This is a genomic window from Streptomyces sp. LMG1-1-1.1, from assembly GCF_040815545.1.
Lineage (GTDB): Bacteria > Actinomycetota > Actinomycetes > Streptomycetales > Streptomycetaceae > Streptomyces.
In genome coordinates, this window is record NZ_JBFPNH010000002.1 from 110,943 (window position 1) to 167,053 (window position 56,111).

A 56,111-nucleotide genomic window follows, 5' to 3' on the forward strand; every position below is an offset into this window, starting at 1 on the left:
GCTGCGCTCGGTGCGGCGCCGGGCGTCGGTGCCGCGGAGCGAGACGACGACCCGGCGGACCGGCCCGGTGGGGTGCTCCCGGACGTACCGGGCGGAGACGAGGACCTCGCGGCCGCCGGGGAGCAGCAGGTTGCGCTCGGGCTGGCCGCGGCGGATGGCGAGGCCGTCGTACGGGTCGGTCAGCGCCCACCAGCGGCGCCCCTTGAGGTCTTCGAGGGGCAGCGCCTCGTCCAGCGGCAGGCCGAGGGCCCGGCCGCGGGGGACGGCGGTGATGCGGCTGGCGGCGGCGTTGAAGCAGACGATCCGGCCGGTCTCGTCGGCGATGACGAGACCGTCGGGCAGGTCGTCGGGGTCGAGGCCGGCGAAACCGGCGGTCGCCGCGGGATCGGGCGTGTCCGGTGCGGGGCCGGGCGGCTCCGGGGCGTGCGGCGCGGCGCTCCGTGCCTGTGCGGGACTGTCCGTGCCGACCGTCATCCCCGTACCCCACCCCTCCGTGTAGCGCAGTGGGCCCCCGAGTGCGTCACTCTACTGGGCGAGGGGGCGGAATGGACCCTTCAGGCGGAGGTTCGGGGGCGCTGGGCGCGGGCGGAGGCGTACAGGCAGACCGCGGCGGCGGTGGCGAGGTTGAGGCTCTCGGCCTTGCCGTGGATCGGTACGCGGACGACGGCGTCGGCGAGGGCCCGGGTCTCCTCGGGCAGCCCCCAGGCCTCGTTGCCGAAGATCCATGCGGTGGGGCCGCCCATGGTGCCGGCGTCCAGCTCGTCGTCGAGGTCGTCCTGGCCCGCGCCGTCGGCGGCGAGGATCCGTACGCCCGCGCCCTTGAGTCCGGCGACGGCCTGTTCGACGGGGACGCCGACGGCCACCGGCAGGTGGAAGAGGGAGCCGACGGAGGCCCGCACGGACTTGGGGTTGTAGAGGTCGACGGAGGCGTCGGTGAGGACGACGGCGTCGGCGCCGGCCGCGTCGGCGCACCGCAGCACGGTGCCGGCGTTCCCGGGGTCGCGTACGTGGGCGAGGACGGCGACGAGCTTGGGCCGGGCCGCGACGATCTCCTCGAAGGGGGAGTCGAGGAACCGGCACACGCCGACGAGGCCCTGCGGGGTGACGGTCTGGGAGACCTCGGCGAGCACGGCGTCGGAGGCGTGGTGGACGCGGGCGCCGGACGCGAGTGCGGCCTCGATGATCGGGGCGTACCGCTCGGCGGCCTCGACGGTGGTGAAGAGCTCGACGAGGGTGGGCTCTCCGGTGGAACCCCGGTGGTCGACGGCTTCGCGGACGGCCTGCGGGCCCTCGGCGATGAAGAGGCGGTCCTTGCCCCGGAAGTTGCGCTTGGCGAGCCGCCGGGCGGCGACGACGCGCGGGGAACGCGGGGAGATCAGCTCGGGGGTGACCATGAGGTGCGGCGGTTCTCTCTTCGGGGCCGGGCGGGCTTCGGGGGCCGGGAGCGGCGGGGACCGGGTGCTGCGGGTCCCCCGGAGGGTGAAGCACCCGGACCCGCAGGCGCGAGCGCGCCTGCGGGTCCGGGCAGAAGTACTGCGGCCTGGAAGATCAGGCGGCGGCCTTCGGGGCGTTGACGTCGGCCGGGAGGGCCTTCTGCGCGACCTCGACCAGCGCGGCGAACGCGTTGATGTCGTTGACGGCCAGCTCGGCGAGGATCTTGCGGTCCACCTCGATGTTGGCGGCCTTCAGACCCTGGATGAGGCGGTTGTACGTCATGCCGTTCTGGCGGGCAGCGGCGTTGATGCGCTGGATCCACAGCTGACGGAAGTCGCCCTTGCGCTTCTTGCGGTCGTTGTAGTTGTAGACCAGCGAGTGGGTGACCTGCTCCTTGGCCTTGCGGTACAGGCGCGAACGCTGACCGCGGTAGCCGGAGGCCGCCTCGAGAATCGCCCGGCGCTTCTTGTGGGCGTTGACTGCCCGCTTGACGCGTGCCACTTTTAACTCCTTGTAGCGGGGTCGTGGTGGTCCTCACACGACCCGAAAAACGAATGGATCCCGGTCTCTGCCGGATGCCCCCGTCGCCGAGGGCGGGAGATCAACTCAGATGCCCAGCATCTTCTTGATCTTGGCGGCGTCACCCGGGGCCATCTCGGCGTTGCCGGTGAGGCGACGCGTCAGCTTGGACGACTTGTGCTCGAGCAGGTGGCGCTTACCGGCGCGCTCGCGCAGGATCTTGCCGGAGCCGGTGACCTTGAAGCGCTTCTTGGCACCGGAGTGCGTCTTGTTCTTCGGCATCGCGCCGTATCTCCTCGTCAGTGGCGCTCCCGCCCGGTGCGGACACCGGACATCCGGGAGCGTCAGTTCTTCGTTTGGTGGTTCCGGGCGGGGCCCAGGGCTGCCTGGTTGGCAGCCCGTCGGGTCACGCCTCGGGGTTCTCGGCCGGAGCCTCGACCTCGACCTCGGCCTCGGCGACCGGGGCCTCGTCGGCCTGAGCCTCGGAGAACTCGTCGGAGGCGACGCCCTGGCGCTCGGCCTTGCGTGCGGCCTGGGCCTCACGCGCCTCGGCCATGGCCTCGGTCTTCTTCTTGTGCGGGCCGAGAACCATGATCATGTTCCGGCCGTCCTGCTTCGGGTTGGACTCGATGAAGCCAAGGTCCTCGACGTCCGACGCCAGCCGCTGAAGCAGCCGGAAACCGAGCTCGGGGCGGGACTGCTCACGACCACGGAACATGATCGTGATCTTGACCTTGTCGCCCTGCTTGAGGAACCGGACGACGTGACCCTTCTTGGTGTCATAGTCGTGCGGGTCGATCTTCGGCCGGAGCTTCATCTCCTTGATGACCGTGTGCGCCTGGTTCTTGCGCGCCTCACGGGCCTTCATGGCCGACTCGTACTTGAACTTCCCGTAGTCCATGAGCTTGCACACGGGCGGACGGGCGTTCGCCGCGACCTCGACCAGGTCAAGGTCGTACTCCTGTGCGAGCTCCAGGGCCTTGGCAAGCGGAACAATCCCGACCTGCTCGCCGCTGGGTCCGACAAGTCGCACCTCGGGAACGCGAATCCTGTCGTTGATGCGGGGCTCGGCGCTGATGGATCCTCCTCGGTAGCACCACGCGACCGCCTGGCGGACGGACGCGCACTGTCTGTTTCTGACCAACCGAGCCGGCACATGAAAAACGCCCCGGACGGGACACAGGCGGGGCTCCATGGAAATACCGGAGCACCGCCGCGGTCAACCGCGGGGCGCACATCGGGCGGCTCCATCGTCCGTACGGAACGATGGGCGCCACCTGACCGGTGACCCGCCACCCGTGAGGGCGGTCAGGTGGGAGTACGGAGCCTCCACTTGTGGGCCGGGCACACACGTGTCCGGCCGGTCGTTACACAAGGTTAGCAGGAGCCGTGCCCATACGCGAATGCGGGCGGGGCGGCAGGGAGGCGCTCCGGGGCGGCTTATCGTGTGAGGCATGAGCGAGACGCCCCAGAACGAGTCCGCGGACTCCCCCGAAACCCCCGACTTCGACTCCATGACCCGCGACATCGCGGAGGTCCCGGCGGTCGAGGTGATCGTGACGGTCGCCGTCAACCTGATGAGCGCCGCCGCGGTGAAGCTCGGGCTCACCGAGGAGGGCGACAAGTACAAGGACCTCGACGAGGCGCGCAAGCTGGTGCACGCGCTCGCGGGCCTGCTCGACGCCGGCGCGACGGAGGTCTCCTCGTTCCACGCCGCTCCCCTGCGGGACGGCCTGAAGTCCCTCCAGCTCGCCTTCCGCGAGGCCTCCCTGATCCCGGACGAGCCGGGCCAGGGACCGGGCGAGAAGTACACGGGACCCGTCTACGGCTGAGCCCGTACGTCCTACTTCTTCACGTAGAAGGGCTCGCCCGGAGGCGTGGCCGAGGCCGGCAGCAGTGCCAGGTCCAGGCCCCGCACCAGGCGGGCCCTCAGTGTTTCGTCGGCGGCCAGGGCGCGGGCCACGCGCTGGGCCGACTCCGCCGCGGAGGCGTCCTCGGCGAGGACCAGGGCCAGGGTGCCGTCGGCGGCCCCCGGTCCCAGGTGGGCGCGGAGCACGGCCGGCTCGGCGGCGACCGCGGCCCGCACCGCCTCCCGTACCGCCGGGTCGTCCAGCGGGTCCGCGCTGGAGCGGCCCTCGGCCAGGGCGAGCAGCAGCGGGCCCGTCAGCTGGTACGGCACCGGGCCCGCCAGGTCGAGGACGACCGTGTCCGCCTTCTCGTGCGCGGCCGCCTGGAGCGCCTGGTGGAGCGGCACGGCGACGGGCCGGGCCTCCGGGTCCCACAGCGCGAGCGCGGCGATCGACGTGAACGCGGGCAGGGCCCGGCGGTCGCCGGCCGTCAGCGTGGGCACCGCCATGTCGCTGGTCTTCTCGCGGCGCAGGCCGTTCTCGTCGGTCTCCACCTCGCCGAGCACGGCCACCACGGGCACGAGCAGCCGCGCGCCCTTGAGCGCTTCCAGCACCGGCCCGTGCGCGGTTCTGTCCTCCGCCCACGCCGCCAGTGCCGCGGCGAGCCGCGGGTCGGCGGTGCCGTCGTCGTCGGAGAAACCGGGGTCCGGGATGTTCTTGAGCGCCACGCACCGAGCCTAACCGGCGCCGCGCCCACCGCGGCCCGCCGGGTCCGGGTGCTCGGGGACGGGGGCTCAGGGGTCCCTGGTCGTCAGGCGTCCTGTTGGTCAGGGGTTCCGGCGGGCGCGGCCGAGGACGACGGCGGTCAGGAGGAGGAGTGCGCCGAGACCGCCGGCGGCGGGGGCGAGGAGGCCGTAGGAGCGGGATTCCTCGGGGGCGGGGACGGGGCCGGGGCCGAAGTACGGGCTCCGGAAGCCGGCGGTGGCGTTCTTGGGGTCGGCGCCCTTGAGGCGGGCGCCGGCCTCGATGGCGGCGGCCGGGTCGACCGTGCCGTACCCCTTGGCGTCGCTGCGGCCGCCCTTCGGCCGGTTGCGGGCGGTGTCGACGAGCAGCTTCTTGATCTGGGCCGGGGTGAGGTCGGGGTGCGCGGACCTGACCAGGGCGACGGCGCCGGAGACGAACGCGGCGGCGGCGCTGGTGCCCCAGCCCTCGTAGTAGCGGCGGTCGGGGTCGGCGATGACGATGTCGACGCCGGGGGCGCTGACCGTGGCGTACCAGCGTCGGGTGGAGAAGGAGGCGCGCGTGCCGAAGCGGTCCACGGCGGTGACCGCGATCACGCCGGGGTAGGCGGCGGGGTACGAGATGTGGTCGCCCTTCTCACCGCCGTTGCCGGCGGAGGCCACCACGGAGACCCCCTTGGCGAGGGCGTACTGCACGGCGGCGTCCTCGCCCGCGTCGGGGTGCGCGGACTTGGAGTCGTCGCCGAGCGAGAGGTTGATGACGTCCGCGCCGTGGTCGGCGGCCCAGCGGATGCCCTCGGCGAGCGCGGTCCCGCGGGTCTTGCGGGCCTTGTCCCTGGCCTTGTCGGTGCCTTCGAGGATGACGCGCACGGGGAGGATCTCGGCGTCCGGGGCGATGCCGAGGACGCCGTCCCCGTCGCCGGGGCCGTGGCCGTGCCCGGCGATGATGCCGGCCATCGCCGTGCCGTGCCGTGCCCAGGCGCGGTCGCCCCGGCCGGCACCGAAGCCGATGAGGTCGTGTCCCGGCAGCACGGAATCCTTCAGGTCCGGGTGCTCGGCGTCGACGCCGGTGTCGAGCACGGCGACGGTGATGCCCTCGCCCTTCGTGGTCCGCCAGGCCTCGGCCGTGTGCAGGGCCTCGGGGCCCCACTGCCGGGCCCGGATGGTGTCGGCGTACGCGGGCGCCGTCGTCGCGGGCAGCACCGCGAAAGCGGCGGCGAACAGCACGGCCGAGGCGGCGCGCACCCGGCGGCGGGAAGGTCGGGTCACCGGGCGTTCTCCTTCGCCGCCGCGACGGCGGTCGTGCGCAGCAGCGACTCGAACCGCTTCGCTATGCCCTTGGCCTCGTGGCCCAGACCCGACTGGGCGACGGCGTCGGTACGGCCCGCGCTCGTCGCCTGGTCGGCGGGGAGCGGACGGTCGACGCTCCGGCCGTCGGCGAAGCCGGACACCGCGGTGACGACGACGGGAAGGTCGGCGGGTGCCGTCAGCCACCAGCTCGCGCGCTGGCCGGCCCCGAAGCGGGACGCGACGGTGCCGGGGCCGGCGAGCGCCGGCGGCACGTCCTGGCCGAGCCGGGTCGTGAGGTCACGCCCGAGGGCGCCCTGCGCGGTGACGTCGGCGCGGGTGAAGACGAGGCCGACGGTGATCACGCTGCTCGCGGTCGCGTCGGTGTACGTGGCCCGCAGGACGCGCTCGCAGCCCAGCGGCTTGAGCGTGGCCAGCAGGCCCTTCGCCATCACCGTCGGCGAACAGGCCGCGTCCGGCGCGACGACGACCCGCGTCCACGTGCGCGCCGCCGCCCCCGGCCCCGCGCCCGGCCCCGCCAGGGTCCTCGGGAACAGCGTGTCGACCGGCGCGTTGTGCCAGCTCTCCTTCGCCTCCGCGTACCCCACCGGCTCCGCCGGCGCCCCCGGCTCCGCCGACGCCAACCACACCCCGGCGAGCGCCCCGCCGATCAGCCCCATCCCCAACACGGCGCACGCCGCCACCGCCACCGTCCGCCCGGCCGTCCGCTCCCTCACCGGCCGCAGCCGCGTCGTCGTCTCCACCGGCACCTCGGGCGGCAACGCCCCGGACACACCCAGGCCGTACGACCCCGCCCGGGCCTGCGCCGCGGGCGCGGACGCCGGCCGAGGCGGGGCGAACGGTCCGGTGACCGCGGGCGCGGACACGGGCCGCGGCGGACCGAGCGGCCCCACCGTCCTCCGGCTCTCGGCCGCGGCCGTCACCGCCGGGCGCCCGGCGGCCTCCCGGCCCGTGCCGGACACCTGCCGCGGGTCGGGGTCCGTGGCACGGATCGCGCGAAGTCGCGTCGTCGTCTCCACGGCAGGCACAGCGGCGGAGGGGGCCGGAGCGGGCATCGGGGGTACGGCGACGGGGGTGGCGGCGGGTCGGGCGGGGGAAGTCGGAGCGACCGGGGTACCCGCGGCAGCGCGCGCAGGCGAGGCCGGAGCGGGCGCGGCGGAGGAACCCGCGGCGGGAGCCTGGGTACGGGCTGCGGGCGAAGCCGCGGGGGGAAGTGCGGGAGCCTGGGCGGGAGCGGCCGGCAGAGCAGGGGCCGGAGGCCGGCCGGTCGACGGGGCCGTAGCGGGCGCCGAAGGCACGCTGACCGACGGGGCCGTTGCGGGAGCCAGACGCTGGCCGGTCGACGGGGTCGTCGCAGGGGCCGGAGGCAGGCTGGGCGGTGGGGTCGTCGCAGGGGCCGGAGGCAGGTTGGGGGGCGGAGCCGGGGTGGGCGCCGTGCGGGCGTGGGGGGAGTCGGTCGGCGGGGTGGGGAGGAGGGCGTCGGTGATGCGGGACGGGGTGGGGCGGTGTTCGGCGGTCATGCCCGTCCCCCTGCTCGTGTCCTGCGCGTGTCGACAATGCCCGTCACTCTACGGGCTGTTCCCCGGGGGACGGGAACCCAGGGGCTACCCACCCGTAAACCTGTCTGGCAAGCTCGGGCCATGACTCCGCGTGCCGCCGACCGGGCCCGTTACGACCGGGCCACCGCTGATCTCGACGCGCCCGTGGCGATCGTCGACCTGGAGGCCTTCGACGCCAACGCGGCGGACCTGGTGCGCCGGGCCGCGGGCAAGCCGGTGCGGGTGGCGAGCAAGTCCGTGCGGTGCCGGGCGCTCCTGGAGCGGGTGCTGGCGCGGGAGGGCTTCGCGGGGATCATGTCGTTCACGCTGGGCGAGTCGCTGTGGCTGGCGCGGGCGGGGTTCGAGGACGTGCTGCTCGCTTACCCCTCGGCCGACCGGGCGGGGTTCGGGGAGCTGGCGCGGGACCCGAAGCTGGCGGCGGCGGTGACGGTGATGGTCGACGACGTGACGCAGCTCGATCTGGTCGACGCCTCCCGCGCGGGCGGGACGGAGGAGGTCCGGGTCTGTCTGGAGCTGGACACGGCGCTGAGTCTGCTGGGCGGCCGGATACGGATCGGCGCGCGCCGCTCGCCGCTGCGTGAGCCCGCCGAGTTGGCCGAGCTGGCCCGCTCGGTGGTGCGGCGTCCCGGGTTCCGGCTGGTCGGGATCATGGCGTACGAGGGTCATGTGGCGGGTGTCGGCGACGCGGTCGCGGGTCGGCCGCTGCGGTCTCGGGCGATCCGGCTGATGCAGTCGGCAGCCCGGAAGGAGCTCGCGGACCGCAGGGCGGCCGTGGTGCGGGCGGTCCGGGCGGTGGCGCCGGACCTGGAGTTCGTGAACGGCGGTGGCACCGGGAGCGTGCAGCACACGGCGGCCGAGGACGCGGTGACGGAGATCGCCGCCGGTTCGGGGCTGTTCGTGCCGCGTCTCTTCGACAACTACACGTCGTTCAGCGGCCGTCCGGCCGCGCTCTTCGCGCAGCCGGTGGTCCGGCGTCCGGGCGTGGGCGTGGTGACGGTGCTGGGCGGCGGGTATCCGGCGTCGGGGGCCCCGGGGCCGGACCGGCTGCCCGTGCCGTATCTGCCGGAGGGGCTGCGGTACGACGCGCAGGAGGGGCCCGGCGAGGTGCAGACGCCGCTACTCGGCTCCCCCGCCGACGATCTGCGGATCGGTGACAAGGTCTGGTTCCGGCACGCGAAGGCCGGGGAGCTGTGCGAGCGGTTCGACAGCCTGCGGCTGGTCGAGGGTGATCGCGTCACGGCGACCGTGCCCACGTACCGCGGCGAGGGGATGACCTTCCTCTAGGAGGCCCCCCGGAGTCGGGAGGCCCTTGGAATCGGGAGGCCCCCGAAATCAGGAGGCCTCTGACATCAGGCCCCTGGAACCCTCAGAACACGGTGTCCTGCTGGTCGGGGACGATGCTGCCGTCGGGGCGCCGGACGGGCTGCGGGGTGCCGTCGCCCGCGGTGTAGCCGGTGGTGGCGCAGGGGTAGGGGGTGGCCTTCCGCTTCTTCGGCTCGATGAACATCGGGTTGACGATCCAGCGGCCGTCGCCGTTCTCGTACGCCCGGCACATGAGTTCGTTCTTGTTGCGGTTGAGGACGAGGCGGAGGCCGGTGGCGTCCCGCAGGAAGGAGATGTCGGTGTCGGAGTCGCCGGCGGCGAACACCTGGCGGCGGGCGGCGGGCTGGACGCGTTCGGCGGCGGGGCCGCGGACGCCGAAGATCTCCTGGTTGATCCAGCAGCGCTTGCCGTCGATGTAGGTGATCATCGCGTCCTCGCCGTCCCGCACCGTGCCGCAGCCCTCCAGGTGGCTGGTCAGGCGGCCGTGGTCGGTGATGCTGCGGATGCCGAGGGTGTGGGAGGGGTCGACGCCGATGCCCTTCGCCCAGACGTCGACGACGGGTTCGGGCGAGGCGGAGACGATCCGGACGTCGAAGCCGGCGCGCTGGAGGGCGCCGATCAGGTCGCGCTGCTGCTCGTAGTAGCGGACCCAGCCGGTGACCCGGGCGGTGCCGACCTGCTGGGTGGCGCCCTGTGGGGCGGCGAGGTTCTCGGCGCGGGCGGCGGCGGCGAAGGACTCGACCTGGCGGGTGGTCCAGCCGTGCAGGAGCTGGGCGAGCCAGGCGTACTGGGGCTCCATGCGGCGGCGGTCGTGGCCCGCGAAGGCGGTCGTGCCGCCGGTGGTCGCGCCCGTGCCGTAGACGGCGAGGAGTTCGTCGGCGCAGCGGGTGTCGGTGGACGTGGGGAGGGTGCGGACGCCGGTGGGACAGGCGTCGGCGAGGGCGGTGGCGGCCTCGGGCGTGAGGTACCGGCTGGTGGTGGACCAGTCGCCGGCGCGGGGCGGGCGTATGCGGTCGTTGCGGAGGAGCCAGTAGAAGGTGGCGTCGCCGACGTCGTTCTTGACGACGGTGTTGTCCCAGTCGAAGACCGCGACGGGCTTCTTCCCCCGGACACCCCGGACACCCCGGTCACCCTTGGCATCCCTGGCACCCCGGGTCCCCTCGCCGTCGCAGTGGTCGGCGATCAGGGCGTCGATGCGGGCCTTGTTGTCTCCGTACCAGCCGTCGGAGGTCTTCAGCGTGGGGCATCCGCCGGGCCTGGCCTCGGCCTGGGCGGCGGAGGCGAGGCCGGTCGCCGCGAGGACGAGGGCGGCAGCGGCGGCGGACGTACGGAGCCGGTATTTCATGATCACTCTCCTGTCTTCACGCGTGTCTGTACGCGTCTGTGGACGGGTGTCTGTACGTGTGTCTGTACGTGTGTCGGTACGTGTGTCGGTACGCGGAACAGCCGGGCGCCTTGCGACGCCCGGCTGTCGGGTGGGGGGGGAGGTGGGTGGCGGCGGCGAGGGTCTAGAGGGGGGTCACGTACGCCCCGGAGATGCCGCCGTCGACGAGGAAGTCGCTGGCGTTGACGAAGGAGGAGTCGTCGCTCGCGAGGAAGGCGACGGCGGCGGCGATCTCCTCGGCCTCGGCGAAGCGGCCGACGGGGATGTGGACGAGGCGGCGCGCGGCGCGTTCGGGGTCCTTGGCGAACAGCTCCTGGAGGAGCGGCGTGTTGACGGGGCCGGGGCAGAGGGCGTTGACGCGGATGCCCTCGCGGGCGAACTGGACGCCGAGTTCGCGGGACATGGCGAGCACGCCGCCCTTGGAGGCGGTGTAGGAGATCTGGCTGGTGGCCGCGCCCATGATGGCGACGAAGGAGGCGGTGTTGATGATGGAGCCCTTGCCCTGGCGGCGCATGTAGGGCAGTGCGGCCTTGCAGCAGAGGTAGACGGAGGTGAGGTTGACGTCCTGGACGCGCTTCCAGGCCTCCAGGCCGGTCTCCAGGATGGAGTCGTCGTCGGGGGGCGAGATGCCGGCGTTGTTGAAGGCGATGTCGACGGAGCCGTACGTGTCGAAGGCGGTCTTGAACAGTGCCTCGACCTCGTCCGGGTCGGTGACGTCGACCCGGACGAAGGTGCCGCCGACCTCTTCGGCGGCGGCCTTTCCGGCGCGCTCGTCGATGTCGCCGCAGACGACGTTGGCGCCTTCGGAGGCGAGGCGGCGGGCGGTGGCGAGGCCGATGCCGCTGCCGGCTCCGGTGATGACGGCGGTACGGCCGACCAGGCGGCGGCAGATGATCTCTTCGGTGGTCATGCGGGTCAGGCCTCCGTGCTGATGAAGACGTTCTTGGTTTCGGTGAAGGCGGTCAGGGCGTCGGGGCCGAGTTCGCGGCCGAGGCCGGACTGCCGGTAGCCGCCGAACGGGGTCCAGTAGCGGACGCTGGAGTGGGAGTTGACCGAGAGGTTGCCGGCCCGGACGGCGCGGGAGACGCGCAGGGCGCGGCCGACGTCCCGGGTCCAGAGGGAGCCGGAGAGGCCGTACTCGGTGGCGTTGGCGAGGCGGATCGCGTCGGCCTCGTCCTCGAAGGGGAGGACGACGGCGACGGGTCCGAAGATCTCCTCGACGGCGCACGGGGCGTCCTCGGCGACGCCGGTGAGGACGGTCGGCGGGAACCAGAAGCCGGGGCCTTCGGGGGCCTTGCCCCGGATGGCCTCGGCGTCGCCGGTGACGTAGGTGCGGACGCGGTCGAGCTGGGCGCGGGAGATCAGCGGGCCCATCTGGGTGCGTTCGTCGGCGGGGTCGCCGACGACGATCTCCTCGATCGCGGGGGTGAGCAGCTCCAGGAAGCGGTCGTACGCGCTCCGCTGGACGAGGATGCGGGTGCGGGCGCAGCAGTCCTGGCCGCTGTTGTCGAGGAAGGACATCGGGGCGGCGGCGGCGGCCGCTTCGAGGTCGGCGTCGGCGAAGACGATGTTGGGGCTCTTGCCGCCGAGTTCGAGGGTGACCCGCTTCACCTGGTCGGCGCACTTCGCCATGATCGACTTGCCGACCCGGGTGGAGCCGGTGAAGACGATCTTGGCGATGCCGGGGTGTTCGACGAGGGCGTTGCCCGCGACGGGGCCGGTGCCGGGGAGGACCTGGAAGAGGCCTTCGGGCAGGCCGGCCTCCAGGGCGAGCTCGGCGAGGCGGAGCGCGGTGAGGGGGGTCGTCTCGGCGGGCTTGAGGAGGACGGCGTTGCCGGCGGCGAGGGCGGGTGCGGTGGCCCAGGCGGCGATCGGCATGGGGAAGTTCCAGGGGGCGATGACGCCGACGACCCCGAGCGGTTCGAGGATCGTGATGTCGAGGCCGCCGGCGACGGGGATCTGGCGGCCGTTGAGGCGTTCGACTCCCCCGGCGGCGTAGTCGAGCAGGTCGCGGACGTTGCCGGCCTCCCAGCGGGCGTTGCCGATGGTGTGTCCGGCCTCGGTGACCTCCAGGCGGGCGAGTTCCTCGACGTGCTCGTCGACGACGGCGGCGAAGCGGCGGAGCAGCCGGGCCCGGTCGGCGGGCGCCGCGGCGGCCCAGCCGCGCTGGGCGGCGGTGGCGCGCGCGACGGCGGCGTCGACGTCGGCCGGGGTGGCGGCGGGGACGGTGGCGACCGGCTCCTCGGTCGCCGGGTTCAGTACCTGGAGCAACTCGTTCCTCTCGGTGGCGTGCGTGCGGCGGCGTCCGGGTCAGTGGCGTTCGAAGGAGCGGCGGAGTTCCCAGTCGGTCACCGCGGCGTCGTAGGCGTCGAGTTCGACGCGGGCCATGTTGCGGTAGTGGGCGACGACCTCGGCCCCGAAGGCGGCCTTGGCGATCTCGCTGGTCTCCCAGAGTTCGGCGGCCTCGCGCAGGGTGGTGGGGACGTGCGCGTATTCGCCGGTGTACGCGTTGCCGGTGCAGGGCGGGGGCAGTTCGAGGCGCTGCTCGATGCCGTGCAGGCCCGCGGCGACCAGTCCGGCGACGGCGAGGTACGGGTTGACGTCGCCGCCGGGGAGGCGGTTCTCGAAGCGGGTGGAGCGGCCGTGGCCGACGGTCCGGAGCGAGCAGGTGCGGTTGTCGTGGCCCCAGGCGACGGCGGTGGGCGCGAAGGAGCCGGGCTGGAACCGCTTGTAGGAGTTGACGTTGGGGGCGTAGAGGAGGGAGAAGTCGCGGAGGGCGGCGAGCTGTCCGGCGAGGAAGTGCCGCATGGTCTCGGACATGCCGTGGGAGTCGTCCCCGGCCATCACGTTCTCCCCGTCGGCGTTCTGGAGGGAGAGGTGGATGTGGCAGGAGTTGCCCTCGCGCTCGTTGTACTTCGCCATGAAGGTGAGGGAGTAGCCCTCCTGGGCGGCGATCTCCTTGGCGCCCGTCTTGTAGACGGCGTGCTGGTCGCAGGTGACGAGGGCCTCGTCGTACTTGAAGGCGATCTCGTGCTGGCCGGGGTTGCATTCGCCCTTGGCGGACTCGACGGTGAGTCCGGCGCCGGCCATCTCGTTGCGGATGCGGCGCAGGAGGGGTTCGATGCGTCCGGTGCCGAGGACGGAGTAGTCGATGTTGTACTGGTTGGCGGGGGTGAGGCCGCGGTAGTTCGCGTCCCAGGCCTGCTCGTAGCTGTCGCGGAAGACGATGAACTCGAGTTCCGTGCCGACGTGGGCGGTGAGGCCGAGTTCGGCGAGGCGCTCCAGCTGGCGGCGGAGGATCTGGCGGGGTGCGGCGACGACCGGGGTGCCGTCGCCCCAGGCGAGGTCGGCCGTCACCATCGCGGTGGCCTCGTTCCAGGGGAGGCGGCGGAGGGTGGTGAGGTCGGGGTGCATGGCGAAGTCGCCGTAGCCGCGGTCCCAGGAGGACATCTCGTAGCCGTCGACGGTGTTCATCTCGGTGTCGACTGCCAGAAGATAGTTGCAGCCCTCGGTGCCGTGGCCGAGGACCTCCTCCAGGAAGAACGGGGCGGCGAACCGCTTGCCCTGGAGCCGTCCCTGCATGTCGGGGAAGGCCAGGACGACGGTGTCGATCTCGCCGCTCGCGACGAGGGCGCGGAGTTCCTCGACGGCGAGCGGGGGTGTGCGGACTGCCACGGGATTGCTCCTCCTTCGGCCTGCCGGAAGCCATAAGGTATTACCGAAGACCATTGCTTGGGAAGTGCCGGAGAAGGGGAAACGAGAACGTGGCCAGTACGAGTGAATCGGCGGACCGGCTGACGCCCGTGCTGCGGCCGGTGCGGGCCGGCAACGGCTTCGAGGAGGCCCTGGAGCAGATCCTCCAGGTGGTGCGGCTCGGGCTCGTGCCCGGCGGCGAGCGGCTGCCCGCCGAGCGGGAGCTGGCCGAACGGATGGGGATCAGCCGGGTGACACTGCGCGAGGTCCTCAAGGTCCTCCAGGAGCAGGGGCTCGTGGAGAGCCGGCGCGGCCGGTACGGCGGAACGTTCGTGCTGCCCCGCGTCCAGACCGCCGACGAGGACGAGCTGCGCCGCCGGATCGCCTCGGTCGACATGGAGGACACCCTTCGCTTCCGTGAGGTCCTCGACGTGGGGGCCGCCGGGCTCTGCGCGGCGCACGGCCTGGACGCGGCGGGCGCCGAGCGGCTGCGGACCGCGGTGGCGGCGACCCGGGACGCCCCGCTGGCCGATTACCGCCGCCAGGACACCCTGCTCCATCTCACCCTCGCCGAGCTCTCCGGCTCGCCGACGCTCACCGCGCAGTACGCCGCCGTCCGGGCGACGGTGAACGACCTCCTGGACTGCATCCCCCTGCTCGTACGCAATCTGGAGCACTCCCAGCACCAGCACACCGCGCTGGTGGAGGCGGTGCTCGACGGGGACGCGGACGCGGCGCGCGAGGTGATGCGGGAGCACTGCGCGGGTACGGCGGCGCTGCTGCGGGGGTTCCTCACCTGAGGGCGGCGCCCCGGGCCGCGTAACCCGAAAGTAACGCACGGGGGTTGCGCTCCCCCACCGACCACCGCAAAGGTATGGCACCAATCCATTGGGCCCGTTGCGGGGAGCTGACGCTGCCATGACGCTGGAAGACACGACCGGGAACACCCCCGGCGGCACGCCCGGGGGCACCGCCCCTCCGAAGGACGACTACCTGGAACGGCGGGCGCTGCGCCGCGGCAGCGCGGGCTGGCTGCTGCTCACCGGGCTCGGCGTCGCGTACGTGGTCTCCGGGGACTTCTCCGGCTGGAACATCGGCCTGTCGAAGGGCGGGTTCGGCGGACTGGCCGTCGCCACCGTCCTGATGGGCGCGATGTACGCCTGTCTGGTCTTCGCCCTCGCCGAACTCTCCGCCATCCTGCCCACCGCGGGCGGCGGCTACGGCTTCGCCCGCCGCGCGCTCGGCACCTGGGGCGGGTTCCTCACCGGCACCGCGATCCTCATCGAGTACATCCTCGCGCCCGCCGCGATCTCGATCTTCATCGGCGACTACGTCGAGTCCCTCGGGCTGTTCGGCCTGGAGTCCGGCTGGCCGGTCTACCTCGTCTGCTTCGCGCTCTTCATCGGGATCCACCTGTGGGGCGTCGGCGAGGCGCTGCGCTTCAGCCTGATCGTGACGGCCATCGCGGTCGCGGCGCTCGTCGTCTTCGCGCTCGGCGCGTTCACCGACTTCCACGTCGACGGCCTGAACGACATCCCGGTCGACGGCGAGGCCTTCGGGTCGAGCTCCTGGCTGCCCTTCGGGCTGCTCGGCATCTGGGCCGCGTTCCCCTTCGGCATGTGGTTCTTCCTCGGCGTGGAGGGCGTGCCGCTCGCCGCCGAGGAGGCCAAGGACCCGGTCCGGTCGATGCCGAAGGCGCTCGCGATCTCCATGGGGATCCTGGTCCTGCTCGCCGTCGTCACGTTCCTCGCCGCCACCGGGGCGCACGGCTCGGCGGCCGTCCAGGACGCCGGCAACCCGCTGGTCGTGGCGCTCCAGGGCGACGGGGAGCCGACCGCGCTCAGCCGGTTCGTGAACTACGCGGGCCTCGCGGGCCTGGTGGCCTCCTTCTTCTCCCTCATCTACGCCGGCTCGCGCCAGCTGTTCGCCCTCTCCCGGGCCGGCTACCTGCCCCGCTTCCTCTCCCTGACCAGCCGCCGCAAGTCGCCGTACCTGGGCCTCCTCATCCCGGGCGCGATCGGCTTCGCGCTCGCCGCGGGGACCGGGAACGGGGCGCGGATGCTGAACATCGCGGTGTTCGGCGCCACCATCTCGTACGCGCTGATGGCGCTCTCCCACATCGTGCTGCGGCGCCGGGAGCCGGGGCTGCACCGGCCGTACCGCACGCCCGGCGGGGTCGTCACGTCGTCCGTGGCCTTCGTCCTGGCCCTGTCGGCGCTGGTCGCGACCTTCCTGGTGGACCGGACGGCGGCGTTCATGGCCCTCGGGGTGTACGTCGTCGCCCTCGCCTACTTCGCGTTCTACAGTCGGCACCATCTGGTGGCCGGCGCGCCCGAGGAGGAGTTCGCGGCGCTCGCCGCGGCGGAGGCCGAGCTCGAACGCGACTAGGAAGTGTCGTGCCGATCAACCCGGCACCGGGTGCTCCACCCCTCTGTCCGCATCTCTGGAGGAAGCACGTGTCCAAGCCGCTCATCGGCGTGACCACCTATCTGGACCAGGCCCGCTGGGGGGTGTGGGACATGGAGGCCGCGCTGCTTCCCGCCCGCTACCCGTGGCTGGTACGGGAGAGCGGGGGGCTCGCCGTGATGCTGCCGCCGGACGGACCCGAGGCCGCCGCGGCGGTCGTCGCCCGGCTCGACGGGCTGGTCGTCGCGGGAGGGGCGGACGTCGAGCCCGTACGGTACGGGGCCGAGACCGACCCCCGCACCGGCCCGCCGGCGCGCGCCCGGGACGCCTGGGAACTGGCGCTGGTCGACGCGGCGCTGGCGTCCGGCACCCCGCTCCTGGGCATCTGCCGCGGGATGCAGCTGCTGAACGTCGCGCTCGGCGGGACGCTCGTGCAGCACCTCGACGGACACGTCGAGGCGGTCGGCGTGATCGGCAGACACCCGGTCAAGCCCGTGCCGGGCACCCTCTACGCCTCCCTCGTACCCGAGCTCACCGAGGTCCCGACCTACCACCACCAGGCCGTGGACCGGCTCGCCACGGGACTCACCGCCTCCGCCCACGCCGAGGACGGCACCGTCGAGGCGGTCGAACTGGCCGCCCCCTCCTGGACCCTCGGCGTCCAGTGGCACCCGGAGATGGGCGAGGACCCGCGGGTGATGCGGGGGCTCGTCGAGGCGGCGGCCGCCCGACGGGCTGAATCTCAGCACGCGGGCGGGGTGTGCGCTCCAGACGGAGCCGAAGCCCAGCGCGCGGGCGGTGAGCTCGCCCGACGGGGATGGGCCCAGCGCTCGGGCGCCGAGAGCGCGCCCGACGGGGATGCGCTCAGCGTGCAGGCGCCGTGAGCGCACCCGACTCGGATGGGCTCAGCGCGCCGGCGCCGTGAGCGGGGTCCAGGTCGACGGGCCGGCCGTGCAGGGGCCGCCGTCGTGGACCAGGAGGCGCCGCTCCGCAGGGTCGACCGCGAGCGTGGCGAGCGTGGCCCACCGGCTGCCGAGCGCGCCTCCGGCGGGAGCGTGACAGCAGACCTCGGCGCCGTCCTCGCGGTGTGCGGAGAGCAGCGCCGCCAGCGCGTCGGGTCCGAGCGGACCCGGGTGGGCCCGGACGCGCCGGCTGAGCAGCCGGTGCCGGTCGTATGTCTCCGGCTCCCGGCGGCCGCGTAGTTCGCCGGCGGCGAGCGACGGGTCCAGGAAGTGGTTCGTACGGGTCAGCCAGCCCCGCTCGTCGGGGACGACCACCGCCGAGCCGGCGGGGGCGAGCTCCACGGACGCGGCCCGGTCGGCGGTCACCACGGTGATGACCGTGGAAGCGGAGACCGGGGCGCCCGTGAGCATTCCGACCGCCTCCGCGAACGACCCGGCGTTGCCGAGCACCTGACGGGCGACCAGGTGGACGGGGACTCCGGTGGCGGCGTCGCCGGTGTGGCCGAGGATGTTGAAGAGGACGCCCACACCGGCCTCGTTGACGCCGATCTTGGCGAGGATGCCGTGCTCGGTGATGCCCGCGAACCCGTGGGCGTCGCCGGTCACGGTCTGGAGGTGCCAGGAACCGGCCAGTTCCTCGTGCCAGTCCCAGCACTGCCCGCCGGTGGTCAGGGGGCCGGTCCGGACGAGGGTGGAGCACTCCCCCGCGCGGGGCGCGCCGGCCTCGGCGAGGATCTCGGTGCGCGCGTTGAGCGCGGCGATCGTCCAGAACGGGAGTCCGGCTCCCTCGGCGACACCCTCCATCTCCTCCACGAGCTCCGGCGCCCACGCCCGGGTGGCGTCGGCGGTGCGCAGGGCGAGCGAACGCACGTCGGGGGCACGACCACCGACGGTGGTGAAGAGCTCGTCGTAGACGCGCCACGCGCGCGCGATGGCGTCGCCGGCCCGGCGGCCGCGGTCCTCGCCGCGGCGCCTCGGGGTGTCCCCGGTGATCCGGAGGACCGTGCGGCCGCTCACGCCCGCGCCCGGGCGGCGAGGGCGGTGCGGTCGTTCCGCATGAGGAGCGCGTAGACGAGCGCGGCGACGACCATGCCGACGGGGAGGGAGAGGTCGACGCCGTCGAGGGCGCCGGCGACCGGGCCGGTGTAGAGGGTGTTGACGCAGAGGGAGGCCGCGGTGACGCCCAGGACGACGGCGAGGGCGCCGGCGAGGTTGACCCCCGCGGTGTACCAGAAGGGGCTGCCGGGGGTCTCGTCCGAGAGCGCGATCCCGTCGTAACGGCCGCGGCGGAGCGCGATGTCGGTGGCGTAGACGGCCATCAGGGGGCCGATCAGGACCACGATCACCTGGAGGGCGTTGCTCACGGTGTCCAGGAAGTTGGAGACGAGCAGGCCGTAGAGGGTCAGGGCGACGGCGACCGCGCCGTCGAAGAGGACGCTGACGGTCCGGCGGATGCGGAGGCCGACGGCCTGGAGGGCGAGGCCGGCGCTGTAGGCGGTCAGGGCGTTGATGGAGATCGTGCCGAGGACGAGGGCGAGCAGGAAGACCGGGGTGAACCAGCCGGGGAGGATCGTCTGGAGCGCGGTCTGCGGGTCGGTCATGTCGACGGCGGTGGCGGCGAACGCGCCGAGCGAACACACGATCACGCTGGGCAGGAAGGCGCCGAAGGCGGTCCAGCCGACGATCGCCTTCTTCGAGGACGTCCGGGGCAGGTAGCGGGAGAAGTCGGCGCTCGTCGTGTACGACAGCGGGCCCGAGGCGATCATCGTGGTGCCCGCGAGGAGGAGGCCCCAGAGCTCGACGCCCGAGAGCTTCGCGGCGGGGGCGTACGAGAAGTCGGCGTGCCGGAGGACCGCGAACGCGACCACGGTGAAGACGCCGGCCAGGACCAGGGTGATCGGCAGGTACAGCTTGATGATCAGGGCGTGCCCGTAGACGCTGATGGCCAGGGTGAGCGCGGCGATGACCACGATGACGGCGACCTTGACGGGGGTGTTCGCCGTGATGCCGGTCTTCTCGACGAGGGCGAAGGCGGCGGTGGCCGCGGCGGCGAGGTTGAGGGCGAAGTAGCAGACGGAGACGAGCCAGCCGCCGATCGCGTTGTTCACGCGGTTGCCCATGACGCCGTACATGGTGCGGGTGATCACCTCGCTGGGCGCGCCCGCCGCCGGCCCCGAGGTGGCGAGGAGGCCGGTGAGCAGCCAGAAGAGGTTGCCGACGACGATCACGGCGACGGCCTGCCAGAGCGTGAGGCCCATCAGGACGAGGGCGCCGCCGATGACGAGGCTGAGGTAGTTGACGTTGGCCGCGGCCCAGACGGAGAAGAGCTCGCGGGGGTGTCCGTGGCGTTCGCCGTCGGGGATGTGGTCGATGCCGTGGGCCTCGATGCGGCCTGGCCGGTCGGCGGCCGGCGGGGTGACCCGGGCGTCCTGCGTGCCTGGGAGCGGGTCGGGAATCGTGGAAGCCATGCGGCCCTCCGGAAGCGTGTGGTGCCCACCTGGTTGCTTATTGGTCGCACACTCAATAGCATCCCGGTTATGTCGTCAAGCGTCCAGCGCAAGCGAATCCGGAAAACGCCCGAAGCCCGTCGGGCCGAGATCGTGGAGACCGCGGCCCGCGTCGCCCTGACGGAGGGACTCGAGTGCGTCACCCTCCGGCGGATCGCCGACGAGCTCGCCGTACGGCCCGGCCTGATCAGCCACTACTTCCCCTCGGCGGAGGACCTGGTGGCCGAGGCCTTCAGCGTCGCCTCCACCGGCGAGCTCGACGCCCTCCTGCCCGCCGAGCGGCCGCACGGCACCCCCACCCAGTACCTCGCCCGCTACTTCGCGCTCTCCACCGGCGACGCGTACGACGACATCAGCCGCCTCTGGATCAACGCCCGCCACCTCAGCCGCTACCGCCCCCTCCTCCGCGACCGCGTCGCCGAGCAGGAGCTCGCCTCCGACGACCGCCTCCAGGAAGTCATCCAGGAGGGCGTCGACCGCGGGGAGTTCCGCACCGACGACCCGCGCGCCGCCGCCATCCAGATCCTCGTGGTCCTCGACGGCCTCGGCGCCCACGCCAACACCGACCGCAGCAACCGCCCCGAGGCCGTGACCCGCATGGCCGTCACCACCGCCGAACGCGTCCTGGGACTGCCGTACGGAGCCCTGACCGAAGCACCCGCCCTCGTCGAGCCCGCCGCTCCCCCGACCCCCTCGGATCCCGCCCCACCCCAGTGAGAGCCGGCGCCCGGCCGACCTCGTACCGCTCGCCGGCCTGCTCGGTTCCGCCTACTCGATCGCCTCCTCTTCCGTCCCGCCGGCCTGCCGCCTCACGCATCGCCTCACGCGCCGCCTGCCCCGTCCACGCACTCCTTTCCGCACTCCATTCCGCGCTTCGTCCGCACCCCCTTCCGCACCCCCTGGAGCCCCCGTGCGCACCCGACTCGTCCTGCTGTCCGCCCGTCTGCTCGACCCCGGCACGGGGGCGTTCCTGCCGGAAACCGCCCTCGCCGTCTCGGACGACGGCAGGATCGCGGCGCTGGGTGACGACCGCGAGATCCGGGCGCTCGCCGGTCCCGCCACGACGGTCGTCGACCTCAAGGGGGCCGTGGTCACCCCGGGGCTCGTCGACGGACACGTGCACCCGGTCACGGGGGCGGAACTGACGCACGGACTCGACCTGTCGTACTGCGCCGACCTCGACGACGTGCGCGCGGCACTCGCACGGGAGACGCGGTCCCTCGGGCGCGGAGAGTGGCTGTTCGGCTGGGGCCTCGACCCCAACGTCTTCGGCGACCAGCCCGTGGGGATCGCCCCGTTCGACGCCGTACTCGACGGGATCCCGGCCTTCCTGCTGCTCTTCGACGCCCACTCGGCGCTGGCCAGCCGGCGCGCGCTCGAACTCGCCGGGGTCGACGGCCCGCGCACCTTCGACCAGGCGTCCGCCGAGGTCGTCTGCGACGCCGCGGGACGCCCGACGGGCCTGCTCCAGGAGGACGCCGCCTGCGAGCTGGTCGAACGGGTCGCCCCGCACCCGACGCGCGAGGAGAGCCGCGAGCGGCTCGCGACGGCGCTGCGGTCCATGGCGGCGGCCGGACTGACCGGCGGCCACGCCATGGACGCCAACGGCGAGAGCCTCGCCCTGTACGGGGAGCTCGACGCCGCCGGCGACCTGCCGCTGCGCCTGCGGGTCGCACCCTGGTGCCAGCCAGGCACCGACGCCGACGGCGTACGCGGCCTGATCGAGCAGCAGGGTACCGGCGGGGCGCTGTGGCAGGTCGCGGGCGTGAAGCTGTTCATGGACGGGACCATCGACAACGGCACGGCGTGGCTGGAGCGCCCCGACTGCCACGGCGAGTCCACGCACGCCTTCTGGCCGGACCCCGCCGCGTACACCCGGATCATCGGCGCCCTGCACCGGGCGGGCGTCGCCACCGCGACGCACGCCATCGGCGACGCTGCCGTCCGGCACGTCCTGGACTCCGTCGAGAAGGCCCGGGCCGGCGGCGGCCCGGACGGCGTGCGGCACCGGGTCGAGCACATCGAGACGGTGCCGGACGACACGCTGCGCCGGTTCGCCGAGCTCGGCGTCCTCGCGTCGATGCAGCCCACCCACTGCTGCGACTTCACCCGCGCCGACCACACCGACAACTGGTCGCGCCGCCTCGGCGAGGAGCGCGCCTCGCGCGCCTGGCGCTGCCGCGACCTCGCCGACTCCGGCGCCACCGTCGTCCTCGGCTCCGACTGGCCGATCGCCCCGTTCCCCCCGCTCGGCGTGATGGCCGGCGCCCGCCACCGCCGTCCCAGCCGCGACCTCGCCCAGGCGCCGCACGGCCCCGAACAGGCCCTCACCCCCCTGGAGGCGCTGCGCGGCATGACCACCGCGGCCGCGTACGCCGCCGGCGAGGAGCACGAGGCGGGGCGCCTCGCGGCCGGCTACCGCGCCGACCTCACCGTCCTCGCGGCCGACCCTCTGACGACGTCCTCCACGGACCTTCCCGACGTCCCCGTCCGCCTCACCGTGGTGGACGGCCGGGTGACGTTCCGCGCGACGGACCTCTGACGTACGCGCCGGTCTGCGAGCAGGCGCTCACAGGCCGGTACTCATGGCGGTGGGGGTTCCGCTTGGCCGACAGGCGTTCCGCGTGGCGGGCAGGTGTTCCGCGTGTCCGACAGGCGTTCCGCGTGGCGGGCAGGCGTTCCGCCTGGGCATGGGTGTGGGCGTAGGCGTGGGGGGACTGTCAGCCCCTCGTGAGCGACAGCAGGTCGCGCGCCGGGCCCGTCGGGCGGTGGCCCGCGGGCCACACGGCGCGGAGGTCGCGGCGGAGGAGGACGCCGTCGACCGGGACGGCGACCAGGCGGCGCGACGCCAGCTCCTCGGTGATCGCGAGCTCGCTGAGGACCGCGGGCCCGGCAGCGCTGACGGCAGCGGCCTTCACCGCGGTGGTGGACGCGAGTTCGAGCAGCGGCTGCGCGAGGCCGCCGTGGCCGGAGAGCGCCGCGTCGAGGACCTGCCGGGTGCCGGAGCCGCGTTCGCGCAGGACCAGGGGGGTCGCGGCGAGTTCCGCCGGGTCGATCGGGCCGCGGCGGCGGGCCCAGGGGTGGGAGGGGGCGACGACGACGAGGAGCCGGTCGTGGGCGACGACGACGCCGTCGAGGCCGTCCGGCACGGCGAGCCCCTCCACGAAGCCGACGTCCGCGTCGCCGGCGAAGAGGCGTTCGGCGACGGCGGCCGAGTTGCCGGCCTGGAGGGACACGGCGGTGTCCGGGCGCTGGGCGCGCAGCGCGATCAGCCAGCCCGGCAGCAGGTACTCGGCGATCGTCATGGACGCGGCCACCCGGAGCCGCGAGTCGCGGCGTCCGCGCAGCGCCAGGGCGCCCACGTCGAAGGCCTCCGCGGCCTCGACGATCCGCCGGGCCCAGTCGGTGACGAGCGCGCCCGCGTCCGTGAGCCGTGAGCCGCGGGGCGAGCGGTCGACCAGGGCCACCCCGAGCTGCCGCTCCATGGAGCGGATCCGGCTGCTCGCGGCGGGCTGCGTGATCCCCACCTCGCGGGCGGCCGCGCCGAGGCTGCCGTGCCGGGCGACGGCGAGGAGCAGTTCGAGCGCGCCGAGATCCGGGACCCGATGGGAGAGCGGGGTGCGCGGCTCAGCGCCGTGCTCCCCGTGAAGCCCGCGCGCACCTTTCGTCCCCGGCTCCCCGTGAAACCCGCGCGCACCCTTCGTCGCCGGCTCGCCCTCGGCCCGCCGCACGCCCTTCGTCCCCGTCGTCCCAGACTCCCCTTCTACCCCACGCGCCTCCTGCGCACCCTGCGCCCCCTCGGCCCGCCGCGCACCCTGCGGCCCCGGCTCCCCCTCAGGCCCCCGCGCTCCTTGCGGCCCGTACGCCCCGTACGCCCCGTGCTCCCCGTCGGCCGGCCACGGCCCGCGCGTCTCCCTGCTCATAAGGCCAGCTTATGACGTCATAGCCGCATGATCCCTGGTGGGGGCGGGGGAACGGGGCGACGGTGGAGCCATGGCAAGCCTCGCAACACCCCGCTCGGCCCCTCGTCCGGCCTCCCGCGCCACCACCCCCGGCGCACGCCCGGTCCTTACGGCCCGCTCCGTCCGTCACCTCGGGCCCAACTGGTACGCCTCGGTGATGGGGACGGCGATCGTGGCATCGGCGGGCGCCACGCTTCCGGTGGACGTCCCCGGTCTTCGTACGGCCTGCGCGGCGGTCTGGGCGCTGTCGCTGGTGATGCTGCTGGTGCTGCTCGGCGCCCGTGCGGTCCATTGGACCCGGCACGGGGACCAGGCCCGCGCGCATCTCATGGACCCGGCCATGGCGCCCTTCTACGGGTGTCTGTCGATGGCGCTGCTCGCGGTGGGCGGCGGGGCGCTGATCGTGGGCCGGGACTGGATCGGGCTCCCGGCGGCCGTCGGTGTGGACGCGGTGCTGTTCACGGTCGGCACGCTGGTCGGTCTCGCCGCCGCGGTGGCGGTCCCGTACGTGATGGTGGTGCACCACCGGATCGAGAGCGCGTCCCCGGTGTGGCTGCTTCCGGTCGTCGCGCCGATGGTCTCGGCCGCCCTCGGTCCGCTGCTCGTGCCCCATCTGCCCGCCGGGCAGGCCCAGCAGACGCTGTTGATCACCTGCTACGCGATGTTCGGCGTCAGTCTGCTGGCGACCCTGGTGATGCTGCCGCTGGTCTTCGGCCGACTGGTCACCGGCGGTCCGCTGCCCCTGGCGCTGACCCCGACCCTGTTCCTCGTCCTCGGCCCGCTGGGGCAGTCGACGACCGCGGCGAGCAAGTTCGCCGACGCGGCCCCGGGCGTGCTGCCCGAGCCGTACGCCCACGGTTTCGCCGCCTTCGCCGTCCTCTACGGGGTACCCGTGATGGGCTTCGCGCTGCTGTGGCTGGCACTGGCCGCGGCGATGGTGCTGCGGGCGCGGCGGCGGGGCATGGGTTTCGCGATGACCTTCTGGGCCTTCACCTTCCCGGTCGGCACCTGTGTGACCGGCGCCGAGGGGCTGGCGCAGCACACCGGGCTCGCCGCCTTCCGGTGGCTCGCGATCGGGCTGTACGTGTTCCTCGTCGCGGCCTGGCTGGTGGCCGGGTTCCACACCGTGCGCGGGCTGTTCAGCGGTGCGCTGCTCGCAGGGCCCGGGCGAGCTCCCGCGGAGCCTCGGCCAGTGACGGCCCGTACCAGGTGAGCAGGCGTCCGTCGACGAGCGCCGCGGCGGTCCCGGGGAAGGCCTCGGGGCCGTCGTCGCGCGTGAAGCGGTAGGGCTCGTCGGGCAGGACGACGAGGTCGGGCGCGGCGGCCCTGAGGTCGTCGAGCGGGAGGCGCGGATAGCGCTCGGGGTGGTCGCCGTACAGATTGCGGACGCCGAGCCGGGCGAGCAGGTCGCCGGCGAAGGTGTCGCGTCCCAGGACCATCCAGGGGCGGCGCCAGATGGGCACGACCGCGGTGAGCGGGCCGCCGTCCGCCGCGCGCGCCACCGGCGTCACGGCCTCCCAGGCGGCCTCGGCGTCGTCGAGCCAGCGGGGTCTCCGGGGCGCGCCGCAGGCGGTGAGGACCCGTTCCAGTTCGCGCAGGCCCTGGTCGAGGGTGCGGATCCCGGTGACGAGGACGTCGACCCCGGCGGCCCGCAGCGCGGCGAGGTCGGGGGCCCGGTTCTCCTCCTCGTTGGCGAGGACGAGGTCGGGCCGGAGCGCGGTGATCGCGGCGACGTCGGGGTTCTTGGTGCCGCCGATCCGTGCGACGTCGAGGCCCGGGGGGTGGCTGCACCAGTCCGTGGCGCCGACGAGGGCGCCGGGGAGGGTGACGGCGACGGCCTCAGTCAGGGACGGTACGAGGGAGACGACCCGCGGTAGGGACCGCGTACCGGGCCTCACTCCTCTTCGGCCTCGACGTGTTCGGCGACGGCGACGACGAGCAGCCGGGTGCCGGGCTCGGTGGCCCGCCAGCGGTGCCGGACCCCGCCGGAGAGGTAGAGGGTGTCGCCGCGGCCGAGCCGGTACGCGCGCCCTTCGGCCTCGACCTCGGCGGCGCCGTCGGCCACGTACAGCAGCTCGTCGTTGCGGTGCTGGAACTCGCGTCCCGCGTCCTGTTCGCCGGTGAACTCCAGGGCGTGCAGCTGGTGGCGGCCCCGGACGAGCTGGCGGATGCCGGCGGGCAGGGCGGCGTCCGGGGGGCGCTCCCCGGACCGTACGACGTCGACGGTGCGGGAGGCCTCGGCGGCGGCGAGGAGTTCGCCGGCGGTCGTCTCCAGGGCCCCGGCGACGAGTTCGAGGGAGCGCCGGCTGGGCCGGGCGCGGTCGTTCTCGACCTGGCTGAGGAAGGGCACGGAGAGGCCGCTGCGGGAGGCGACGACGGCCAGGGTGAGCTGGAGCGCTCTGCGGCGTCTCTTGACGGCCGCGCCCACGCGGGGTGATTCCTTCTCGTCCATGTCGACTCCCTCCCTCGCGCCTGTCGCGGTTCCTCGTACCGGTGTACCGGCCGGTTACCTGAACCTTACGCAGCTTTGGGGCAGGGTTTCTCGTCGTGTGGAAAAGGGGCGGTCGCCGAGCACGCTCGGCGACCGCCCCTTTTCGGACAGGAGTCACGTCCCGTCCGTCGGACGGGCTCCGGTGGCTAGCGCGGGGCGAGCTCGTCCGCGAGGCCGGGGGTGCGGTCCAGCCAGGTGCGAACGGCCTGCTGCTCCTTGCCCTTGCCGGTCTCCTGGATCACGGCTTCGAGGTCCGTGAGCTGCTTCTCGGTGAGCTTGAAGTCCTTCAGCCAGGCGCCGACCTCGGGGTTCTCGGCGGCGAAACCCTTGCGGGCGAGGGTGTGGACGCCGTCGCCCTTGCCCCAGGCACCCTTCGGGTCCGCGAGCTTCTTCAGCTCGTGCGCCGAGTAGGCCCAGTGCGGCGACCAGAGGGTCACGACGACCGGTTCCTTGCGGTCGTACGCGCGCTTCAGCTCGGCGAGCATGCCGGGCGTGGAGCCGTCGACGACCTCGTACTCGCCGTCGAGGCCGTACTCCTTGAGCACCTTGTCCTTGAGGATGCCCATCATTCCGGCGCTGGGCTCGATGCCGACGATGCGGCCCTTGAACTGCCCCGCCTTCCCCTTGAGATCGGCGAGCGAGTCGACGCCCTTCACGTACGAGGGGACGGAGAGTTCCAGCGAGGTGGGGCCGTACCAGGAGCCGAGGTCCTCCAGCTTGTTCCGGTACTTCTCCCAGTACTGGGCGTGGGTGACGGGCAGCCAGGCGTCGGTCTGGAAGTCGAGCTGCCCGCCGGCCAGGCCGGTGTACAGCGCGCCGGCCTCCAGCTGCTTGGTGTCGACCTCGTAACCGCGCCGCTCCAGGAGTTCCTTCCAGAGGTACGTGGAGGCGATGCCCTCGTCCCAGGGGATGTAGCCGATGCTGATCTTCTTGCCGTGGCCGCCGTGCCCGCCGGAGGCGGAGGTCGCGCCGCCGGAGCTGCCGAGGAAGCCCGTGCCGCCGGCGACGAGGGCGAGGACGACGACGCCGACGAGGGCCGTGACGGGCTGCGGGCGGTGGGCCCAGAGCTTCGCCCCGGGCCGCTTCGCGCCGAGCGCGGCGCGCGCCTTGGCGGCGGCGCGGCGGCCCAGCGGGGAGACCTGGCGGCCGAGCGCGCCGGTCATCCGGTCCAGGTACATGGCGAGGACGACGATGGAGATTCCGGCCTCGAAGCCGAGGCCGATGTCGACGTTGCCGATGGCCCGGTAGACCGCGCCGCCGAGCCCGCCGCCGCCGACCATGCCCGCGATGACGACCATGGACAGGCCGAGCATGATGACCTGGTTGACGCCCGCCATGATCGTCGGCAGGGCGAGCGGCAGCTGCACGCGCAGCAGGGTGTCGCGCGGGGTGGTGCCGAAGGCCTGGGCGGCCTCGACGAGTTCGCCGTCGACCTGACGGATGCCGAGCTCGGTCATCCGGACGCCGGGGGGCAGCGCGAACACGATCGTGGCGATGATGCCCGGGACCACGCCGACGCCGAAGAAGATGATGCCGGGGATGAGGTAGACCATCGCCGGCATGGTCTGCATGAAGTCGAGCACGGGCCGCAGCACCGCGCTGACCGTCTTCGAGCGGGCCGCCCAGATGCCGAGCGGGACGGCGATCACCAGGGTGACGAGCGTCGACACGAGGACGAGCGAGAGCGTCGCCATGGCCTCGTCCCACAGCTGGACGGCGTCCACGAGCGCGAATCCGGCGAACGCCAGGACCGCGGCGGCGAGGCCGCGCAGCCACCAGGCGACGACGGCGAGGATGCCGGCGAAGATCAGCGGCTGGGGCGCCGACAGGACGGCGTCGATGCCGTCGTAGAGGCCGGTGACGCCGGCGCTGACCGCGTCGAAGAGCCAGGAGAACTGCGCCTGGAGCCAGTCGACGGAACTGTCGACCCACTGGCCGAGGGGAAGCCTAGGCACCGGCGGCCACCTCCAGGGCCTCGGTGTGAGGGGCATCCGTCGCGCCGAGACCGCCCATCACGGCGAGGAGGCGTTCGGGCGGTACGACTCCGAGGACGGCGCCGTCGGAGTCCTCGACGGTCACCGGGTGCGGGGCCAGCGCGGCGACGGCGCACAGGTCCGCGACGAGCGTGTCGGGCCCGACGGCCCGGCAGGCGCAGTCGGCGGGGCAGTCGGCCGCGGGGGCGCCGGCCGTCATGACGGCGGAGGCGGTCAGCACCCGGGAGCGGTCGACGTCCTGGATGAAGGAGGCGACGTAGTCGTCGGCGGGGCGGACGAGGATGTCCTCCGCCGTGCCCAGCTGGACGATCCGGCCGTTGCGCATGACGGCGATCCGGTCGCCGAGCCGCATGGCCTCGTTGAGGTCGTGGGTGATGAAGACGATGGTCTTCTTCAGGCGCTGCTGGAGGACGAGGAGCTGGTCCTGCATGTCACGGCGGATGAGCGGGTCGAGCGCGCTGAACGACTCGTCCATGAGCAGCAGGTCCGCGTCGGTGGCGAGCGCGCGGGCCAGGCCGACGCGCTGCTGCATGCCGCCGGACAGCTCGTCGGGCCAGGACTTCTCCCAGCCGCCGAGCCCGCACAGTTCGAGCGCCTCGGCGGCGCGGGTCTCGCGCTCGGCGCGCGGGACGCCCTGCACCTCCAGGCCGTAGGCGGCGTTCTCCAGGACGTTTCGGTGCGGGAACAGCGCGAAGTGCTGGAAGACCATGCTGATCTTGCTGGAGCGGACCGTGCGCAGCTCGCGGGGAGAGAGCGCGGTGAGGTCGCGGCCGTCGAAGAGGACCCGTCCCGCGGTGGGTTCGAGCAGGCCGTTGAGCATCCGCAGGAGGGTCGACTTCCCGGATCCCGACAGGCCCATCACGACGAAGATCTGACCGGGTTCGACGGTGAAGCCGGCGTCGACGACGGCGGCCGTCGTCCCCTCGGCCCGCAGTTCCTCGCGGTCGGCGCCGTCGGCCAGCCTGCGGACGGCTTCGTCGGGTCGTCTCCCGAACACCTTGTACAGATGGTCGGCCTGGAGCCTGGACACATACACCTCACGGGTAGCAACGAAGAACGGCCCCACCACCCCCGCGCGGCCGGGCCGTGGAGCGGCGCGGGATCGGCCCGCGGCCCGTCGCGTACGAGGATTTCCTTGCCGAGTCCTCGTACCGGGTCCGCTCCGGGCTCCCGCCTCCCCGGCTTCACCGGGTGCAAACGCAAAGGTGACACGCGTCACGCCAGGACCGACGGCACAGCCCGCCGGAGCCGGGTCTGTCGATCCACTTGGTCTGTCGGTGGCGTGCGGCATGATCGGACGGGTGACCCGACGTTTGATGCTCCTCGACACCGCCAGCCTGTACTTCCGCGCCTACTTCGGCGTCCCGGACTCGGTCCGCGCACCGGACGGCACCCCGGTGAACGCCGTTCGCGGGCTGCTCGACTTCATCACCCGGCTCGTCCAGGACCACCGCCCCGACGACCTCGTGGCCTGCTGGGACGAGGACTGGCGGCCGCAGTGGCGGGTCGACCTCATCCCTTCGTACAAGGCGCACCGCGTGGCCGTCGAGACGGAGACCGGCCCGGACGAGGAGGAGATCCCCGACACCCTCTCCCCGCAGGTGCCGGTCATCGAGGAGGTCCTCGCCGCGCTCGGCATCGCCCGCGTCGGGTCCGCCGGATACGAGGCCGACGACGTCATCGGCACGCTGACGGGCCGCGCGGCGGGCCCGGTCGACATCGTCACGGGCGACCGCGACCTCTTCCAGCTGGTGGACGACGCCCGCGGGGTGCGCGTGCTGTACCCGCGCAAGGGCGTCGGGGACTGCGACCTGGTGGACGCGGAGCTCATCCGCACCAAGTACGGGGTCCGCCCCGACCAGTACGCGGACTTCGCCGCGCTGCGCGGGGACGCGAGCGACGGACTGCCCGGCGTCAAGGGAATCGGCGAGAAGACGGCCGCCCAGCTCATCACCGAGTACGGCGACCTCGCCGGGGTCCGCGCGGCCGCCGAGGACCGGACCTCGAAGCTGACGCCCGCCAAGCGGCGCGGGATCGTCGAGGCGGCCGCGTACCTCGACGTCGCCCCGACGGTCGTCCGCGTCGCCGGGGACGCACCGCTCCCCGAATTCGACCCGGCCCTTCCTTCGGCCCCCCGCGACCCGGCGGCCCTCGACGCACTGGTGAAGCGCTGGGGCCTGGGCGGGGCCGTGGGACGGCTGCTGCCGGTAATGGAGCGCTGACGGAGCGGGGCGGGGGCTTTTCGGGGCTGCATGGGGGGCGAAGCTGCACGGGGGCGAGGCTGCACGGGGACCCTCGCCCGGGGCGCCCGGGGCGCCCGCGTCGGGTCGCCCCGGTCGCGCGGGTCACCTCGGTCGCGCGGGCCACACGCGCGGGTCGCGCGCGCCACATGAGTCGTGCGGGCACCTCGCATCACGCCCAACCCGTGCCCTGAATCCGGGACTCCGGAAGCCCGGCCCCTGGGGGCCTGGGGCGCGCAGCTCCGAGGTGCTAGCTTAGGCATACCTAAGTTCACGAAGTCAGGAGAGCCCGTCGTGGCAGAGCAGCCGGCCCGCAAGGCACCGAAGGCCACCGAAGCACACGTGGTGCGCACCGAGCGGATCACGCCGCACATGGTGCGGGTGGTCCTGGGCGGCCCCGGGCTCGACGGCTTCGACGCCGGCGAGTACACCGACCACTACGTGAAGTTGCTCTTCGCTCCGGAGGGGGTCGCCTACCCGGAGCCCTTCGACATGGAGCGGATCCGGGCGGAGTTCCCCCGGGAGCAGTGGCCGACGACGCGGACGTACACCGTGCGGGCGTGGGACGCGCTGCACCGCGAGCTCACCGTCGACTTCGTGGTCCACGGCGACGAGGGCCTGGCCGGCCCCTGGGCGGCGCGCGCGCAGGCGGGCGACACCGTGCGCTTCCTCGGCCCGGGCGGCGGCTACACGCCGGACCCGGCCGCGGACTGGCACCTGCTCGTGGGCGACGAGAGCGCGCTGCCGGCGATCGCGGTCGCCCTGGAGCGGCTGCCCGCCGGAGCCCGGGTGCACGCGTTCGTCGAGGTGTCGGACGCGGCCGAGGAGCAGAAGTTCTCGACGGCCGACGGCGTGGACGTCACCTGGCTGCACCGGGGCGACCGCCCGGCCGGCCAGGCGCTCGTCGAGGCCGTCCGCGCCCTGGACTTCCCGGCCGGCGACGTCCACGCCTTCGTCCACGGCGAGGCCGGCTTCGTGAAGGACCTGCGCCGCCACCTCCGCCTCGACCGCGGAGTGGCCCGCGACCGCCTCTCGATCTCGGGCTACTGGCGCCTGGGCAAGTCGGACGAGGCCTGGCGTGCGATCAAGCGCGAGTGGAACGAGCAGGTCGAGCGCGAACAGGAGAACTGACGCTCTCTCAAGGGCCTGTCGTCAAACTCCCGTCGTCGCCCGTCGCGGGGCAGACGGGAGTCTGACGACAGGCCCTAGGGCGGGGTGGGTGCCGATGGCACCCACCCCGCCCTTTCCGCTCCCCTGCGCCGGGCACCGCCCGCCCGGACACTCCGAGGAGAAGGCCACCCCCAGGCCCTCCCCGGGCCTCCAAGGCCACCCCACGGGGCCGTCCGGGCTCCCCCTCCGCACCAGTGAACCCCCGCCCTACTTCGCCTCCCCGAAGATGCGCTCCGAGGCGTCGACGTGGGCCATCCGGCGCAGGGCCGAGAAGATGGCGTCGCCGAGGACCGTGCCGACGACGGTGCTCTCCACGAGTTCCTCGCGGGCCACGTTGCGCGCGACGTAGTCGAGGTCCGCCCGCGCCACCTGCTCCGCCGCGTCCGCGTACACCTCCAGGACGTCGACGAACGCGCCGTGGCCGACCTCGTCGAGCGCCGCGAGCGCAGTCGCCAGCGACTGCGAGGCCGGGTTGTCCGGGACCGCGTTCCAGCCGCGCGCGGTGATCAACTCGTCGACCTTCCGCCGCGCGTCCTCCATTCCGGCTCCGGGCTCGCGGTCGTAGCGCGGCACCATGCGGCTGGCCGCCGCGCCGAGCACCTCGTGCACCGGCCGGTCGGGGTCGTCGACCGCCTCGATGACGCTGCGGATCCCCGCGACCGACAGGCCGCCCACGTCGAGGAGCGCCCGGATCAGGCGGAGGCGCTGTACATGCGTCTCCCCGTACGAGGCCTGGTTCGGGCTCGTCAACTCTCCGGCCGGCAGCAGGCCTTCCCGTACGTAGAACTTGATCGTCGGCACGGACACTCCGGTCCTGCGACTCAACTCTCCGATGCGCACCGCGTGTTCACCCTTCCGGTCTTTCTCCGGTCTTGCCGACCGACACCTCCATCATAGATAGTGGCGCTATCAGATAGTGGCTAGTGCCACTATCCATAGCTCAACTGCCCGTACTGTCACGGCTTTCCACGGGGGATCACATGTCCTTACTGCACCCGCTCACCCGCCTGCACCGACCGCTGGTCTGGTTCGTCGCCTCGATGGCGGCCCTCGCGGTCGTGTCCGGCATCGGCCTGGTCGTCGACGACCGGATCCTGGTCGGCGTACCGATCTGGACCAAGCCGCTCAAGTTCTCGCTGTCGTTCATCGCGTACGGGCTCTCGCTCGCCTGGATGCTGTCGCTGCTCGCCCCGCTGCCGCGCGCCCACCGGATCGGCTGGTGGGCCGGCACGGTGGTCGCCGTCGCCAGCGCCGCCGAGATGGTGCTCATCACCCTCCAGGTGGTCCGAGGCACCCAGAGCCACTTCAACCAGGCGACACCCTTCGACAACATCGTCTTCCAGGTCATGGGTGCCACGGTCGTCGTGCTGTGGCTGGGCGCCCTCGTGATCGCGGTCCTGCTGCTGCGCGCCCGGATCCTCGACCGGGCCACCGCCTGGGCCGTCCGCCTGTCCTCGCTGATCGCCCTGGCGGGCGCCGCTGTCGGCTTCCTGATGGTCCGTCCGACCCCCGAGCAGCTCACGGTCGACGAGCCGCCGATCAGCGGCGCCCACAGCGTCGGCGTCCCGGACGGCGGTCCGTCCATGCCCCTGACGGGCTGGTCCACCACCGGCGGCGACCTGCGCATCCCCCACTTCTTCGGCATGCACGCACTGCAGCTGCTCCCGCTCCTGCTGCTCGTCCTCGCCGCGCTCGCCCCGCGCTTCGTCCGCCTCGCCGACGACCGCGTCCGCCTCCGGCTGACCCTCATCGCCGCCGGCGCCTACACCGCGGCCTTCGTCCTCCTCACCTGGCAGGCACTCCGCGGCCAGGCCCTCTTCTCACCGGACGGCGCGACACTGACCGCCGCGGCCGCGATCGTCCTGCTCACCGCACTCGCCGCCGCCCTGTCCCTCCGCGCCGCGGCCCCCTCCGCCGTCCCGGCCCCCTCCGAGGAGGTCCCGGCATGACCGGCTTCCTGTTCGAGCTGACCTTCCTCCTCGCGGCCCCGGTCTGGCTGCTCATGATCTTCGCCCCGCGCTGGCGGGCCACCGAGCGCATCGCCGCCTCCCCCCTGACCGTCCTCCCCCTGCTGGCCGTCTGGGCGGTGCTCGCCGCCCCCGTCTTCCCGGAACTCTGGGCCGCGGTCACCGGCCCCGACATCGACACCTTCCGCGACCTCACCACCCTGGCCAACGGCGCCGGCGCCCTCTGGGCCCAGGTCATCGCCTGGGACCTCCTCCTCGGCCAATGGATCTACCGCGAGGGCCGCCGCCTCGCCGTCCCCCCGCTCCTCATGGCCCCCGTCCTCCTCCTCACCATCCTTCTCTCCCCCATCGCCCTCCCCCTCTTCCTCGTCGTCCGCGCCCTCTGGACGACCCGCAGCAGGCAACGCCCGGCCCCCGCCCCGGCATGACCGGCGCGGCCCCCGCCAACGAGGGCCGCGGCCCTACCCCCCCCCGGCCCGTCAGGCCGGGGGCGCCTTACGCGCGGTGAGCTGGAAGAGGCGGGCGGTGTGGGTGTACGGGGGAAGGGCGGTCGCGGCGAGTTCGAGGCGTTCGAGGTCGGCGTAGTAGGTCGGGTCGTACTTGCGGGCGTCGTCGGTGAGGTAGTCGCAGAAGGTACGGATGCCGTAGTGGTGGACGTCGTGGCAGCCGAGGGCTTCGAGGAGGGGACGTGTCGTGATCTTGAGCCATCGCCCGACGATAGCCACCCGGCTCGGACGTGTCAGCCCCGGGCGCGGACCGTGGCGTGGACGTCGCGGTCCGGTTGGAGGGTGAGACTGGGGACGGGGCGGATGTCGTCGGTGGCGAGGTCCAGGTGGTAGCGGCGGGCGAGGACGGCGAGGACGAGGACGGCTTCGACGAGGGCGAAGCGGGTGCCGAGGCAGACGCGGGGGCCTCCGCCGAAGGGGAACCAGGCGTACTCGGGTATCTGCTCGGCGGGTTCGCCGTCGTCGGTGGTGAGCCAGCGCTCGGGGCGGAAGGCGTCGGCGTCGCCGTACCAGCGGGGGTCGCGGTGGGTGGCCCACTGGCTGGACCAGACACGGGTTCCGGTGGGGACGGGGTTGCCGCCGAGGGTGGCGCCTTCCTTGGCGATGCCGGTGATGAGCCAGATCGTCGGGTAGAGGCGGAGGGTCTCCTTGACGACCGCCTGGGTGTACGTCAGCGAGGCGTAGTCGTCGTAGCCGGGTTCGTGGTCGGCGAGGACCCGGTCGAGTTCCTCGCTGAGGGCGTCCCGGACCCGGGGGTTGCGGGAGAGGAGGTGCCAGGCCCAGACGAGGGTGGAGCTGGTGGTCTCGTGGCCGCCGATGTAGAGGGTGACGGTCTCGTCGCGGATCTCCTGGTCGGAGAGGCGGGCGCCGGTCTCGTCCCGGGCGGCGAGGAGGCGGCTGAGGAGGTCGGGGCGCTCGGTGTCGCCGTCGCGGTGGCGGGAGACGACGCGGGAGACCTCGGCGTCGATGACGGCGGTGGCGCGCTTGATGCGGGCGCGTCCGGGGGTGGGGATCCAGTCGGGGAGTATCGCTCCGATGCCGCTGAACTCGGCGCCGATCTCCTTCTGCGCGATGTCCATGGCCCGGCCGATGGACTCGGCGTCCGCCGCGGTGTCGACGCCGAAGATGGTGCGGACGGCGACGAGTTGGGTGAGGGCGGCCATCTCCTTCTTGATGTCGATGTGCTGCCCGTCGGTCCATCGGTCGGCGAGGGCGACGGCGCACTCGGTCATCGTCGCGGCGTAGGAGCGGACCTGCTTGGGGCGGACGGACGGCTGGACCAGGGAGCGCTTGCGCCGCCAGTCGGCACCCTTGGCGACGACCACGCCGTTGCCGAGGAGGGTACGGAAGGCGATGCCGAGGTCGGGCTGGTCGAAGGTGTGCTCGACCTCGGTGAGGAGTTCCCCGATGGTGTCGGGGTGCGCGATGAAGAGTGCGGGGCCGCGCCCGAAGCGCCAGCGGACGAAGTCCCCGCGCTCCCTCAGCTGTTCGAAGAAGGCGAGCGGGTCCTTGCCGAAGGCGGGCAGGTTGCCGAGGAACGGCACTCCCCGGGGGCCCTCGGCGATGGTCGCGGTCGGCTGCGTCGCGCGTGTCCCGGCGTCGGGACCGGCTTGCCTGGTCACGTACGTCCCCTCCCCAACTCACTGTCCGTGCGTACGAGTCCATGCAAGCGGAAGGGCCCTCCCCCGCGCCAGCCCTGTGGACGACGACCTGTGGACAACCGGCCGGGGGCGGTACCCGTAAGGGTGCGACGGATACTCAAGGGCGCGACGGACGCACGGATACGCCGAGGGGGCCCGCGGCGCGCACGCCACGGGCCCCTTCCGGACGGTCCGGGCGTCAGCCCACCGAACTGTAGGCGACGACACCGCGGAGCAGCGAGTCCACGGCCTTGCGGGCGTTCTTCGCGACGGTGCTGTTCTCCTTGGGCGCGGCCGCGGCGATCTGTCCGAGGACGTCGATGACCTGCTTGCACCAGCGGACGAAGTCGCCGGCGGGCATCTCGGCCTCGCGGAGGACCTCGTCGAGGCTCTTGTCGGAGGCCCACTGGTAGGCGGCCCAGGCGAAGCCGAGGTCGGGTTCGCGCTGGCCGACGCCCTCGGCCTGGTTGATCTTGAATTCCTCTTCGAGGGCGTCGAGGCGGCCCCAGATGCGGACCATCTCGCCGAGGGCCGCCTTGGCGTTGCCGGTCGGCAGCTTGGGCGCGACGGCGTCGTCGGCCTGGCGCGACTCGAAGACCAGCGCGGAGACGCAGGCGGCGAGTTCGGCCGGGGTGAGGCCTTCCCAGACCCGGTCCCTGAGGCATTCGGAGGCCAGCAGGTCGAGTTCGCCGTAGAGCCGGGCGAGCCGCTTGCCGTTGTCGGTGACGTCGTCGCCGCGCAGGTAGTCGAGCTCGGTGAGGAGCGCGACGATCCGGTCGAAGGTGCGGGCGATGGTGTTGGTGCGGCCCTCAATGCGCCGCTCCAGCTGCTGGGTGTCGCGCTGGAGGCGGTGGTAGCGCTCGGCCCAGCGGGCGTGGTCCTCGCGCTCGTCGCAGCCGTGGCAGGGGTGGGCGCGGAGCTCGGTGCGCAGCCGGGCGATCTCGCGGTCGTCGGCGGCGGCGGAGCGCTGCTTGTGGTGGCGCTCGGGGTTGATGTGTCCGGCCTTGCTGCGCAGGGCCGAGGCGAGGTCGCGGCGGGACTGCGGGGAGCGGGGGTTGAAGGTCTTGGGGATCCTCATCCGCTCCAGCGCCTCGACGGGAACGGGGAAGTCGATGGAGGCGAGCCTCTTGACCTGCCGCTCGGCGGTGAGGACGAGGGGGCGCGGGCCGTCGTGGTACTCGAAGCCGCGGTGGCCGTTGGTGCGGCCCCCCGGGATGCCGGGGTCGAGGACGAGGGCGAGGCCGGCGAACTTGCCGGTGGGCACGTGGATGATGTCGCCGGGCTTGAGCTTCTCCAGGGAGCCGGCGGCCTGGGCGCGCCGCTGGGCCGCGCCCTGGCGGGCCAGTTCGGTCTCGCGGTCCTTGAGGTCGCGGCGGAGCCGCGCGTACTCCTCGAAGTCGCCGAGGTGGCAGGTCATGCCCTCGCGGTAGCCCTCGAGTCCCTCCTCGTTCTTCTGCACCTGCCGGGAGATGCCGACGACGGAGCGGTCGGCCTGGAACTGGGCGAAGGAGGTTTCGAGGAGTTCGCGGGAGCGGTGCCGGCCGAACTGGTCGACGAGGTTGACCGCCATGTTGTACGAGGGCCTGAAGCTGGAGCGCAGGGGGTACGTACGCGTGCCGGCGAGTCCGGCGAGGTGGCCGGGGTCGAGGCCGCGCTGCCAGAGGACGACGGCGTGGCCCTCGACGTCGATGCCCCGGCGGCCGGCGCGGCCGGTGAGCTGGGTGTACTCGCCGGGGGTGATGTCGGCGTGCTGTTCGCCGTTCCACTTGACGAGCTTCTCGAGGACGACGGACCGCGCGGGCATGTTGATGCCGAGGGCGAGGGTCTCGGTCGCGAAGACGGCCTTGACGAGCCCGCGGACGAAGAGCTCCTCGACGACCTCCTTGAAGGTGGGGAGCATGCCGGCGTGGTGGGCGGCGATGCCCCGCTCCAGGGCTTCGAGCCACTCGTAGTAGCCGAGGACGTGGAGGTCCTCGGCGGGGATGGCGGCGGTGCGCTCCTCGACGATCTCGCGGACGCGCAGGCGTCCCTCGTCGTTGTTGAGGCGCAGTCCGGCGTACAGGCACTGCTGGACGGCTGCCTCGCAGCCGGCGCGGCTGAAGATGAAGGTGATGGCGGGCAGCAGCCCCTCGGCGTCGAGGCGCTCGATGACCTCGGGTCGGCCGGGGGTCCAGATGCGGGAGCGCTGGCGGCGCTCGCGCTCGCGGTCGGCCTCGCGGACCATCTTGCCGCGGCGCCGGTCGCGCGGGTTGTAGGCCGTGTTCTCGGTGCGGGCGAGGCGCATGAGGTCGGGGTTGACCTCGCGGCGGGAGGAGCCGCGGCCGCCGTGGTCGGTCTCCTCCTCGAAGAGGTCGTACATCCGGCGTCCGGCGAGGACGTGCTGCCACAGCGGTACGGGGCGGCTCTCGGAGACGATGACCTCGGTGTCGCCGCGGACGGTGTCGAGCCAGTCGCCGAACTCCTCGGCGTTGGAGACGGTCGCGGAGAGTGAGACCAGGGTGACGGATTCGGGGAGGTGGATGATCACTTCCTCCCAGACCGCGCCGCGGAAGCGGTCGGAGAGGTAGTGGACCTCGTCCATGACGACGTAACCGAGGCCGGAGAGGGCCTGGGATCCGGCGTAGAGCATGTTGCGGAGGACCTCGGTGGTCATGACGACGATCGGCGCGTCGCCGTTGACACTGTTGTCGCCGGTGAGGAGGCCGACCTTGTCGGCGCCGTACCGCTTGACGAGGTCGGCGTACTTCTGGTTCGACAGCGCCTTGATGGGCGTCGTGTAGAAGCACTTGCGGCCCTGGGTGAGGGCGAGGTGGACGGCGAACTCGCCGACGATGGTCTTGCCGGAGCCCGTGGGCGCGGCGACGAGCACGCCCTTGCCCGCTTCGAGTGCCTGGCACGCTTCGATCTGGAAGGGGTCCAGACCGAACTCGTACAGCTCGCGGAAGGGTGCCAGTGCGGTGCGCTGCTCGGCGTTGCGGGCGAGGGCGGCCGCGTACGCCTCGGCTGGTGTGAGGTCCTCTGTCATCTTGTCGTCGAGCCTACCCGCCACCTGTGACAGTGACGCGATCTTTATCGAGGGGATGCGGAGGTCTCGGTTCCGGGAGATGGGGGGCCGGTGGGAGCGAGGACCCGCAGGGCGTCCGGGACGCACTCCACGGCGAGCGGCAGCGGGCCGAGCGGCTCGCCGTCGGCGTAGCCGGTGGTGTCCGGGGCGTCGAGGGTCAGGGACCGGACGCGGTGGGTGGTGACCTTCGGGTGGTCGAGGTGCGTGCCCTTGTAGACGCGGGGGAAGACCCTCAGGAGGGTGGTGCGGTCGCAGTCGCCGACGACGGTGACGTCGAGGAGTCCGTCGTCGATGCGGGCGTCGGCGCAGATCCGCATGCCTCCGCCGTAGGAGCTGCCGTTGCCGACGGCGACGAGGGTGGCGTCGGTCTCCAGGACGCGCCCGTCGTCCAGGGTGAGGCGGTACGGGACGGGCCGGAAGGCGGCGAGCTCGGCGAGGATCGCGAGGTCGTACTTGAAGCGGCCGGCGGGGAGGCGCATCCGGTTGCCGCGGTCGTTGACCCGGGAGTCGAATCCGGAGGCGAGCACCGTGCCGTACCAGCGGGTACGGGTCCCGCTCGTCACGCGTCCGAGGTCCATCGCACGGGCCCCCGCGCCCTTCAGGATCCCGGCGGCGACGCGGGCCGCGGCGACCGGGTCGCGGACGGGCAGGCCGAGCGTGCGGGCGAAGTCGTTGCCGGTACCGGCGGCGATGACGCCGAGCGGGGTGCGGGTCCCGGCGACGGCCTGGAAGGCGAGGGAGATCATCCCGTCGCCGCCGACGGCGACGAGGGCGTCGGTGCCGTCGGCCACGGCCTCGCGCGCGCGTGCCAGGGCGTCGGCGGCGTCGAGCCCGAGCACGGTACGGACGGAGAATCCCGCGTCCCTGAGCACCCGCGCGGCGGGCTGGGCGGCATGGGCCCCGCGGCCGCGGCCAGCGGTGGGATTGACGAAGAGGGTGATGTCGCTGGTCATTGGGGGTCCCCCCGGACGGAGTCTGGGGGGACCCTACAAGATCAGGTGATGTCGTCGTAACCGTTGAGCCGCTGCGCCGTGGTTCCGCCGTGCTCGCCGGTGGCCTGCTCGGGCAGGACGCGGGCGGCGGGGACGGGTTCGACGGCGCCGACGGCCTGGGGCGTGAGGTCGAGCGAGGAGGCCTCGTCGTCGTCGAGCTCGGCGTCGGGGTTGCCGCGCCTGCGCCGCCGGTCGTTGAGGAGGGAGAAGCCGACGGCCCCGAAGTACAGGATCGTGATCGGCCCGGCGAGGGCGATCATGCCGATCGGGTCGGTGGTCGGAGTGATGACGGCGCCGAAGACGAAGACGCCCATGATCACACCGCGCCACCAGCCGGCCATGCGGCGACCGGTGAGGACACCGGTGAGGTTCAGCATCACCAGGACGAGGGGGAGCTCGAAGGCGAGGCCGAAGACGAGCACCATGCGCAACGTGAAGTCGAGGACGTCGTTGAGCGACAGGATGTTCGCGGAGCCGCTGGGCGTGAGGCTGATGAGGACCTTCACGCTGACGGGCAGGATGAGGTACGCGAGGTAGGCGCCCGCGGCGAAGAGCGGCACGGCCGCGCCGACGAAGGCGTACGTGTACTTCTTCTCGTTCTTGTGCAGCCCGGGCGCGACGAACGCCCACAGCTGATAGAGCCAGACCGGGCTCGCGACGACGAGGCCCGCCGTCAGCGACAGCTGGATCGTCGTGCTGAAGGGAGCCATCAGTGTGTTGAAGGAGACGATCGCGCAGTTGCCGCCGTCACTGGTGACACCCGGGGCACAGGTGGGCACCGACTTCGTGAGGAACTGCATCAGCTCCTCGCTGTAGGCGAGGGCGACGATCGTCACCGCCGTGATGGCGAGGAGGCCCTTCGCCAGGCGGTTGCGGAGTTCGCGCAGGTGCTCCACGAGGGGCATGCGGCCCTCGGGATCCTTCTCCTGCTTGGGGGCAGACTTGGGCAACCCAGGTCCTCATCTCGTGCGGCAGCCGCCGCCCGGTGCGGCGGCTGCGGCGGACCGGGTCAGCGCTTGGTGGTGTCCGAGGGCTCGGCCACGGGGCGCGAGCTGGTCACGTCGCCGGGAGCGGCCTGGATGGTGCGCGGCGCGGGCTCCTGCGTCCCGGTCCCCGCGTGCGGCGGGTCGGCGGGGGCGCTCTGCTGGTCGTCCGACTTCATCGCCTTCGCCTCGCTCTTGAGGATGCGAGCCGACTTGCCCAGCGAGCGGGCCATGTCCGGGAGCTTCTTGGCACCGAACAGGAGGATGATCACGACGAGGATCAGAATGATCTCGGTGGGGCCGAGCCTACCCATAGCGTTTACCTTCTTCACCGAGGCGACATGGAGTGCGGGCGCCCGGCGGGTCGGACACCTGTCCGGCCACCGCGCTGCCAGCGATCGTAACCCGCAGGAGTAAACGCAGGGCAATGCCCTTGCATACTCCCGATTTCGTGGCACGAGCCCGGGTGGGGGCCCTTTCACGCAGGGTACGGCACGGTCTCAGCGCAGTGTCTCGCCGGTTCTGGCCAGTCCCACGGCGGCCGTTTCCAGTTCCCCGGCCGCCCGGTTGATCCGCTCTGTGGTGTGCGCCACCTGGCGGCCGAGGCGCTGCACTTCGAGGAACACCCTGACGGCGAGGACGCCGAGGACGGCGATGCCGAGGAAGCCGAGGGCGATGGCGAGCATGGGCCAGAACATGTGCGTGAGCCTACTCAGACGGTCGTGTGGAGCCGCAGCGTGCGCACGCCGCCGCCGGTGAGGAGTTCGACGATGCGCTCGCCGGCGGGCTTGCGGACGGCGCTGCCGCACTCGGGGCAGGTGAACGAGTAGAAGGTCGTGCGGCGGCTGGCTCCGATGGCCAGGCGCAGGGCGCTCGCGGAGAGTTCGAAGCGGGAGCGGCAGTCGGGGCAGGCGGCCTTGAAGAGGACCGGGGCGATCGTCGCCGTGAGACCGTGCATCGCGGACACTTCCCTCATCTCTCTCTGGACCTTCGGTACGTCAGTGACAGCGTCGCGGGCGCGAGGACCGTCACACTCCCTCGTACGCGGCGAGCGCGGCGGCCGCCGCCGTCCTGGCGCTGTCGGCGAGCTCCGCCGGCGCGACGATCCGCCCGTCGCTGCCCAGCCGGAGCCCGAGCCTGCGCAGCGAGGCGGGGTCGGGTGTCCGCAGCGTGATCCGCAGTCCGCCGTCGGGCAGCTCGTCGGCCCGGTCGTGCGGGTAGTACTCGGCGACCCAGCGGCCGCCCGGGCCCACCTCGACCACGACCTCCGGGTCGTCGGCGGACGGCTGCACGAGGCCCTCGGAGAGGTCGCGCAGTTCCAGCTCCGGCGGCGCGGCGTGCTCGTCGAGGATGCGGATCTCCACGACGCGGTCGAGCCGGAAGGTGCGGCGCGCCTCGGAGAGCCGGCACCACGCCTCCATGTACGTATGGCCGACGGCGAAGAGCCGGATCGGGTCGACCTCGCGCTCGGTGAGCTCGTCGCGCGCGGGCGAGTAGTAGCGCACCCAGAGGCGCCGGCGCTCGGAGATGGCCCGGTCGACCTCGGCGAAGACACCGCCCTCGGACTCGAAGGTGACCGAGAGCCGGGAGCTGGCGCCGGCCGCCTCGCCCGCCGCGGCCTCCAGCTTGGCGGTGGCGCGCAGGAGCGCCTCCCGGTCGCTCTCGCGGAGCCCGGGCAGGGTCGCGACGGCGCGGGCGGCGACGAGGAGGGCGGTCGCCTCGTCGGCGGCGAGCCGCAGCGGCGCCGCGACGTCGTCGGGGTTGTGCCACCAGATCCGGTCGCCGTCGGTGTCGATGTCGAGCAGGTCTCCGCCGCGGAAGCTGGTGCCGCACATGGGCAGCACGTCCAGGTCGGAGATCAGTTCGTCCTCGGTGATCCCGAAGGCGCGCGCGACGTCGGCGACGTGGGCGCCGGGGCGCTCGCGGAGGTAGGTGACCAGGGAGAGCATCCGCCTCGTCTGGTCGATCGCGTTGGCAGCCATGCGGTTCGTCTCCCCCTCAGCCCTTGGCCACGGCGCGCAGCCGGTCCATCACATCGGCCCGCAGATCGGCGGGTTCCCGTACGACGACGTCGGGGCCGAACTCGACCAGCCAGGCGTCGAGCCCGTGGCCGTACGGGATCTCCAGCTCGTCCCACCCGTCGGTGCCCTCCTGTACGGACAGGGCGCGGGCGCGCAGCGGGTAGCCGCAGCCGGCGCGGAGCCGGATGCGGGCGGTGCGGGTCGCGGTCTCGCCGGCCCAGCTCTCGACGGTCTCCCGGACGGTGACGACGTCGGGCACGGGCGCGGTGAAGGCGCCGGCCCGGGAGCGGACCTTGCCGGTGATCCGGGAGAGGCGGAAGACGCGCTCGGCGCCGCGGTCGCGGTCCCAGCCGGCGAGGTACCAGTGGCCGCGCCAGCATTCGAGGGTCCAGGGCTCGACCTGGCGGGTCTCGGGGCGGGCGGCGTTGGCCTTGCGGTAGTCGAAGACGACGGGGCGGCGGTCGCGGCAGGCCAGCATGAGCGGCTCGAAGGCGGCCTCGTGGACCGGGATGCGGGGTTCGAGGGCGCTGGGCTGGGTGTCGTACGAGTCCTCCGCCTCCGGCATGCCGGCGGCGCGGAGCTTCTGGAGGGCGCCGCTGGCGGCCCCGGCGAGGCGGGCCTGCTGCCAGACCTTGGCGGCCAGGCCGAGCGCGGCGGCCTCCTCGGCGTCGAGGGTGATGGGCGGCAGCCGGTTGGAGTCGCGGCGGGCGAGGTAGCCGGTCTCGCCCTCCAGGTTCTCGACGGTCTCGATGACGAGGCCGAGCTCGCGCAGGTCGTCCTTGTCGCGCTCGAACATGCGGTTGAAGGCGTCGTCTCCGGAGGCTTCGAGGTAGGCCTCGATGGAGCCCCTGAGTTCACGCTTGCTCAGCGGTCGGCGCGTCCCGAGCAGGCACAGCGCGAGATTCATCAGCCGCTCGGACTTGGCAATCGCCATCGACGCCCTGCACCTCTTCCGCGGATTCACTTCTCGGACGTCCGACCGTACCGCCCCGGAGTGTCGCGGCCAAAGCCGAGGGCCCCCGCCACGGATGGCGGGGGCCCCTGAGCGACCTGGAGCGGTCGCGGTGCGCGCGGGTCAGCGCTTCTTCACGGCCACGAGGTCGCAGACGAAGATCAGCGTCTCGCCCGGGGCGATCGCGCCGCCGGCGCCGCGGTCGCCGTAGGCGAGGTGCGCGGGGATGATCAGCTGGCGGCGGCCGCCGACCTTCATGCCCTGCACGCCCTGGTCCCAGCCCTGGATGACCTGACCGGCGCCGAGGTTGAAGTCGAGCGCGGTCCCGCGGTTCCAGGAGGCGTCGAACTCCTCACCGGTGGAGAAGGCCACACCCACGTAGTGGACCTTGACGAAGTCACCGGCGGCGGCGACCTCGCCGTCGCCCTCCCAGATGTCCTTGATCTCCAGGTCCTTCGGCGGCTCGCCGCCCGGGAAGTCGATCTCGGGCTTCTCGATGCTCACTGAACTGCTCCTCATACTGATGAACTGCGCGATCGGGACAGTCTTACATCTTCGTCAGGATGTCCACGGCGAAGACCAGCGTGGAGTTCTTCGGAATGCCCTGCTTCTCCTCGTTGCCGAACGCCTCGGACGGCGGGGCGACGATGAGGACGCGGCTGCCGATCTTCTTGCCGACGAGACCGTTCTTCAGGCCCTTCAGCGTGAGCTGTTCGAGCGGGAAGTTCGCGGGCTTGCCGGTGGTGTAGGTCGAGTCGAAGACCTTGCCGTCCTTCCAGAGGGCGGCGACGTAGTTGACGACGACCGTGTCGGTGGCCTTGACGGCCTCGCCGTTGGCCTCCAGCACGTAGTTCGACACGAGCTTGGTCGGCGGGTCGGTCTTCGGGACCGTGAGCGAGGGGGCCTTGCCGTCGGTGTTGGTGCCGACCTTCGGCAGGTCCTTGTTGTCCTGGGCGACCGGGGTGCCCGTGGCGGACTTCGGGATGGTGACGGCCTTCAGGATGTCCACGACGAAGACGAGGGTCGCGTTGGGCTTGATGTCGCCCTGGCCCTGCGCGCCGTAGCCGAGCTCCGGCGGGATGCCGATCTCGATGCGGCTGCCGACCTTCTGGCCCTCCAGGCCCTGGTCCCAGCCCTTGATGACCTGGCCGGCGCCCAGCGTCAGGTCGAACGGCTGACCGCGGTCGAAGCTGTTGTCGAAGGGGGTGGTGGAGTCCCAGGCCTGGCCCAGGTAGTTCACCTGGAGCGCGTCACCCTTCTTGGTCACCGCGCCCTTGCCCTCGCTGATGACGTTGACCTTCAGTTCCTTGGGCGGGTCGCCCACGCCCTTGGCGAGGGTCGGCTTCTCCCCGAACTTCTCCCCCGCGGTGATGGCGGGCAGCCCGTTCTTCATCGAGTCGGAATCGGAGCCCTTGTCGTCGCTGCCGCACGCCGCTGTCGAGAGCAGCAGCAGCGGGACGACGAGAAGGCCGGCAAGTCGGCGCACGTGTTCCTCAGATCTCAGACGGCACAGTAGTTGTGCCGACACTCTAGGGGACCCTCCTCTCGGCGGGAGGGCCCCGCACGTGAAACGTGCGGGGCCCCGGGCGCGTACGACCTGGTCTTACATACCGGCGATCAGCTTTTCCACCCGGTCGTCGACGGAGCGGAACGGGTCCTTGCACAACACGGTGCGCTGCGCCTGGTCGTTCAGCTTGAGGTGCACCCAGTCGACGGTGAAGTCCCGGCGCTGCTCCTGGGCGCGGCGGATGAAGTCGCCGCGGAGCCGGGCCCGAGTGGTCTGCGGGGGCACCGACTTGCCCTCGAAGATCTTCATGTCGTTGCAGATCCGCGCCGCCTGCCCGTTCTTCTGGAGCAGGTAGTAGAGCCCACGACGGCGGTGGATGTCGTGGTAAGCGAGGTCTATCTGCGCGACCCTCGGGTTCGACATGGTCATGTTGTGCTTGGCCCGGTAGCGCTCGATGAGCCGGTGCTTCATGACCCAGTCGATCTCGGTCTCGATGCGGTCGAGCTGCTCGCTCTCGATCGCGTCGAGCGTCCGGCCCCACAGTTCGAGGACCTGGGCGACGGTGCCGGAGCGGATGCCGCGGCGGTCGACGAAGTCGACGGCCTTGTCGTAGTACTCGCGCTGGACCTCCAGGGCGGACGCTTCGCGGCCGCTGGCGAGGCGGACCTTGCGCTGGCCCGTGATGTCGTGGCTGACCTCGCGGATCGCCCTGATGGGGTTCTCCAGGGTGAGGTCGCGCATCACGGTGCCGGCCTCGATCATGCGCAGCACCAGGTCGGTGGCGCCGACCTTGAGCAGCATGGTCGTCTCCGACATGTTGGAGTCGCCGACGATGACGTGGAGCCGGCGGTAGCGCTCGGCGTCGGCGTGCGGCTCGTCCCGGGTGTTGATGATGGGCCGTGAGCGGGTGGTGGCGGAGCTGACGCCCTCCCAGATGTGCTCGGCACGCTGGGAGACGCAGAACACCGCGCCCCGCGGGGTCTGGAGGACCTTTCCCGCGCCGCAGATCAGCTGCCGCGTGACGAGGAAGGGAATGAGGATGTCCGCCAGTCGGGAGAACTCTCCGTGGCGGGCGACGAGATAGTTCTCGTGGCAGCCGTACGAGTTTCCCGCCGAGTCGGTGTTGTTCTTGAAGAGGTAGACGTCGCCGGCGATTCCCTCCTCGTGCAGGCGGCGTTCGGCGTCGACGAGAAGACCTTCGAGAATGCGCTCGCCGGCCTTGTCGTGGGTGACCAGTTCGGTCACGTTGTCGCATTCCGGTGTGGCGTATTCCGGATGCGATCCCACGTCGAGGTACAGGCGGGCGCCGTTCCGCAGGAAGACATTGCTGCTGCGGCCCCATGACACGACACGGCGGAAGAGGTAGCGCGCCACTTCGTCAGGAGACAGTCGGCGCTGTCCCCTGAACGTGCACGTGACGCCGTACTCGTTCTCCAGCCCGAAAATGCGGCGGTCCATGTCTGAACATTACGCCTGACGGCCTGTGCTGAAACCGGGTTGACCGTTCCCGTTTCGATCATTTTCCGATCAGCACGCGTTCTTTTCGGTGTGTACGGCGGTGGGGGCCGTCTCGCCGACGGCGTGTCGCGCGGTGTCGCCGGGCATGTCGGGCGCGGCGAGGACGCGGCCGGTGGCGAGGAGGACGAGCAGGGCGACGACACCGCCCGCACCGGCGACGGCGAACCCGGCCACGGTCCCGGCCAGTTCGACCGCGGGTCCGGCGACGGCGGAGCCGAGGGCCGCGCCGACGCCGAAGGTGGTGACGAGCCAGGAGAAGGCCTCGGTGACGGTGCCGCGCGGGGCGTGCCGGTCGACCACGATGAAGGCGCAGGCGAGGACGGGGGCGAGGAAGACCCCGGACAGGACGGAGAGGCCGGCCATGGCGACCGGGCCGGGCGTGAGCATGAGGGGCAGGTAGCAGACCGCGAGCAGCAGGACGAGGACCCGCAGCCGCCGTTCGGGGGTGCCCGCCCACGGCCGGGCGCCGTAGACGGTGCCGCCGACGAGGGCGCCGAGGCCGAGGGCGGCCATCAGCCAGCCGTAGACGGCGGGGGTGCCGCGGTCGTCGGCGTAGGCCACGGCGGCGACGGTGATGGAGCCGAGGGCGAGGCCGACGAAGAAGAAGGAGCCGAGGAGGGCGAGCAGCCCGGGCGAGCGCAGGGCGCCCAGCCAGTGGGCCTCGCGGGTGGCGGAGCGCCAGGCGCGGGACGGCTCGGAGAGCACGACGGCGAGGGCGCCGAGGATGCCGAGGCCGTTGATGACGAGGAGGGCGGCGGCGGGCGACCACACGGCGACGAGGAGCGTCACGAGCAGCGGGCCGACGGTGAACATGACCTCCTGGGCGACGGCGTCGAGGGCGTACGCGCGGTGCACCCGGTCCTCGCGGCCCAGGACGCTCGGCCACAGGGCCCGCAGTCCGCCCTCCAGGGGCGGGGTGAAGAGTCCTGCGACGACGACGGCCGCGTAGGCGAGGGCGAGGTGGCCGATGCCGGCGAAGGCGAAGAGGACCATGCCGAGCGCCGAGAGGACGGCGGCGGGCAGCTGGACGCGGGGCTGGCCCTTGAGGTCGACGGCGCGGCCGAGGAGCGGCTGTCCGACGGCGTTGGAGAGGCCGTAGGCGGCGATCAGGCCGCCGGCCAGGGTGTAGCTGCCGCCCTGGTCCCGGACGAACAGGGTCATGGCGATGGGGCCGGTGCCGTTGGGCAGCCGTCCGACGAGGGTGCCGGTGAGCAGGCGGGCGGCGTGCGGCGCCCGGAGTATGTCGAGATAGCCGCCGTGCGCGGGGGCCTCGGTGGCCATGTCGGTCTCCCCTCACCTCGGAACCCGACCGAGGTTTTACGTATAACGTCAGGAGTCATACGTACCATGACGGCAGTACGCGGGTCCACCCCGCGCCCCAGTGACCGTCCGACGCGGAGGCTTGTGTGCAGACCCCGGAGCCGCTCGGCGGCACGCGCCCGACCAGCCGGGACGTCGCCCGCACCGCGGGCGTCTCACAGGCCACCGTCTCCCTCGTGCTCGGCGACAAGTGGCGCGGCCGCGTCTCCGAGCGCACCGCGGAGGCCGTGCGGGCCGCCGCCAGGGACCTCGGCTACCGGCCCAACCTCGCCGCCCGCAACCTCCGGCTCGGCCGCACCCGCACCGCCATGCTCGTCGTGCCGGCCCTCACCAACGAGTTCTTCGCCCATGTCCACACGGGCGCGGCCCTCGCCGCGGCGCGGCACGGCTTCGGCGTCGTCCTGTACCCCTCCCCCGACGGCGTCGGGCCCGCCCGCGACCCCTTCGCCTCGGCCCAGGCCGCGCTGGACGGCGTCATCGCCTCCTCCATGGCCGCCGACGCCCTCAAGGCCTTCCGGGGCAGCGACCTGCCCCTCGTCATGCTCGACAGCGACCCGTCCGACCCCGGCGCCTCGGCGCACCTGAACCTCGACGTCGCCGACGGCATGCGGCGGGTGACCGACCACCTCCTCGGCCTCGGCCACCGCCGCTTCCTGCACCTGGCGTCCGCCGTCCCGTCCTGGACCTTCGACGTGCGCGCCGCGGCGCTCGCCGACGCCCTGCGCGGCGCGGAGCTGCGCACGGTGCGCTCCGCGCTGAACGTCACCGACGCGCGGTCGGCCGCCCACAGCGCACTCGGCGTCCCCGGCCTCCGGCCCACCGCGGTGGTCTGCGACGACGACATCCTCGCGGTCGGCGTCCTCAAGGCCGCCCGCCGGCTCGGACTGCGCGTCCCCGAGGACCTGTCGATCACCGGCTTCGACGACCTGTCCCTCGCCGGCGCGGTGGAACCCGAGCTCACCACGGTCCGGCTCCCCGCCGAGGAGTTCGGCAGCCGGGGCATGGAGGCGCTCCTCGCCGTCCTCGCGGGCGAGGCGCCCCCGCCGGTCACCCTGCCCGTGACCCTCGTCCAGCGCGGCTCCACCGGCCCCGTACCGGCTCCCTGAGGCCGGAAAAACGCCGGAGGGGCCCCGGTCCGTGCGGACCGGGGCCCCTCCGGGCCGAGCCGACTACTCCTCCGGAGCCTCGTCCGAGGGCTCGTCCGTCTTCGTCACGGCCGCGTTCTCCGCCTCCAGGAGACGGGACAGCTGACGGCCGACGATCCGCTTGAACTTGCGCTGCTGCGGACGCGTGCGGTCGAGGACCGCCACCTCGAGGCGCTCCGCGGGGATCTCCCGCTCGGTGCCGTTGGTGTCCCGCGACAGCGCCTGGACGGCGAGCTTCAGGGCCTCGGCCAGGGACATGCCGTCCCGGTGCCGCTGGTCGAGGAAGGAGCTGATCTGCTCCGCGTTGCCGCCGACCGCGACCGAGCCGTGCTCGTCGACGATCGAGCCGTCGTGGGGCAGCCGGTAGATCTGGTCGCCCTCCGGCTCGTCGCCGACCTCGGCGACGACCAGCTCCACCTCGTACGGCTTCTCCCCCGCGCTGGAGAAGATCGTGCCCAGGGTCTGGGCGTAGACGTTGGCCAGGCCGCGCGCGGTGACGTCGTCCCGGTCGTAGGTGTAGCCCCGCAGGTCGGCGTAGCGCACACCGCCGATGCGGAGGTTCTCGTACTCGTTGTACTTGCCGGCGGCCGCGAAGCCGATCCGGTCGTAGATCTCGCTGAACTTGTGGAGGGCGCGCGACGGGTTCTCGCCGACGAAGACGATGCCGTCGGTGTACTGGAGGACGACGAGGCTGCGGCCCCGGGCGATGCCCTTGCGGGCGTACTCGGCCCGGTCGGCCATGGCCTGCTGGGGTGAGACATAGAACGGCGTGGACACCGGCTACCGTCCCTTTCTTCCGGTCTGAAGGGCTTCTACGGGCGACGAACGGTCAGAGCAGGGCCGCGCGCGGCCCGTCGGGCTGCTCGAGACGCCGCTCGGTGACCGACCGGGCCAGCGCGGAGGACTCGGCCTCGCTGAGCCTGCGGAAGCCCTCTTCGGTGATGACGGTGACGATCGGGAAGATCCTGCGCGCCATGTCCGGCCCGCCGGTCGCCGAGTCGTCGTCCGCCGCGTCGTACAGCGCCTGCACCACCAGCGTGGTGGCCTGCTCCTCGGTCAGGTCGGCGCGGTAGAGCTTCTTCATCGACCCGCGCGCGAAGATCGAGCCGGAGCCCGTGGCGGCGAAGCCGTGCTCCTCGGAGCGGCCGCCCGTCACGTCGTAGGAGAAGATCCGGCCCTTCTCCTTGCTCTCGTCCCAGCCCGCGAAGAGCGGCACGACGGCGAGACCCTGCATGGCCATGCCGAGGTTGCCGCGGATCATGGTGGAGAGACGGTTCGCCTTGCCCTCCAGGGAGAGCGTCGCGCCCTCGACCTTCTCGAAGTGCTCCAGCTCCAGCTGGAAGAGCTTGACCATCTCCACGGCCAGGCCCGCGGTGCCGGCGATGCCGACGGCGGAGTACTCGTCCGCCGGGAACACCTTCTCGATGTCCCGCTGCGCGATCATGTTGCCCATGGTGGCCCGCCGGTCACCGGCGAGGACGACCCCGCCGGGGAAGGTGGCCGCCACGATGGTCGTGCCGTGCGGGGCCTCGACGATGCCCTCGGGGAGCTTCCGGCGGCCCGGGAGCATCTCCGGCGAGTGGTCGGCCAGGAAGTCCATGAACGAGGACGAGCCCGGCGTCAGGAAGGCCGCCGGCAGACGCCCGGTGCTACGAGGGTTGGCTTCCACGCGATTCCTTCCGGGTGGGAGAGTCGACCCGCCGTGCGAAGCGCGGGGCGATCTTGGTTGCTGTGCACGGACCATACCCGTGCCACCGCCTGTCATCCGTCCCCGGGCCCGCGGCTTTCTCCGGGGCTCCGGGGACGGAGGAGGACAGGCGCGCGAGGCGGCTACTGGCCGCCCTTCTGAACGAACGAGCGCACGAAGTCCTCGGCGTTCTCCTCGAGCACGTCGTCGATCTCGTCCAGGACGGAGTCCACGTCCTCGCTCAGCTTCTCCTGGCGTTCCTGGAGGTCGGAGCTCGCCTCCGTGGTGGTCTCCTCGACCTCCTCCGTGGAACGCGTCGCCTTCTGCTGTCCGCCGCCGGTGTCCTTGGTCGCCATATCCCTCACCCCGCTCGATTCGGCCCGCTCGGTTGAGTCCGTACAAGATCAGACCCTATAGGGCGGGTCCGACTTCGGCCCCGCAGTTTCCACAACGTCCGGGCACTGATTCCATGATTCCCAGTGCCGGGGCATTTCAGGCCCGTGTCGGGCCCCCGGTTCAGCCGCCGGAAAGCACGCGGACGAGTTCCTCCGCCGTCCGGCAGCGGTCCAGGAGCGATTTCACATGGGCCTTGGTCCCGCGCAGCGGTTCCATGGTCGGGACGCGCTGGAGCGAGTCCCGGCCGGGCAGGTCGAAGATCACCGAGTCCCAGGAGGCCGCGGCGACGTCGTCGGCGTACTGCTCCAGGCAGCGGCCGCGGAAGTAGGCCCTGGTGTCCTCGGGCGGCGCCGTCTCGGCCCGCAGCACCTCGGTGTCGTCCAGGAGCCGCTTCATGCGCCCGCGGGCCGCCAGACGGTTGTAGAGGCCCTTCTCGGGGCGCACGTCCGCGTACTGGAGGTCCACCAGGTGCAGCCGGGCCGCGTCCCAGTCCAGGCCGTCCCGGCGCCGGTAGCCCTCCATGAGCTCCCGCTTGGCGATCCAGTCGAGCTCGCCGGCCAGGCTCATGGGGTCGTTCTCGAGCCGGTTGAGGGTGTCCTCCCAGCGGGTGAGGACGTCCATGGTCTGGTCGTCCGCGTCCGAGCCGTACCGCTCCTCGACGTACTTCCTGGCCAGCTCGAAGTACTCCATCTGGAGCTGCACCGCGGTCAGCGTCCGGCCGCTGCGGAGGGTGACCAGGTACTGGAGGGTCGGGTCGTGCGAGACCTGGTGGAGGGTCCGTACCGGCTGGTCGACGGCGAGGTCGACGGTGATGAACCCGTCCTCGATCATCGACAGGACGAGCGCGGTGGTACCCAGCTTGAGGTAGGTCGAGATCTCCGACAGGTTCGCGTCGCCGATGATCACGTGCAGCCGCCGGTACCGCTCGGCGTCGGCGTGCGGCTCGTCCCTGGTGTTGATGATGGGCCGCTTGAGGGTGGTCTCCAGGCCGACCTCGACCTCGAAGTAGTCCGCCCGCTGGCTGATCTGGAAGCCGTTCTCCCGGCCGTCCTGTCCGATGCCGACCCGTCCCGCGCCGGTCACGACCTGGCGGGAGACGAAGAACGGGGTCAGGTGGCGCACGATGTCCGAGAAGGGGGTCTCCCGCTTCATCAGGTAGTTCTCGTGCGTGCCGTAGGAGGCGCCCTTGTTGTCGGTGTTGTTCTTGTAGAGGTGGATGGGCTGGGCCCCGGGGAGCTGGGCGGCGCGCACGGCCGCCTCCGCCATGATCCGCTCGCCGGCCTTGTCCCAGAGGACGGCGTCGCGCGGGTTGGTGACCTCGGGCGAGCTGTACTCCGGGTGGGCGTGGTCCACGTAGAGCCGCGCACCGTTGGTGAGGATCACGTTGGCCAGGCCGATGTCCTCGTCGGTGAGCTGGCTGGAGTCGGCGACCTCGCGGGCGAGGTCGAAGCCGCGGGCGTCCCGCAGCGGGTTCTCCTCCTCGAAGTCCCAGCGGGCACGGCGGGCCCGGTGCATCGCCGCCGCGTAGGCGTTGACGATCTGGGACGAGGTGAGCATGGCATTGGCGTTCGGGTGTCCCGGGACGGAGATCCCGTACTCCGTCTCGATGCCCATTACTCGCCGTACGGTCATGCGGCCCTCCTTGCCCGGCGTCGCTCACAGTGCGCGACTCGGCGTTACCGAAGAGCCTAGAACGGCTCCGCGCTGGTGGGGAGATCACTTGCGGTATTTCCCGGGCTGCCCGGCGGAATACCGACGGAATGCGACGGCTGCGGATGCCCGGATTCCGGACATCCGCAGCCGGTTCGCGCTTTTACAGGTACTGACCGGTGTTCGCCACCGTGTCGATGGAGCGTCCCGTGTCCGCGCCCTGCTTTCCGGTGACGAGGGTGCGGATGAACACGATCCGCTCGCCCTTCTTTCCGGAGATCCGGGCCCAGTCGTCGGGGTTGGTGGTGTTGGGCAGGTCCTCGTTCTCCTTGAACTCGTCCACGCAGGCCTGGAGGAGGTGGGAGACCCGGATGCCCTTCTGGTTGTGGTCGAGGAAGGCCTTGATGGCCATCTTCTTGGCCCGGTCGACGATGTTCTGGATCATCGCGCCGGAGTTGAAGTCCTTGAAGTAGAGGACTTCCTTGTCGCCGTTCGCGTACGTGACTTCGAGGAAGCGGTTCTCCTCGGATTCCGCGTACATCTGCTCCACGACGGACTGGATCATTCCGTGGGCGGCGGCGGCCTTGGAGCCGCTGTGCTCGGAGATGTCGTCCGAGTGGAGCGGCAGGTTCGCCGTGAGGTACTTCGCGAAGATGTCCTTCGCCGCTTCCGCGTCCGGACGCTCGATCTTGATCTTGACGTCAAGCCGGCCGGGCCGCAGGATCGCGGGGTCGATCATGTCCTCGCGGTTGGAGGCGCCGATGACGATGACGTTCTCCAGGCCCTCCACACCGTCGATCTCGGCGAGCAGCTGCGGGACGATGGTGTTCTCCACGTCCGAGCTGACACCGGAGCCGCGGGTGCGGAAGAGGGATTCCATCTCGTCGAAGAAGACGATGACGGGGGTGCCCTCGCTCGCCTTCTCCCGGGCACGCTGGAAGACGAGGCGGATGTGCCGCTCGGTCTCGCCGACGTACTTGTTGAGGAGCTCGGGGCCCTTGATGTTGAGGAAGTAGGACTTCCCCGCGGGCTGGCCGGTCACCTCGGCCACCTTCTTGGCCAGGGAGTTGGCCACGGCCTTCGCGATCAGCGTCTTGCCGCAGCCCGGCGGGCCGTAGAGCAGGATGCCCTTGGGCGGCCGCAGTTCGTGCTCCTTGAAGAGGTCCGGGTAGAGGTACGGGAGCTCGACCGCGTCGCGGATCAGCTCGATCTGGTTGCCCAGACCGCCGATCTTCTCGTAGTCGACGTCCGGGACCTCTTCCAGAACGAGCTCTTCGACCTCGCTCTTGGGGACGACCTCGTAGACGTAGCCGGACCGGGAGTCGAGCAGCAGGGCGTCGCCGGCGCGGATGGTGACGTCCAGCAGAGGCTCGGCGAGCCTCACCACCCGCTCCTCGTCCGTGTGCCCGACCACCAGGGCGCGCTCGCCGTCCTCGAGGATCTCCTTGAGGGTGACGATGTCCCCGGCGCGCTCGAACTCCATGGCCTCGACCACGTTGAGCGCCTCGTTGAGCATGACCTCCTGGCCGCGCTTGAGCTCGTCGAGCTCGATGCTGGGGCTGACGTTCACCCGGAGCTTGCGGCCCCCGGTGAAGATGTCGCACGTGCCGTCCTCGTTGGCCTGCAGGAAGACACCGAAGCCGGCCGGCGGCTGCGCGAGCCGGTCGACCTCCTCCTTGAGGGCCACGATCTGGTCGCGGGCTTCACGGAGTGTGTTCGCGAGTCGTTCGTTCTGTGCGGACACGCCGGCCAGGCTGGTCTGCAGCTCGACGATCCGCTCTTCGAGAATCCTCGTGTGGCGCGGAGAGTCGGCGAGCTTGCGGCGCAGGACGGCGATTTCCTGCTCGAGATAGGCAACCTGTCCGGCGGGGTCCTCAGACCCTCGCGCGGGCCGGATGCCGCGGTTGATGTCGTCGTCGTGGGCTGCCACGGTCCTCACCTCCTCCAGGGGGAGCTGGACGCTTCCTGACCCTACCTGCGTGGGTGATGATTGAAACCCCTAGATCAAAAAGACTCCGAGGTGTGTCCGATCTTCACCCTTGCGCTTCCCCTCTCGCCAGCTGAATACCCACCCTTCACCGCTTGAAAGCGGGCGGTTGTATCGTCGTCTTTGGCCAACACCCGTCAGGGGTGGCCCGACTTACCGCGCGAAGCAGAAACGGCAGGAGATATGACCGTGCAGCACGAGGCCCCGGCGACGGGCGCCGAGGAGGCGCTGGAAGTCTGGATCGATCAGGACCTGTGCACCGGGGACGGGATCTGCGTGCAGTACGCACCGGAGGTCTTCGAGCTCGACATCGACGGGCTCGCTTATGTGAAGAGCGCCGACGACGAGCTCCTCCAGGACGCGGGGGCGACGACGCCGGTGCCGCTGACGCTGCTCCAGGACGTGGTGGACTCGGCGAAGGAGTGCCCGGGCGACTGCATCCACGTGCGCCGGGTCGCGGACCGGGTCGAGGTGTACGGACCCGACGCGGAGTGAGGGTCAGGCGCCGCGCGCGTCGGCACGGCCGGCGCGCACGAAGGCGCCGCCCTGCCAGTGCCAGCTGACCTGCTCGTTCTCGTCGGGGCAGCAGCGGGGCACGTCGGGGGTCGAGTAGCCGAGCAGCGTGGCGTGCACCGCTCCGTCGCGGACGGAGAGCTCGGTGACGTTCTGGTGCAGCCCGGGCTCGACGAGCGTGGCCACCACGCGCGCGGGGGCGTCCTTCCCCTTGCCGCGGGTGAGGACGTAGAGGCCGTGCGGCGGGTTGCCCGATCCGGCTTCGCAGTGCACGACCGCAACGGTCTCCGGGTTCCCGTCCCCGTCGAGGTCCCCGGTGGCGCGCTTGGCGACCGTACGGGCTCCTCCCCCGCAGTCCAGCGGGTAGTCGGCTCCGGCGGCCTCGGGAGCGGGTGCGGGGCGCGGTGCGGCCGGGGCCGCGCCGGCCGCGCCGGCCGCACCGGGCTGGAGCAGGCCCGCGAGGGCGACGACCGCGGCCGTCGCGGTCGCGGTGGCCAGCCAGTGGGCCGGCCGGGCGTGGGTGTGCGCGAGGTCCGCGAGGTCCGGGGCGGCGGAGTGCTGCACGCGAGACGTCTCCTGTGGGGGTGGTGCGGCGTGGTTTCCGGGCATCGTGCCACACGTCACAGGGCGACGGAACAGGTGGGGTCGACGGCGTCCGGTTCCGGACGGTGCGGGCGGGGACGCGCCGGGTTCCGGGCGGTGCGGGCCGGGACGCGCCGGGATC

At 72.4% G+C, this 56,111-nt stretch carries 53 protein-coding genes and 1 pseudogene (1 of these 54 only partly in view); 14 read left to right on the forward strand and 40 right to left on the reverse strand.

Going from position 1 to position 56,111, the window contains the following annotated elements; translation table 11 throughout:
* The 5 genes from MRBLMG1_RS03280 to infC form a co-directional block, all read right to left on the reverse strand.
* A protein-coding gene (locus MRBLMG1_RS03280; protein WP_367820509.1) for a sensor histidine kinase crosses the window boundary here: on the reverse strand, window positions 1-474 show its 5' end (the start). It extends 690 nt beyond the left edge of the window; only the first 474 of its 1,164 coding nucleotides appear in the window; the start codon lies at window positions 472-474; its stop codon lies beyond the left edge, outside the window.
* 80 nt (window positions 475-554) lie between these two features.
* A complete protein-coding gene (locus MRBLMG1_RS03285; RefSeq protein ID WP_367820511.1) occupies window positions 555-1,394 on the reverse strand; it encodes a TrmH family RNA methyltransferase in 840 nt (279 codons plus the stop codon).
* A 154-nt stretch (window positions 1,395-1,548) separates the two neighbouring features.
* Window positions 1,549-1,935, reverse strand: coding sequence for a 50S ribosomal protein L20 (rplT, locus tag MRBLMG1_RS03290; protein WP_017241732.1), 387 nt, complete (start codon window positions 1,933-1,935; stop codon window positions 1,549-1,551).
* A 105-nt stretch (window positions 1,936-2,040) separates the two neighbouring features.
* Window positions 2,041-2,235, reverse strand: a complete 195-nt coding sequence (gene rpmI / locus MRBLMG1_RS03295) for a 50S ribosomal protein L35 (RefSeq protein WP_015032399.1) — start codon at window positions 2,233-2,235, stop codon at window positions 2,041-2,043.
* A gap of 124 nt (window positions 2,236-2,359) precedes the next feature.
* Window positions 2,360-2,986: a translation initiation factor IF-3 gene (infC, locus tag MRBLMG1_RS03300; RefSeq protein WP_414721482.1), complete on the reverse strand. Its 627-nt coding sequence runs from the start codon at window positions 2,984-2,986 to the stop codon at window positions 2,360-2,362.
* Window positions 2,987-3,407: 421 nt separating this feature from the next.
* Between infC and MRBLMG1_RS03305 the strand changes: the two genes are divergently transcribed.
* Complete coding sequence (locus tag MRBLMG1_RS03305; RefSeq protein ID WP_367820516.1) at window positions 3,408-3,785, forward strand: DUF1844 domain-containing protein; 378 nt, start codon at window positions 3,408-3,410, stop codon at window positions 3,783-3,785.
* A gap of 11 nt (window positions 3,786-3,796) precedes the next feature.
* On the opposite strand, the gene MRBLMG1_RS03310 is transcribed toward MRBLMG1_RS03305, so the two are convergent.
* The 3 genes from MRBLMG1_RS03310 to MRBLMG1_RS03320 form a co-directional block, all read right to left on the reverse strand.
* On the reverse strand, window positions 3,797-4,528 hold the full coding sequence (locus MRBLMG1_RS03310) for an SseB family protein (RefSeq protein WP_367820518.1): 732 nt from the start codon (window positions 4,526-4,528) through the stop codon (window positions 3,797-3,799).
* Between the two features lie 99 nt (window positions 4,529-4,627).
* Window positions 4,628-5,809: a type VII secretion-associated serine protease mycosin gene (mycP, locus tag MRBLMG1_RS03315; RefSeq protein WP_367820520.1), complete on the reverse strand. Its 1,182-nt coding sequence runs from the start codon at window positions 5,807-5,809 to the stop codon at window positions 4,628-4,630.
* A complete protein-coding gene (locus tag MRBLMG1_RS03320) occupies window positions 5,806-6,621 on the reverse strand; it encodes a hypothetical protein (RefSeq protein WP_367820522.1) in 816 nt (271 codons plus the stop codon). The genes mycP and MRBLMG1_RS03320 overlap by 4 nt, the downstream gene beginning before the upstream one ends.
* 867 nt (window positions 6,622-7,488) lie before the next feature.
* Between MRBLMG1_RS03320 and MRBLMG1_RS03325 the strand changes: the two genes are divergently transcribed.
* Window positions 7,489-8,691, forward strand: a complete 1,203-nt coding sequence (locus MRBLMG1_RS03325; RefSeq protein ID WP_367820524.1) for an amino acid deaminase/aldolase — start codon at window positions 7,489-7,491, stop codon at window positions 8,689-8,691.
* Window positions 8,692-8,773: 82 nt separating this feature from the next.
* Here MRBLMG1_RS03325 and MRBLMG1_RS03330 read toward each other — a convergent pair whose 3' ends face one another.
* The 4 genes from MRBLMG1_RS03330 to MRBLMG1_RS03345 all read right to left on the reverse strand — a co-directional run bounded on the left by MRBLMG1_RS03330 (window position 8,774) and on the right by MRBLMG1_RS03345 (window position 13,789).
* Window positions 8,774-10,075 (reverse strand): haloacid dehalogenase-like hydrolase, encoded by a 1,302-nt coding sequence (locus MRBLMG1_RS03330; protein ID WP_367820526.1) that lies wholly within the window; start codon window positions 10,073-10,075, stop codon window positions 8,774-8,776.
* Between the two features lie 163 nt (window positions 10,076-10,238).
* The gene (locus tag MRBLMG1_RS03335; RefSeq protein ID WP_367820528.1) at window positions 10,239-11,024 is read right to left on the reverse strand and encodes a 3-oxoacyl-ACP reductase; all 786 of its coding nucleotides are present in this window, start codon (window positions 11,022-11,024) and stop codon (window positions 10,239-10,241) included.
* Between the two features lie 5 nt (window positions 11,025-11,029).
* Entirely contained in the window at window positions 11,030-12,385 is a 1,356-nt protein-coding gene (locus MRBLMG1_RS03340; protein WP_367820530.1) for an aldehyde dehydrogenase family protein, read from the reverse strand.
* A gap of 39 nt (window positions 12,386-12,424) precedes the next feature.
* Entirely contained in the window at window positions 12,425-13,789 is a 1,365-nt protein-coding gene (locus MRBLMG1_RS03345) for a glutamine synthetase family protein (protein ID WP_367820532.1), read from the reverse strand.
* Window positions 13,790-13,878: 89 nt separating this feature from the next.
* On the opposite strand from MRBLMG1_RS03345, the gene MRBLMG1_RS03350 reads away from it, so the two are divergent.
* The 3 genes and pseudogenes from MRBLMG1_RS03350 to MRBLMG1_RS03360 form a co-directional block, all read left to right on the forward strand.
* Window positions 13,879-14,607 (forward strand): FadR/GntR family transcriptional regulator, encoded by a 729-nt coding sequence (locus MRBLMG1_RS03350; protein WP_367820534.1) that lies wholly within the window; start codon window positions 13,879-13,881, stop codon window positions 14,605-14,607.
* Between the two features lie 118 nt (window positions 14,608-14,725).
* Window positions 14,726-16,195, forward strand: coding sequence for an ethanolamine permease (gene eat, locus MRBLMG1_RS03355; protein ID WP_367820536.1), 1,470 nt, complete (start codon window positions 14,726-14,728; stop codon window positions 16,193-16,195).
* 68 nt (window positions 16,196-16,263) lie between these two features.
* Window positions 16,264-16,941 (forward strand): annotated as a pseudogene (locus MRBLMG1_RS03360) (gamma-glutamyl-gamma-aminobutyrate hydrolase family protein); the annotation flags it as partial.
* Window positions 16,942-17,118: 177 nt separating this feature from the next.
* Here MRBLMG1_RS03360 and MRBLMG1_RS03365 read toward each other — a convergent pair.
* Window positions 17,119-18,192, reverse strand: a complete 1,074-nt coding sequence (locus MRBLMG1_RS03365) for a C45 family autoproteolytic acyltransferase/hydolase (protein ID WP_367820538.1) — start codon at window positions 18,190-18,192, stop codon at window positions 17,119-17,121.
* A complete protein-coding gene (locus MRBLMG1_RS03370) occupies window positions 18,189-19,643 on the reverse strand; it encodes a purine-cytosine permease family protein (protein WP_367820540.1) in 1,455 nt (484 codons plus the stop codon). The genes MRBLMG1_RS03365 and MRBLMG1_RS03370 overlap by 4 nt, the downstream gene beginning before the upstream one ends.
* 69 nt (window positions 19,644-19,712) lie before the next feature.
* On the opposite strand from MRBLMG1_RS03370, the gene MRBLMG1_RS03375 reads away from it, so the two are divergent.
* Both MRBLMG1_RS03375 and MRBLMG1_RS03380 read left to right on the forward strand, forming a co-directional pair.
* On the forward strand, window positions 19,713-20,399 hold the full coding sequence (locus MRBLMG1_RS03375) for a TetR/AcrR family transcriptional regulator (protein ID WP_367820542.1): 687 nt from the start codon (window positions 19,713-19,715) through the stop codon (window positions 20,397-20,399).
* A gap of 193 nt (window positions 20,400-20,592) precedes the next feature.
* Window positions 20,593-22,224: an amidohydrolase gene (locus MRBLMG1_RS03380; RefSeq protein WP_367820544.1), complete on the forward strand. Its 1,632-nt coding sequence runs from the start codon at window positions 20,593-20,595 to the stop codon at window positions 22,222-22,224.
* A gap of 178 nt (window positions 22,225-22,402) precedes the next feature.
* On the opposite strand, the gene MRBLMG1_RS03385 is transcribed toward MRBLMG1_RS03380, so the two are convergent.
* Window positions 22,403-23,260, reverse strand: coding sequence for a LysR family transcriptional regulator (locus MRBLMG1_RS03385; RefSeq protein WP_367820688.1), 858 nt, complete (start codon window positions 23,258-23,260; stop codon window positions 22,403-22,405).
* 415 nt (window positions 23,261-23,675) lie between these two features.
* Between MRBLMG1_RS03385 and MRBLMG1_RS03390 the strand changes: the two genes are divergently transcribed.
* The gene (locus tag MRBLMG1_RS03390; RefSeq protein ID WP_367820546.1) at window positions 23,676-24,857 is read left to right on the forward strand and encodes a TDT family transporter; all 1,182 of its coding nucleotides are present in this window, start codon (window positions 23,676-23,678) and stop codon (window positions 24,855-24,857) included.
* On the opposite strand, the gene MRBLMG1_RS03395 is transcribed toward MRBLMG1_RS03390, so the two are convergent.
* The 4 genes from MRBLMG1_RS03395 to MRBLMG1_RS03410 form a co-directional block, all read right to left on the reverse strand.
* Window positions 24,784-25,542, reverse strand: coding sequence for a helical backbone metal receptor (locus tag MRBLMG1_RS03395; RefSeq protein ID WP_367820548.1), 759 nt, complete (start codon window positions 25,540-25,542; stop codon window positions 24,784-24,786). The genes MRBLMG1_RS03390 and MRBLMG1_RS03395 overlap by 74 nt on opposite strands.
* Entirely contained in the window at window positions 25,539-26,096 is a 558-nt protein-coding gene (locus MRBLMG1_RS03400) for a helix-turn-helix domain-containing protein (RefSeq protein ID WP_367820550.1), read from the reverse strand. Before MRBLMG1_RS03400 ends, MRBLMG1_RS03395 begins: the two co-directional genes overlap by 4 nt.
* A gap of 185 nt (window positions 26,097-26,281) precedes the next feature.
* Entirely contained in the window at window positions 26,282-28,090 is a 1,809-nt protein-coding gene (locus MRBLMG1_RS03405) for an ABC transporter permease/substrate binding protein (protein WP_367820552.1), read from the reverse strand.
* On the reverse strand, window positions 28,083-29,159 hold the full coding sequence (locus MRBLMG1_RS03410) for a quaternary amine ABC transporter ATP-binding protein (RefSeq protein WP_367820554.1): 1,077 nt from the start codon (window positions 29,157-29,159) through the stop codon (window positions 28,083-28,085). Before MRBLMG1_RS03410 ends, MRBLMG1_RS03405 begins: the two co-directional genes overlap by 8 nt.
* A gap of 286 nt (window positions 29,160-29,445) precedes the next feature.
* Here MRBLMG1_RS03410 and MRBLMG1_RS03415 point away from each other — a divergent pair, with 286 nt between their 5' ends.
* Both MRBLMG1_RS03415 and MRBLMG1_RS03420 read left to right on the forward strand, forming a co-directional pair.
* Entirely contained in the window at window positions 29,446-30,351 is a 906-nt protein-coding gene (locus MRBLMG1_RS03415) for a 5'-3' exonuclease (protein WP_367820689.1), read from the forward strand.
* A 312-nt stretch (window positions 30,352-30,663) separates the two neighbouring features.
* Window positions 30,664-31,500 (forward strand): siderophore-interacting protein, encoded by an 837-nt coding sequence (locus tag MRBLMG1_RS03420; RefSeq protein ID WP_367820556.1) that lies wholly within the window; start codon window positions 30,664-30,666, stop codon window positions 31,498-31,500.
* Between the two features lie 246 nt (window positions 31,501-31,746).
* Here the strand turns inward: MRBLMG1_RS03420 and MRBLMG1_RS03425 are convergent, their stop codons facing one another.
* Complete coding sequence (locus MRBLMG1_RS03425; protein ID WP_414721483.1) at window positions 31,747-32,340, reverse strand: MerR family transcriptional regulator; 594 nt, start codon at window positions 32,338-32,340, stop codon at window positions 31,747-31,749.
* A 179-nt stretch (window positions 32,341-32,519) separates the two neighbouring features.
* Here MRBLMG1_RS03425 and MRBLMG1_RS03430 point away from each other — a divergent pair, with 179 nt between their 5' ends.
* Together MRBLMG1_RS03430 and MRBLMG1_RS03435 are read left to right on the forward strand one after the other, a co-directional pair.
* Window positions 32,520-33,488, forward strand: a complete 969-nt coding sequence (locus MRBLMG1_RS03430; RefSeq protein ID WP_367820560.1) for a hypothetical protein — start codon at window positions 32,520-32,522, stop codon at window positions 33,486-33,488.
* Window positions 33,485-33,934, forward strand: a complete 450-nt coding sequence (locus tag MRBLMG1_RS03435; protein WP_367820562.1) for an ABA4-like family protein — start codon at window positions 33,485-33,487, stop codon at window positions 33,932-33,934. The genes MRBLMG1_RS03430 and MRBLMG1_RS03435 overlap by 4 nt, the downstream gene beginning before the upstream one ends.
* Window positions 33,935-33,985: 51 nt before the next feature.
* Here the strand turns inward: MRBLMG1_RS03435 and MRBLMG1_RS03440 are convergent, their stop codons facing one another.
* From MRBLMG1_RS03440 to MRBLMG1_RS03505, 14 genes are all read right to left on the reverse strand, one after another.
* On the reverse strand, window positions 33,986-34,231 hold the full coding sequence (locus MRBLMG1_RS03440; protein WP_367820564.1) for a hypothetical protein: 246 nt from the start codon (window positions 34,229-34,231) through the stop codon (window positions 33,986-33,988).
* Between the two features lie 14 nt (window positions 34,232-34,245).
* Entirely contained in the window at window positions 34,246-35,634 is a 1,389-nt protein-coding gene (locus tag MRBLMG1_RS03445) for a cytochrome P450 (protein WP_414721484.1), read from the reverse strand.
* 217 nt (window positions 35,635-35,851) lie between these two features.
* The gene (locus tag MRBLMG1_RS03450; RefSeq protein ID WP_367820566.1) at window positions 35,852-38,677 is read right to left on the reverse strand and encodes a DEAD/DEAH box helicase; all 2,826 of its coding nucleotides are present in this window, start codon (window positions 38,675-38,677) and stop codon (window positions 35,852-35,854) included.
* Between the two features lie 44 nt (window positions 38,678-38,721).
* The gene (locus MRBLMG1_RS03455) at window positions 38,722-39,669 is read right to left on the reverse strand and encodes a diacylglycerol kinase (RefSeq protein ID WP_367820568.1); all 948 of its coding nucleotides are present in this window, start codon (window positions 39,667-39,669) and stop codon (window positions 38,722-38,724) included.
* A 41-nt stretch (window positions 39,670-39,710) separates the two neighbouring features.
* Window positions 39,711-40,613, reverse strand: a complete 903-nt coding sequence (gene tatC, locus MRBLMG1_RS03460; protein WP_367820693.1) for a twin-arginine translocase subunit TatC — start codon at window positions 40,611-40,613, stop codon at window positions 39,711-39,713.
* 104 nt (window positions 40,614-40,717) lie between these two features.
* The gene (gene tatA / locus MRBLMG1_RS03465) at window positions 40,718-41,005 is read right to left on the reverse strand and encodes a Sec-independent protein translocase subunit TatA (protein WP_362560481.1); all 288 of its coding nucleotides are present in this window, start codon (window positions 41,003-41,005) and stop codon (window positions 40,718-40,720) included.
* Between the two features lie 186 nt (window positions 41,006-41,191).
* Window positions 41,192-41,389, reverse strand: a complete 198-nt coding sequence (locus MRBLMG1_RS03470) for a hypothetical protein (protein WP_367820570.1) — start codon at window positions 41,387-41,389, stop codon at window positions 41,192-41,194.
* Window positions 41,390-41,403: 14 nt separating this feature from the next.
* Window positions 41,404-41,667 carry a hypothetical protein gene (locus MRBLMG1_RS03475; protein ID WP_367820572.1) on the reverse strand — a complete coding sequence of 88 codons (264 nt, stop codon included), beginning with the start codon at window positions 41,665-41,667 and terminating at the stop codon, window positions 41,404-41,406.
* Between the two features lie 52 nt (window positions 41,668-41,719).
* Entirely contained in the window at window positions 41,720-42,673 is a 954-nt protein-coding gene (locus MRBLMG1_RS03480; RefSeq protein WP_367820574.1) for a helix-turn-helix transcriptional regulator, read from the reverse strand.
* A 16-nt stretch (window positions 42,674-42,689) separates the two neighbouring features.
* The gene (locus MRBLMG1_RS03485; protein ID WP_367820576.1) at window positions 42,690-43,646 is read right to left on the reverse strand and encodes a helix-turn-helix transcriptional regulator; all 957 of its coding nucleotides are present in this window, start codon (window positions 43,644-43,646) and stop codon (window positions 42,690-42,692) included.
* Window positions 43,647-43,787: 141 nt separating this feature from the next.
* Entirely contained in the window at window positions 43,788-44,168 is a 381-nt protein-coding gene (locus MRBLMG1_RS03490; RefSeq protein ID WP_367820578.1) for an FKBP-type peptidyl-prolyl cis-trans isomerase, read from the reverse strand.
* A 43-nt stretch (window positions 44,169-44,211) separates the two neighbouring features.
* Window positions 44,212-45,150, reverse strand: coding sequence for an FKBP-type peptidyl-prolyl cis-trans isomerase (locus tag MRBLMG1_RS03495; protein WP_367820580.1), 939 nt, complete (start codon window positions 45,148-45,150; stop codon window positions 44,212-44,214).
* Between the two features lie 117 nt (window positions 45,151-45,267).
* A complete protein-coding gene (gene pafA, locus MRBLMG1_RS03500; protein WP_367820582.1) occupies window positions 45,268-46,629 on the reverse strand; it encodes a Pup--protein ligase in 1,362 nt (453 codons plus the stop codon).
* A 69-nt stretch (window positions 46,630-46,698) separates the two neighbouring features.
* The gene (locus MRBLMG1_RS03505; protein WP_367820584.1) at window positions 46,699-47,970 is read right to left on the reverse strand and encodes an MFS transporter; all 1,272 of its coding nucleotides are present in this window, start codon (window positions 47,968-47,970) and stop codon (window positions 46,699-46,701) included.
* Window positions 47,971-48,095: 125 nt separating this feature from the next.
* On the opposite strand from MRBLMG1_RS03505, the gene MRBLMG1_RS03510 reads away from it, so the two are divergent.
* A complete protein-coding gene (locus MRBLMG1_RS03510) occupies window positions 48,096-49,115 on the forward strand; it encodes a LacI family DNA-binding transcriptional regulator (RefSeq protein ID WP_367820586.1) in 1,020 nt (339 codons plus the stop codon).
* A 63-nt stretch (window positions 49,116-49,178) separates the two neighbouring features.
* Here the strand turns inward: MRBLMG1_RS03510 and prcA are convergent, their stop codons facing one another.
* The 5 genes from prcA to arc form a co-directional block, all read right to left on the reverse strand.
* Window positions 49,179-49,931, reverse strand: a complete 753-nt coding sequence (gene prcA / locus MRBLMG1_RS03515) for a proteasome subunit alpha (RefSeq protein WP_367820588.1) — start codon at window positions 49,929-49,931, stop codon at window positions 49,179-49,181.
* A 52-nt stretch (window positions 49,932-49,983) separates the two neighbouring features.
* Window positions 49,984-50,823 (reverse strand): proteasome subunit beta, encoded by an 840-nt coding sequence (gene prcB / locus MRBLMG1_RS03520; RefSeq protein WP_367820590.1) that lies wholly within the window; start codon window positions 50,821-50,823, stop codon window positions 49,984-49,986.
* 161 nt (window positions 50,824-50,984) lie between these two features.
* Window positions 50,985-51,197, reverse strand: coding sequence for a ubiquitin-like protein Pup (locus tag MRBLMG1_RS03525; RefSeq protein ID WP_053194491.1), 213 nt, complete (start codon window positions 51,195-51,197; stop codon window positions 50,985-50,987).
* Between the two features lie 160 nt (window positions 51,198-51,357).
* Window positions 51,358-52,869, reverse strand: coding sequence for a depupylase/deamidase Dop (dop, locus tag MRBLMG1_RS03530; protein WP_367820592.1), 1,512 nt, complete (start codon window positions 52,867-52,869; stop codon window positions 51,358-51,360).
* Between the two features lie 181 nt (window positions 52,870-53,050).
* Complete coding sequence (arc, locus tag MRBLMG1_RS03535) at window positions 53,051-54,817, reverse strand: proteasome ATPase (RefSeq protein ID WP_367820594.1); 1,767 nt, start codon at window positions 54,815-54,817, stop codon at window positions 53,051-53,053.
* A 240-nt stretch (window positions 54,818-55,057) separates the two neighbouring features.
* Here arc and MRBLMG1_RS03540 point away from each other — a divergent pair, with 240 nt between their 5' ends.
* Entirely contained in the window at window positions 55,058-55,369 is a 312-nt protein-coding gene (locus MRBLMG1_RS03540; RefSeq protein WP_367820596.1) for a ferredoxin, read from the forward strand.
* Between the two features lie 3 nt (window positions 55,370-55,372).
* Here the strand turns inward: MRBLMG1_RS03540 and MRBLMG1_RS03545 are convergent, their stop codons facing one another.
* Window positions 55,373-55,951, reverse strand: a complete 579-nt coding sequence (locus MRBLMG1_RS03545) for a hypothetical protein (protein WP_367820598.1) — start codon at window positions 55,949-55,951, stop codon at window positions 55,373-55,375.
* Window positions 55,952-56,111 lie beyond the last annotated feature (160 nt).

Excerpts from the sequence above, each read along its gene's own strand:
- MRBLMG1_RS03285 (WP_367820511.1), bottom strand. The coding sequence starts at position 1,394 with ATGGTCACCCCCGAGCTGATCTCCCCGCGTTCCCCGCGCGTCGTCGCC.
- rpmI (WP_015032399.1), bottom strand. The coding sequence starts at position 2,235 with ATGCCGAAGAACAAGACGCACTCCGGTGCCAAGAAGCGCTTCAAGGTC.
- MRBLMG1_RS03305 (WP_367820516.1), top strand. The coding sequence starts at position 3,408 with ATGAGCGAGACGCCCCAGAACGAGTCCGCGGACTCCCCCGAAACCCCC.
- MRBLMG1_RS03325 (WP_367820524.1), top strand. The coding sequence starts at position 7,489 with ATGACTCCGCGTGCCGCCGACCGGGCCCGTTACGACCGGGCCACCGCT.
- MRBLMG1_RS03330 (WP_367820526.1), bottom strand. The coding sequence starts at position 10,075 with ATGAAATACCGGCTCCGTACGTCCGCCGCCGCTGCCGCCCTCGTCCTC.
- MRBLMG1_RS03335 (WP_367820528.1), bottom strand. The coding sequence starts at position 11,024 with ATGACCACCGAAGAGATCATCTGCCGCCGCCTGGTCGGCCGTACCGCC.
- eat (WP_367820536.1), top strand. The coding sequence starts at position 14,726 with ATGACGCTGGAAGACACGACCGGGAACACCCCCGGCGGCACGCCCGGG.
- MRBLMG1_RS03370 (WP_367820540.1), bottom strand. The coding sequence starts at position 19,643 with ATGGCTTCCACGATTCCCGACCCGCTCCCAGGCACGCAGGACGCCCGG.
- MRBLMG1_RS03375 (WP_367820542.1), top strand. The coding sequence starts at position 19,713 with ATGTCGTCAAGCGTCCAGCGCAAGCGAATCCGGAAAACGCCCGAAGCC.
- MRBLMG1_RS03390 (WP_367820546.1), top strand. The coding sequence starts at position 23,676 with ATGGCAAGCCTCGCAACACCCCGCTCGGCCCCTCGTCCGGCCTCCCGC.
- MRBLMG1_RS03400 (WP_367820550.1), bottom strand. The coding sequence starts at position 26,096 with ATGGACGAGAAGGAATCACCCCGCGTGGGCGCGGCCGTCAAGAGACGC.
- MRBLMG1_RS03415 (WP_367820689.1), top strand. The coding sequence starts at position 29,446 with ATGCTCCTCGACACCGCCAGCCTGTACTTCCGCGCCTACTTCGGCGTC.
- MRBLMG1_RS03430 (WP_367820560.1), top strand. The coding sequence starts at position 32,520 with ATGTCCTTACTGCACCCGCTCACCCGCCTGCACCGACCGCTGGTCTGG.
- MRBLMG1_RS03435 (WP_367820562.1), top strand. The coding sequence starts at position 33,485 with ATGACCGGCTTCCTGTTCGAGCTGACCTTCCTCCTCGCGGCCCCGGTC.
- MRBLMG1_RS03450 (WP_367820566.1), bottom strand. The coding sequence starts at position 38,677 with ATGACAGAGGACCTCACACCAGCCGAGGCGTACGCGGCCGCCCTCGCC.
- MRBLMG1_RS03455 (WP_367820568.1), bottom strand. The coding sequence starts at position 39,669 with ATGACCAGCGACATCACCCTCTTCGTCAATCCCACCGCTGGCCGCGGC.
- tatC (WP_367820693.1), bottom strand. The coding sequence starts at position 40,613 with ATGCCCCTCGTGGAGCACCTGCGCGAACTCCGCAACCGCCTGGCGAAG.
- tatA (WP_362560481.1), bottom strand. The coding sequence starts at position 41,005 with ATGGGTAGGCTCGGCCCCACCGAGATCATTCTGATCCTCGTCGTGATC.
- MRBLMG1_RS03470 (WP_367820570.1), bottom strand. The coding sequence starts at position 41,389 with ATGTTCTGGCCCATGCTCGCCATCGCCCTCGGCTTCCTCGGCATCGCC.
- MRBLMG1_RS03475 (WP_367820572.1), bottom strand. The coding sequence starts at position 41,667 with ATGAGGGAAGTGTCCGCGATGCACGGTCTCACGGCGACGATCGCCCCG.
- MRBLMG1_RS03480 (WP_367820574.1), bottom strand. The coding sequence starts at position 42,673 with ATGGCTGCCAACGCGATCGACCAGACGAGGCGGATGCTCTCCCTGGTC.
- MRBLMG1_RS03485 (WP_367820576.1), bottom strand. The coding sequence starts at position 43,646 with ATGGCGATTGCCAAGTCCGAGCGGCTGATGAATCTCGCGCTGTGCCTG.
- pafA (WP_367820582.1), bottom strand. The coding sequence starts at position 46,629 with ATGGACCGCCGCATTTTCGGGCTGGAGAACGAGTACGGCGTCACGTGC.
- MRBLMG1_RS03505 (WP_367820584.1), bottom strand. The coding sequence starts at position 47,970 with ATGGCCACCGAGGCCCCCGCGCACGGCGGCTATCTCGACATACTCCGG.
- MRBLMG1_RS03525 (WP_053194491.1), bottom strand. The coding sequence starts at position 51,197 with ATGGCGACCAAGGACACCGGCGGCGGACAGCAGAAGGCGACGCGTTCC.
- dop (WP_367820592.1), bottom strand. The coding sequence starts at position 52,869 with ATGACCGTACGGCGAGTAATGGGCATCGAGACGGAGTACGGGATCTCC.
- MRBLMG1_RS03540 (WP_367820596.1), top strand. The coding sequence starts at position 55,058 with ATGACCGTGCAGCACGAGGCCCCGGCGACGGGCGCCGAGGAGGCGCTG.